This is a genomic window from Synechococcus sp. CC9605 (assembly GCF_000012625.1).
In the GTDB taxonomy this organism is placed as follows: Bacteria; Cyanobacteriota; Cyanobacteriia; order PCC-6307; family Cyanobiaceae; genus Parasynechococcus.
Genome location: NC_007516.1, coordinates 2,344,564 through 2,398,811, shown reverse-complemented (window position 1 = coordinate 2,398,811; position 54,248 = coordinate 2,344,564). Strand labels below are relative to the sequence as shown.

The window sequence follows — 54,248 nt, the reverse complement described above, 5'->3', positions numbered from 1 at the left end:
CGCATGTGATTGGCTTTTCGCATATGATTAAGATGTCCTCGTTCATTGGCCAACAGCGTGCAATATCTTTTGGTTCAGGGCAGGGTAGAGTTCGACATAGTGATCTTTATTTTAGAAATTAATGCATAGCAAATTTCTCTTGCTATGCATCAAGACTACACTGCTATTGCACTTCTACTTTTTACTGCATTACCGCTTTTGTGCGTTGCCGCAGCGGCGTTCTTCTATGTTAAGAATAACGAGCGGAAAACACCGCTTAAGAGGGAAGATTTTTGTCGATAAACCTACGGCATAGGGGTTCTTGGGTTAGTGGTGACTGATCCCTTGAGTAAGCCACGTCGACTGAAATGCTAAATGTTGGCCAGAAATAGTTGTCGGAAGACAATAGAAAAACAACTAATTATTATCACTACGATTTCATGCCGATTCTGGTGTCTCCGCTGCTCGGAGTTGTGAAACCTGGCTAAGGAATGATTCTTAGGTCTTAGACCTTTAGGTGCTGCCCGCCTCCAGCTAGATAACGCTGAACTGACGTCTCCCGGTCAGAAGAGAAGCCAGCTTTCTTGTCAGCGCCCAATGACCACGGCTTGCCATTGGATGGAGGTCTTGGGGACTCCGAAGAAATAATCACATTGTCGTTGAGTGGTCTCTCTCCAGATGAAGCAATGTCAGAGTCAAAATGATTCGCGTCAACGTTCCGAGGTGCAGGAGTTTGCTCATACGCTGTGTATGCCAGCACTTCAGACCCTTGGAACGATGTGAGTCACAATGTCAGCATTGACCCAGTTGGTGATGTGATTATCCACATATGTCACCTGGAAAAACTTTGGAACCTTCGGGTTTTTGGCGCTGCCAATAACGTTAACGACGTCAGCCATGCGCCAGGTCTCGTCAGTGTTCTTGATGATCACCGCCATTCCCGCTTTGACGTGGAGAAAGACCGGATCTGTTTTGGGCGTTGAGACGCCACTTGCATGATCAATTGACATACACCTTTTCAAGTAGGTCTCTACTGCTTCTGGCAGTTAGACGAGTTGCAGCTGCCTATGAAATAACGCTGATCTGACTCCCCGCATCGTCAGAGAGGGAGTCAGTGGTGTTATCAGCGCCCAATGGCCATGCAGGGGCCATTGATTGGAGGTAGACCTCCAACATCACAGTCGCACCGTCCATGGCAACTGCTTGTTCTTAAGAGGCGATGGTAGTAATCAAATGAGCCGCGCCAACGTCCATAGCTGTTCACCTAAATACTGGGCCAGCTGCGCTCTCAGGTTGAGCTGGAGGTGCAGGAGCTTTAATCCTGTTGTCTATCCGCAATGGTGAGAACAGCAGAAGGTTTCCGCCAACCAGCCCTGCCGTGACGACAATCGCGGTGACTACTTCCAGCAACTCAGTCGTTTTTCCCGAGGTCAAGTCACCCTTAGTTAACGCTGAACTGACTCCCCGTCCACCAAGAAAGGGAGTCAGCTTTTCTGGACAGCGCCCAATGGTCCCTACAAAAACCATGGGATGGAGGTCTTGGGGACTCCGGGGACAGAATCACCCCGTCGGGTGCACACCTCGATACAGATGAGGCGATGGTAGTTGCCAAATGAGTCGTCGCAATGTTTTGGCCGTCAAAACGCTGAACTGACTCCCCGTCCGCCAAGAAAGGGAGGCAGTTTTTCTTGACAGCGCCCAATGGTTAAAACGAAAAAACCATTGGATGGAAGGCTCATCCGACTGAAGCTTCCTAAGACAACATCGCCCCTGTCGTGGGCTGCGCTCTTTCAGATGAGGCGACAGCGGCGACCAAATGAGTCGTCGAAGCTAGTCAAAACGCTGAACTGACTCCCCCGGTTGCGAATGAAGGAGTCAGCTTCTGATCAGCGCCCAATGGTCACTGGAGAAACCATTGGATGGAAGCGCCCAGCAACGGAACTCCCAAAGACACGATCAGTTCTTTCGTGGGCTGCGCTCTTTCAGATGAGGCGATGGCAGCGACCAAATGAGACCGATTCCTAGATCACCTTGGACTGAGCTGCAGCGGATGCTGCGACACAACGCCATTGAGGTTTAGGAGACGTTGCTCACCACCAGTCAGATAACGCTGAACTGACTCCCCTGGTTGAGGAGAGGAGTCAGGCCGTCACTTGCTATGTCAACGCCGGACTGGATAAGCGTAGACATACACAGCGTCCAATGGAAATTGCCCCTCCATTGGATGGAAGATCCATGCGACTGAACTTCCGCGGATATCTTCGCTCCTGCTGGGGGTTCAGTGCAGTTCAGATGAGGCAGTGTCAGTAACTAAATGAGGCACACCAATGTGGTGGCAAGCGAAGAATCTGAACCGACTACTCCCTCAAACACAGGAGCCAGTGCTTCTCGTCAGTGCCCAAAGCTTGGATCAACCCGTTGTGGCAAGCCATCCCAACATTCGCGTAGTTTCCATCAAAGGGGCAATGCGCCTTAATGCCGATGACTTTGTGCCCTGAAGGCACAAAAATATGGTCATCGAGATCGGAGGCGTCCATGCGAGACGACGGTCCAACCGAGCAGATCCAAGAAGCAGACTGACTTTCTGGCCCCTGCTCCAACAGTCTCATGAATGACCTGGGTTGGTCGTTTGGTTAGGTACACATCAGATACGTCACGCCATTCGACGCTCCGCTTGCACCGCATGAGGTGCCCTAGGAGAAAACGACCCATCCTCTAGAGCAAATGGCCCCAGGGCGCCTCTAGCCAGAAGCTTCGATCCTTTCTCTCTTCAATAGTGATGGATTGAACCATGCACAAGCGAGCGAGCTAGGCCGTCTCTTCCACCTGGGAGGGGCGGCCTCCTTTTTGCAGAGCAAAATCGTTCAAGATTAGTTTGTGTATTGAATAATCTGCATGTATTCATTTGGCCAAGCAAATAGACAAATCCGATGTTAGTGATTTGGTTTACGGCAAGCATTTTGCTTATTGTCAGTAGAAGCAACTTAGTTTAGACGCATAAGTGAGTTGCATCAGTGCTTTGGGTGACTTCGATATGTCAAATAAGAACAAGGGGAATGAAGCTGATATTTACCATTCAGTATCTTTCTTGGTTTTATGCGCTTTACCATTGTTTATGCGTCTGCAACTGGTCATACAGAAGATATTGCGGAAAGGTTGAAAGTGCTTTTGCCGGGATCGGAATTAAAAGACCTTGATAGAATAGATTTTACAAAAGAGCTGGAAGAGTCTGAGGCACTCATTTGTTGTACTCCAACTTGGAATACGGGTTCTGAAACCAAGAGATCAGGTACAACATGGGATCAGCATATTGATAATATTCCTCATTTATCCTTAAAAGGCAAGCCGATTGCGATTGTAGGTTTGGGTGATTCTGCGGCCTTCAGTAAGTATTTTTGTGATGCAATGGAAGAGCTTTATAAACTATTTGAATCTGCAGGAGGTCGGATGATCGGCCACGTATCAGTTGAGCAATATATCTTTGATAATTCCAAAAGTGTTGTTGACGGCATGTTCTGCGGCCTGCCTTTAGATGAAGATAATGAATCCGAAAAAACCGATGAGCGACTCCAGTCTTGGGCCAGGTTAATTATGCAGGAGGCGATTATATAAAAGTCAATGGGCGCAATATATGCCATTACGAACCTTAGTTAGCTTTTTTAGTTTCCTCGTTCGCGGTTGAACTATTATCACCCTTCATTTTAAATTTTTCCTCTAGAAAATTAACAGGTAAGCCGCCAAAAATAGCTACAATGGCTGGAGTTAATGCCATACTTACTACTAATAGACCAATTGGCTGTCTTGTTGATTCGCGAATGGCTATAACTAGAACACAACCGCAGATAAGTATGTAGAGAGATAAAATAAATATAATCTTCAACGATCGCTTCATAGCCTCTTGGATTTTGTCGACCAAATACTCTTTGTAAAAAATCGATGACTAAGTGTCTTTAGGCTGTGTCCCTCAGCGCCCAATGGTCATCACTCCATTGGATGGAGGTTCTGAGGCTCCACAACAAGCATGGCTTGCGGATGGATGCTGTTCCGTTGCGATGAGGCAATGGCAGTAGCCAAATGATCGTTGCCTATGTTTCTACGTGGTGAAGTCAATAGTGAGACAACGCTGAACTGGCTTCCCACTGAAGAAGAGAAGCCAGTTACTCTCCAGCGCCCCAATGACTGTGGATAGGCCATTGGATGGAAAGCCCTAACGGCAGAACTTCCATAAAAATCATTGCCTCTGCTGTGGGTGATTACTAATCAGATGATGTAGAGGCAGTGATCAAATGAGTCTCATCAATTTTGCCAAAGATGCCTATCAATGCATACCTTTGCTTTGGCTCTGAGGAGTAGTCCCTTAGATGATGTTACTTAACATTAGTACTAGGCCAATGATTCGCAGCACGAAAGGAACCATGGGTCAGGATCTACCTTTGACTACATGATGAATACCGCAGGAGCGGAACGCATAGGTAAACATCACTTTGCGATGTTTAGGCGCTAGTAACGCTTAACTGACTCCCCCCGTTCAGAAGAGGAGTCAGTCCCTGAACAGCGCCCAATGGTCATCACTCCATTGGATGGAAGTGCTGTATAACAGAACTTCCAATGGAATTGTCACTCTAGCCATGAGCTAAGTGCAGTACAGATGAGGTGATAGCTGCATTCAAATGCACGCCAGATATGTTGCGGAATGTCTGGCTAATGCTCTAGACAAAGTGAGGCATTATTATGTGCCTTGACTTTTGGTCATCGAGCATTAGAAGTATTACTAGGTCTACGACTTAAGTTAAAGTTGGGGTGCTATTAAACCAGACCTAGTATTGAGAAAAGACCTCTGCTCAGAGCTATTAATAATACAATTGAAGTGCAAGTTATCAGGCTTAGTGATACCAGCTGAAAAATGATCGGACTTTGTATTTGTTTAGGAGTTCCCTCGTTTTTTTGTTTTCCAAGGGGCTTGTCCCAATAGGCTAAGACCAGTCCTTTCTTGGCCTCAAGTTTGTTGCGTGTGTTGAGTGCGCTGTAGCCAAACTCACTAATTATTTCTGTTTGTTGCCGGATTTTTTTGCTCTCGTTGACAAAGATCGATTGAATCCAATCGCTGTGTGTTTTGATTCCAGTGGCAATCCAGAAAATCGTGGTAATGCCAACAAGAACATTGAGAATGTCCATTAGTTTAAAATCATATCTTCGTTGGCTGCGCTTTCCTCATGAAATAATTTGATAGCAATCCATGTCCAAGATGCTGCTTTCCCTGGATGAATATCGATCTCATTGGGTCGCAATAACTGCGCCTGAATGTTTATTTTGTGACATGTAGATCGTATATTTTTGTGCTTCTACTGACAGCCTGAATAGCTACTCATTTCAAGCAGAGAAGACTTAGTTTGATCGGGCATATCATCTATATGTTTTCTAGTTTGGCTTTATTAATCTCCTACTGCTTTGCAGTTTGTCTGTTTGATTTGGTGGCATCACTTTTCATTTCTCTTCAGGCTGCTTTTTGCTTGATATTGATGTTTCCTCTTTAGCTGAATTTGGCTGTTCTACCGCAGAAGTTTTTTCTTTGTTAGTATTAGTCGTATTGATATTTTTCTCTGTCTTTTGGCTTTTTGCTTCAGGGTTTTTTTTGTCAGTTGTGGGTGTTGCCTTTGCGACTGCTGGCTTTTTTTTGGGCTTAAGTTTGCTTGTATCTAAGGTACTTTCGCCAAAAGACTTGTATCCTAGAAAGAATAGTCCACCTACTACAGGGATAGAAGTAAGCCCGCCTATCGCAATTTCGAATTCGCTTAAAGCCATAGCTCTTTTGTCGTGATGACCAAACCCATCATTGAGGAGTGTTGCCACATGGGACTTTTATAAATTACCTAATGTCGTATCAAATGGTCTTTACAATATGCCTTTTGTGATCGCGGGGTGTGTTGATTATCTTCGTTAGAGGTATTCATTGCTTTTGCCAGTAATTTTTTGATGTCTTTAATAATGCAATATCACTTCAGATTAATTGGCCTCTCTTTCTGCCAGGGCTCGCCTGCCATTCAAGCCATCAAGTCAAAACTCTCGAGTTGACTCAATATCAGCTTCTCGTCAACCCTGTTTGGATCGAGCGCCTGATTTGTCGTCAGAAATAATTGAAAGATGTTATCGGCAGATATATTTTCATGCAATGAGTTGTGATCGTGATCGATTTTTAGAATCACAGCTTAGTTCAGGTTCTATCACCGTAAGAGATTTTATAAGAGGACTACTACTTTCAGATCGTTTTTATAGGGGTTACGTCGAATGCAATGGAAACGATCGACTAGTTGAGCAGGTCATAGGCCGTGTCCTTGGTCGTCCTGTTTACGGACAAGATGAAGTGAAATCTTGGTCCATTGTTATTGCCGAGCAGGGATTTGCAGCTTTTGTTGATGACATATTGGGATCTCCTGAGTATTTTGAGAGATTTGGAATTGATGGAATTCCCGATCAAGTAAATCGTATTTTGCCAGGACGCTCTCAAGAAGAGATGCCTATCTATGAGCGACTTCCTCGCTATGGAGAAAGTTGGCGTGATCGACTGATTCGTGATGGATTAATGATCTCTGTAGATGCCTTCAATAAAATCAGGCGGCCAATGACGGTATCCCGTCTGATCTATGAAAAGCCTGAGGGTCGTCTTTTAAAACTCTGGCTTGTTTTCTTGTTTGTTTTAGGTGTTGGAAGTGTTTCCTTGGTGCTTTTAGTCTTCCGTCTGATGTTCACGATTTGAGTGAGATATTGAGTTAAACCAGAATTATGTACATTTCGGAAAAATCAGTTATGGCAGCTTTCTCGGCTAAATCAGGTAGTTGCAATGGTCTTCGCACTGGGCTAGAGCCATCTTTGGGTGGAGCATTGCGTGAAAAAGCAGTTTGGGTTGATGAGTCTGATTGCATTGGTTGTCGTTACTGTGCACATGTGGCGTCTAATACTTTTGTCATGGTCCCAGAAACAGGTCGTTGCCGTGCTGTGCGACAAGATGGCGATACAATAGATCGAATCCAGGAGGCGATTGATATCTGTCCCGTTGATTGTATTCATTGGGTAGACTTTGAACATCGTGATGACGGCGTAGAGATATGAGCTGTGTGAATACTTTGGTTCTTCTTTGATTGAAGAAACAAGATGCTATAAACATGTTTGAGGGATGCGTCGATTGATTTTTTATCTATAAAGGTGGGAATACTTTGTCAACGCCATGCAAACCACAAACCACCCATGTGCATGTGAACCCTGTGGCTGCTGCGTCAATCCGGAAAAAGCCATTGAGAAAGAAGGCAAGATTTACTGCTCTCAGCCATGTGCTGATGGTCATGCCGGTGATGAGCAATGTTGCTCTAGTTGTAGTTGCTGCTAATTATTCGCAGCAGTCACATCCTTGCAAGTCATCCACTCTGCATTCTTTCAAGGGGAACACCGATACACAGCTAACTATATTTGAATCCCTAAGTACTCGTACTTGAATCCCGCCGTTCGATTCCTCTACTAATTCCAGAGCTAGGCCAACCAGCTCTTCACCTTCGGCATTCTTGTAATTCAATATCACAAGACGTTGAAGTGCTTTTGAATTCAACACTGTTGATAAAGATCCCTGGGACGTTGATCAACGCTGAACTGACTTCCCCGTCGATGCTCATTGGCAGAGAAGTTAGTGAAACTCAGCGCCCAATGGCTGTAGTTAAACCATTGGCTGGAGGTTGTGGATGCTCCATACTGACTATTGCTTTGTCTACGGATTAAGTGCTGACAATATGATGCGTATGCAGCGACTTTTTGAGTCACATCAATGTCCTGGACTCGTTGCCTGCCACTGTTCACGCAACGCTGATCTGACTCCTCCCCTTCAAAAGAGGAGTCAGGCCGTTGCTTGCTGTGTCGGCGCGGGATGGTAACGCTGACACTCAGCGCCCAATGGTCATTGGAGAAACCATTGGATGGAAGGCCCATGCGACTGAAACTTCCGAACAAAGTATGGAACGTAGGTCGGATGCACGTGCTTTAGATGTTGCCAAGAGCAGTTTCAAATGAGCAGCGGCATTGTTGTGATGTCTTGTGACGACTAGTCGGCACCTTGAGCAGAAAACAGGTGTCAGCTCTCGGATCATTGCCCAATAGCCATGGTTGGCCAAAGGGAGCCAAGTGCTGTGTTCCCACCGACGCAAATCGCTGCCACAAGCATTCCGAAGTAAAAGAGCTTGAAGTACCCAAGACGCGTTTCGGGTGCCCAAACATCAATTTCCTCTTTGGGCATCACCCCATCCCGATCTGAGAAAGGATCCCTTGACCTGTGAGTATCTCAGTGCCAAGACCAATGATGAAACCCATCATTGCCAGGCGGCCATTCCAGGTTTCAGCGAAAGATGAGAAGCCGAACTTGCTGTCCATAGCGTCGTTAAAAAACTTAACAACTTTATAGAAGTTCTTCCGTCTCTGTTGTGCCAAATGAATCAACCAGCTCCACAAGCTTTACTTCTGAGCCTTATGCGGTTTTGACAACTCTTGGGAGCCTCCCGAGCGAACACGGACTCAGGTCAGTTCACAGCCCTGCGCCAGCCCACTGTCTCGGGGTTTTGGAGTACGGGTTGGAGCATGTTCCTGATCATCTGCTCCGCGAAATTCATTGGCGATCTGACTTTGCGGGGGCGAAACCATCTCTTGTATTGGGAGAAGGTCAGGCCGGTCGGGGGCCCCAGTGGGGGTCGTCGTCGCCTGATTCGACATCGTAAGTTGACCCGATTGGGGCAGCGTTCAGGCCCGGGAGTGAAGGTTGTGGAGGGTTTGAAGGGTTTTTCCGCTTCGGTTTCTCCCCCTTCTTTGAACCCACTCCATTTCTCTCCGCGTGAAGCGGTGGAGAAAAACTATCCACACTGTTCACCCCTGCCGGAGATCCATCTGGTGGCGCTGGATCCGGCGGTAGATGGTTTGGCGTTGAACTTTCCACCGGTGGAGGGTCAAACACTTCACTGGAGACCGTCAGGCCGAAGAACAGCGCCAAATCGAAGTCGCGCATCGGACTGATGTCGTATCGATTCGCGGTTTTGGTCTCGCGTTTCACGATTGGTAGGCGTGAACCCTCCACCCCTTTGGGAGCCGTCAGTTTTTTCAGCTTCAGGCCGAAGTTCGTGTTGTTCAGGACCGCCCTGCGGCCTTCGTCTGCGCACCACTGCTGGTATCGCTCAAATAGTTTTTTGGCGGCGATGTCCTGGATGCCGTCGGGGTAAACCTCGATCAGGAACTTCAGCCATGGGCTCGCATTGAGCTGCGCCTCGATGGATGCCTCGCTGATGCTGGCGATGCGACCGGCGGCGTCAAACGCCTTCCGGATTTCATCGCGCGATAACGACCAAGCCCACTGCAGGATCCCTGGCAGCTCTTCGCAGAGCTTTTCTTTGAGGTTGGGATCCTTTCGCCGGACCGATTGCCCAATCGAGAAAGTAATGATGCGCCGTTGCATCCCCTCGACGCCACCGGAATCGGAGACCCCAGGCAGATCATTAAAGAGTCGCCAGATCACCACGCCGAGGCGTGCATCAGTTTTGTTTGAGAACTTGCGCCAGACCTGCACCGGCTCGTTGGAAACGATGCTGTTGAACTGGCCTGGATCGTTCACAACTCCGCTGGAGTCGTAGTCGATTGCAGCCTTCTTCCCATGCAGCCCCAGCATTGAGTCAGGGCAGCCGATCATCTTTGGCCGCAGGGTCGCGGCACCATGCCCACCGCCGCAGAGTGCGCGGATCACTTAACCGATCACTCCCTTCCCGCAGCCTTTCGGCCCTGCAATGTCGAACGCTTTTTCGAAGGGAAAGGGTGCATCCTGTTTTTTCGGTTTGATCGTCCAACCGATAGCCGCCCGAAATACTTTCGCGGTGTCGTCGTCGAAGGTTTGCTCGATGAACTGCAGCCAACGTGGGCACGTCGCCTTGGGGTCCCACCGATAAGGGAACGCGAAGGTCAGGCGGTCGCTTGGATCGTGGCCTGGGCGAAGGATGTTGGTACTTAGGTCAAGCGTGCCGTTGCTGAACGCCGCCAGGTGGTTGCCGTCCCAATCGTTGTGCTGGAGGTAGGTCTCCACCTCGGACAGGATCTCCATCATTCGCCGCCCACGACGGTGAAAGTTGTGTTCATCCATCAGCTGGTGGAGGGGTCCGAGCAGTGGATGTTTTCCCGGCACATCCTCCAAGTGCCTGCCGTTGAACGTGAGTGTCCCGCGCGTGGGATGGATGGCGTAACGCTCTTGAAGCACGGAGATGAACGCCTGAGCGATGAAGTGGGCGTTGTCGGCTTCCGGGCTCCAGAAGACAGGCTTCTTGCTTTTCCACTGGACCGCTGGCCGAGCCAAGCGCAGCAGTCGAGCGAAGGCATCGGCCCCATGCCGAACGACGAAATCGTCAGCACCGTTTTTCTCCCCGTTCAGTTCTGACGGGAGAAACACCACGTCGGGAATGTGCCCGCCGAGCCCTGGATCGTCAGGGTGGAAACCGCCAACGATGTGCTCGGTTAGGTCTCGCAAGGCGTCGAGGACCTGGGGCTTGATCACGACATCGCTGTCGAAAACGATGCGGACGGGCCGTTTCCAGTTGATCACCGCCAGCTCTGGGATGGGGGCTGACGTTTCACCGCGACGGTCTTTCCAGCCGTAAACGCCGGTCAACCCAATCGTGGGAAAGCCGTGCGCCGTCAGGCTGTCGGCCTTCTTCTCCCCCTCGGTGATGAGAAGAGGCTTGGTCCCTTGCAGGTATCCCGCGGGCAGCAGCGGTGAAAGGTACGGGCGATTACCCGCACCGGAGAGTGTCAGGTATTTCGGGTCTGACCCTGGCTTGAGTTTGCGGCGAACGAACGGGACACCATCGCCAAAGGTGTACGGCTGGCCCTGGGGGTCGAGATAGGGGATCTCCCAACCACCATCGGGAGTGCAGCGATAGTTCAGCCGCGCGGCGGTGGAGGGGTCGATGCCGCTGGCCGCCAATTCCTCGAACGGAATCATGGCCACCTCCGTTCTCGCGCACGGTTTGGAGCACAAAAGCCCCAGGCGGCCATGCCCAAGTCAGTCTCAGCCTGGTGTCTGGCGCAGTTGACAATCTCCTTCAGTAGGAGGAACTCGCCTAAAGTCGGGCCATTGCACGGACCCTGACCGGCGCTGCAGATTGTGGCGTCGTTCAATTTTTTTGCTCCGACGCCTTGAGTTTGAGGAGCAGCTCGCGGCCCTTGGCGGCCACCAGTCCACGGTGGGCCAAGGCTTCGATCACACGCTCAACATTCCAGACGTAGGAGCTGTTGGCGGACGGACCGTGGCGATAGTGCTCGCCGAGATTTAGGCAGCCTCCGCGGAAATCCATGTTCCGCTTGAGGGTTCTGTCGCTGCATCCAGCAGCTTCCGCCGTTGGGCGGGTCTTGAGCCAAGGCATGGGGCAGACGCACCGTTACGTGCGTGGGGTGCCATCCCAGTTCTCGTGATGAAGGAGTTCCGCCTGGAGCTTGGCCATCCATTCGGCCTTTTTGTCCCGGCGTTTCTGATCAGGATTGCCTTTATCAAGCGTTCCGATTGAGAAGCCTGCGTCTAATCGCACCCGCGCGCGGGTGAAATAGCGAACCAGACGTTCCAGGTGCTGACGATCATGACCTTCAGGCCAATGGGTCAGGCGACCAGGACGAATCGGAATTGGGCGATCAGGACCTTGCATCCAGCAGGGATGATGTGTTCGGTTTGATCCCCCGGAGGCAGACGTGCTGCTGCGGTTCCGATATCACATAAAGAGACTTGCACATGTCACGTCAGGGCGCAACACTTTTGAGGTTTAGGTTGTATTCCTTGACGGCTTTTTCCAGCTATTCTTCGCTTACCCAGGAGCTGTAATAATCCAGATGAACGCGGGTTGTGTGTCCTAGCAACGCGCTCGCCTGGGAATAATGTAGTTGCTTTTCTGAGTTTTTATGAGCGCGCCATGCCCACCCATGCCTTAGTCCGTACGGCTTTAATCCTGGCGTTTTTTTAACAAGAATTCTCCAATATCTGTATCGAGTTAGTAACTGGCTGAAGGCCGCGCCGACTTCCTTGAAGGTATTCTTCTCTTCGACTTTGGCGATTTCGTTCCTGATCGCCAGTGGCAGCTTCCTTACGCCTCTGCCGTTGTTCCAAAGCATTGCCAGCTCCTTCCCTAATCCCTCTTTGCCATTGAGGTCTAGGGGTTTGACCAGGCGCTCAGGCTTCTCCGTTCCTTGCTCGATGGCTTTGGCGTCGCGCTTGACCTGGCCGCCAACGTAGAGCTTCCCGTCATCCTCAAGCCGCATCACCGCAAGCTCGGATGGCCTGAGCCCATAAAGTCCAACTAAGCCCACGGCAAGCCTAAGTTCAAGCTTTCCGTCTGCTTCGAGATTGTCTAACAATGCTTCGAAATCTTCTGGGAGGACAGGAATAGTTTTTGCCTTTGTGATTGTTTCAGTAACTGCTGAGCCAATCAGGCCGCTCATCTTCTTTGGTGGGAGTGGTTGCCATCGTTCAGGCGCTCCCATCTCTTCGATGCCGTGCCGCAGGATCCGGGCTACATCCCGTAGATTCCGGCGTCGCCCATCCTTGCCGGGTGGCAGTTTCAGTTTCCCGGCCTTTCTGTGATCCGGGGGATAAACCTCGTCGAAGTACAGCCGAGCGAAGGCTCTCATCAACGATGGGCCGTCGTTCGGTGTTGGCCGGGCCTTCAGCGTGAGCTTGAACCGGCGGACTCTGATTCGAAGGTCGTCGAGGGTGCCTTCCCGGCGGCTCTCCATCGATTTGAGGAAGTCGTCGGCCGCGGTGACCCAATCGAACTCTCGGAGCGCCGGGGCCTTGCCGCTTTCCTTCCCCAGGGCCTTGAGGCGCTTTTCGTTCGCCTCCTGGATGCTGTGACCCTTCTCGATGAAGGCTCGGATTTCCTGGACCGCGTTAAGGATGCTGAGGCTCTTGTCGGGTTGCCAGGGGATCTCGGTCAGCACCGAAGGCTTCCGGCCGCTCTCCAGCTTCATGGTGATTTGGCATCTCCCCTTCAACTGGCGGATGGTCCAGTTGGAGCCGTTCGCACGTTTGTTGCTGGCCCGCATCTCTGCTTCCCAGGGCTGTGCGCTCCGGCTCATTTGAGGGGCGTGCTCCAAATCGGTGGGCGTGCTCCAAAGTGTGCTCCAACAGGTCGCGACACGCAATGACAGGACGGAGCATGGCTCAAGCTGTTGGGCTTAGAAACCAGTTTTGCTCCGTTTTCTGACCAGTGATTTGAGGGTTTTATCGATTTCGGCTTTCAGTTTGACGGTCTCCCTTACAAGGAGATTGTCACTGGTTCGATCCCAGTATCGCCCATCTCAAAACTCAGAGCAGCACTGGGTTTCGTTGGGTTTTTGCTTCAGCTCGCTAACGCTTCCTCTCCAGGGCCATTGCTTGTTGGCTGGGCGCTGAATTCACCGCGCAGGACGCCTTCTGCCCTTCGCATCATTTTGAGGCAGGTCTCCCTGTCAGAAGCGGCGTAGGCAGCGTCCATGCATTTCACGTACTGCTCCTCTGGGGTCACAAGCCGTTTGCCGTTGGGCGGAGTATCGATCCAATCCCATTGGCTTGCCGTAGCTGCAATTACTCATCCGCTTGGCGTCGGGACAGGCAAGTGTGCAAAGGTGGGGCAACGCCAAAGAGCCTTGCTGAAGGCCCACTGCGCGAGAACCGATAACTCGATTCCATGAACCGAAGATCCAGCACTCCCCCGAGGGAGTGGCGCAAAGCTGGCAGCAATGCCAGCCGAATTGACCTAAGTGGCTATGCCTCATCGCAGCATCGTCGTTTTCTGAAAGCGGAAGCAGAGCAGAGCGCAAGGGAGCCAAGGCATCACTGACAACGCCCTTGCAAGCAGGGGGGTCAAGCCCCACTCAGCCGTTGCTGCCGTCATCCATGCCGCGTCGGATCAGGCTTTGCGTTAGCCAGAGCAGACCGATGAAACCGGCGGTGACAATCAACAGCGTCAAGGTTCAGGCTGTGGTGTGGATGTTGCGACGTTGAACGGCTTGCCACCAGATCATCATTGGAAGACAGGCCTCAAAGGCATTTGGTGATGCAGTTGTTCTTGGCGCTTGTGGTGCCCGTGGTTCTGCTTGTGGGGCTCACTGCGCTGCTTGCGACGGGCAACTTGTCGTTCTCTCGCAACGCTGCTTGGTTGTTGGAACGCCAAAGCAGCATTTGGATGACTGGAATCGTGGCCCTTGCTGCCGCTGCGGCGGTGCTTGCCCTGCAGCGCTAGGCCGTTTTGCTGAGATGCCTCCACAAGCCACACCCATCCCGCTAAGAACGAATGGGGATGGGCTGTTTTGTTATCAGGCGGTTGTGATCAGCGGCTGCTGGAACGCTTGCGCACCACCCTGGGGGTTTCCCGCTCGGTTTTGGCTTCCGTTTCAGTCACCGTCTTGTCTTCGCCGGCTGCTTCTCCTTGCCCGGGCTCGTCGTCGGGTTCCTGCGCCTCAATCACCCCAAGCACCATCGCGGCTTCCAGCTGATCGCTCATGTCACCGATGGTGAGCAGAGCTTTCAGGACCAGCTGGGCGCGAGGCGCTTTGGGCAGACCGGGGCGGAGCTTCTTGGTGGTGTTCCACAGCTCCAGGGCCACTTCCTTCAGCAGTTCCTTGTCAGCAGCCATTCGATTCGAACGTGAATCGCACCATTCTCGTCATCGGGGGGTTGTCCCCCTCCCGGATCAGAAGCAGAAGGGCAGGAATTGGGTGCGGCAGGCGGCGTAACCATCCACCAGGGGACCCAGCCCAATCTGGTGAACGATGCCGGCGCCGGTGAGCCCCTCGGTGATGATTCCGATCACGATGCCGAGCATGGCGGCACGGCCGTTGAAGCGTTCGGCCTTTTTGAGCTGCTCCATGTGGATGTCGCGGGTGGCGACGCCCTGGAACCAGGAATCGTTGGCCTGTGTGGATTTCATCGATCTCAAGCTGTTGTTACAAAGCTTAATCCGAAAAATCAGTTTTTCAGCAGCAGGCGTTCTCCGGGTGTCGGGTCGGTCCAGCGGCTGCTGGCGGGCAGCTGGGCTCCAGTGCTGGCCACGGATCCTTTCATTTGCAGGGCCCGACTCAAGGCACCGCCAAAGCGCACGTCGCCGCCGGAGGTGCTGGCGAGCACCGTGCTCGGTTGGAAGCGTTCCACCAGTTGCGGCACCACGGAGCAGCCTTTGACAAACGCCCCAAGTGCTGGAAGGCCTAGATCCACCATCGGCGTGATCACGGCATCCAGCGGTTGCGGCTCCAGCGCTGGATCGAGAAAACCGTGGGGTTCCAGATAGAGCGATCCTGCCGGATGCTTTAGCAGATAACCGTTTTCCACCATCGGCACCGGTGCACCGGCGCTGGCCCGCACCTGCAGGCCCTGATGGTTGGTGCGCTCTCCGGGGGAGAGGGCTTTCACGCTCGTGAAGCCCAGGCGATCCACCACCCGTGCAGCAGCCACCGATCCAATGACGGGCAGGTCCTTGGGGAGGAGCGCCAAGGTTTCCGGATGGGCATGGTCCGCGAGCCCCTGGGTGAGCAACAGCAGGTTCAGCTTCTCGGGGACCTTGCGCTCACAGGGCAGCTCCCCCTTCAGCAGCCACTCCCCTGGGGGGAAGCTCAGGCTGCCGCGCAGCCATGGATCCACCAGAACGCGGAGATCATCGAATTCGAGCAACCAGCCATTGGCTCCGTAGTAGGTGGCGGCCAGGGTCATGACGGACTTTGCTGCCGCTCGCGGCAGTCGCTGCAGAGACCAAAGAATTCAAGCGTGTGAAACAGGAGATCGAAGCCTTTGCGGCCTTCTTCGGGCACCTCCAGGTCGTGAATCGGGCAGTGGTCGAGTGCCTGGGTCTTGCCGCAATCGACGCAGGTGAGGTGGTGGCGATCCCGCTCCAGCGGCGCATAAAGTGCTTCCCCATTGGGCAGGTGGCGGCAGCGCACTAGGCCCCGTTGCTGCAGCTGGCGCAAATTGCGATACACCGTGGCCAAGCCCATGGCTTGGTCGGGTTCCAGGCTGCGGTGCAGCTGTTGACCGCTCATCTCATCACCACAGGCCTGCAGGCTCGCCAGCAAGACCTTCTGGCGGGCATTGATCTGGGTGGCAGGGCGGCGAGTGGCCATGGTTTTAAAGGGCGACCAACCAGCGGCCGCTGAAGCTGACCAGAAGCAGCACCATGCTGCCCATGACCCAGGCCCTGCTGTCGAGATCCAGCAAGCGGCGACTCAAGATTGCTGCTCCAATCCATCCGATCCCCACCACCAAGGTTTGGCAGAAGCCGATCACATGAGGGTCGGCCGACCATTGCGGCCAGCCATGCGGCAAGACGGTGCCCGCTTCGGCCATGCCGATGGGCAGATGGCGTGCCAGCAGCAGGGCCCAGAGCAGTGGCAATCCTGCGTAGAGCCATCGGTGGTTGAGCCACAAGCCAATGGCAGCTGGTAAGGCAAGAGCAAGCACCGCAAAGCTGAGCCGGGCCAGCAGGGGGCCTTCATGCAATGAGGACGGTGCAAGGGGCAGCCAGCCCAGCAGGCGTTGCCAGTGGTGCAGGCAAATGCCTCCGGCCAGCACCAGGATCAGTCCACGCTCGGAGCTGGGCGTGTGCATGTTTGGTTGAAGGTCTGCGGCGGGCGGACGCAAGCGCAGTTGAGGAGATCGATTCGGGCAGGCCTGGACGCAGCTCATGCAGAGCACACAGTTGCGGTTGTCGCTCAGATGGGCGGGGTGGCTCCCTAAGGGACAGCCGTTGGTTTCCAGTCCTTCCCCATCCGCCGCTCCTCCCTTGAAGCAGGCATAGCTGCTACAACTGCCGCTGCAGGTCCCTGACTCAGCCCGCAGTTCCAGGATTGAAAGCTTGGCGAACAGGCCGTTCATGCCACCAACCGGACAGAGATAGCGACACCAGAACCGTTTTTCGAAGAGCAGTGAGCCCACCACAGCGCCTGCTGTGATCAGCAACAACAAGCAGCTGCTCAGCCAGGCGGTGTTCTCCAGGTTCCAGACCTCTTCCCAAAGGAGAATCACGGCAAAACCGGCGGCGAGTACAGGCGCTCCCCAGCGGTCCATGTCCCCATGGGGCCAGCTTTTCTTGCGCCACGGGGTCAGCTTTTGAGCTATCTGTCCCCAGACCATGAAGGGACAGATGGCGCACCAGAGGCGACCCACAAGCGGGTAGCTCAGCAGGATCAACGGCCACCACCAGGCCCAGAACAGATTCAGCATCGGATTGGCTGCGCGGTCCTGCGGGCCAAGCCAGAGCACCAGGTTCACGACCACGAACAGCCAGCTCACCAGCCCGAACAGCAGGCCATCCCAGAGCTTTGGAGCCCGCATCCATCCCCGCAGCTGGGGTTTCCAGCGCCATAAATCGAAGCGGGCTCGTTCTTTTCTTTGCTCTGTCCAGAACATCTCCTCCACCAGCACAGCGGGCGGTAGATCGTGGTTCTGGCGGCGCGCTTGACGCAGGGCCCGATTGACTAGACCTTCCAATTCGCGAAGGTTGTCGGCGAAATCGTGGTTTTGCAGCCGCCGCACCACCGCCTCCGGCAGCGCGGGAGGCTTCACCCAGCCCAGGCCAGGGCTTTGTAGGCGCAATTGATAACGCAGCCAGTCGCCCAGATCCGATCGGCGCACCCGTAGCGGTGGCACGCGAATGACCTGGCTGATGGCGTCGAGGCTCGGCACGCAGCTTTCACTGGTGAAAATCACGCGGCCGCTGAAGCCCGGATGTTCTCCATTGGCCATGGCAGCAAGGCGCTGCTGTAGTTCTGGGTCCAGCTGGTCCACGCTGCTTACCAGCAGGGTGTTCTCACCGATGGCATCCAGGAGAACGTCGGCTTTGGTTTTGAGATCGGTGGCGTCCAGCCGAACCAGCAGCTTGCGGCGCTGGTTGGAGCCGAAGTGCACCAGCGCCGCCAGGTTGTTCTTGCCCAGACCCGGCTCGCCTCGAATCATCAGGGTCCGATTGTTCGGGTCTTCCGCAGCATTGATCAGGTCCTGACGTAGCCGCTGTGCATAACGGCTGGCCCCCACCACGCCCCGGTGGGGGCGGCCCGTTGCGTACGGACTCAACAACAAGAGAGACGCTGATGGGTCAAGCACTGAGCAGCTCTTCACTAAGGCTCCAGAGCCGCTGCCGTTCGGCGGGTTGGCTCGCTGCTGGTGCAACACGGCAGAGCGCCGGTGCACCCCGCAAGCCGCCGAACTGCTCAGGGCCGTAGTGCTCGCCACCCTGCGCCGTCGCCGCTGTGGCGGCATGCAGTTGCGGCAGGGCACCCATGCCGGCGCTTTGAAACAGGGGATCCATCAGCCGGTAGGCCAAGGCCTCGAAGCGGTTGCCGACGTTGGCGATCGCGGTGGGTTGCAGTTCCGTGCGCGCGATGCCGGGATGGGCGGCCAGGGAGCGGATGGGGCTGCCCTTCTTGTGCAGGCGTGCATCCAGCTCAAGGGCAAACATCACGTTGGCGAGTTTGCTTTGGCCGTAGGCCCCATAGCGGTCGTAGCCCTTGCTCCAACTGGGGTCGTCCCAGCGGATCTTGCCGAAGTACTGCGCCCCGGAGGTCACCGTCACCACGCGGGGATCGGGCCGGTTTTGCATCAGCGGCAGGAGGGCCTGGGTTAGGGCCATGTGCCCCAGGTGATTCACACCGAACTGCAGTTCATGCCCCTGGGCGGTGGTGCGCCGCGGCGGTGCCATCACGCCAGCGTTGTTGATCAGCAGATCAAGGCAGCCGTAGCGTTCGCCAACGGTGGCCGCCGCTCGTTCCACGCTGGTCATGTCCGCCAGATCCAGGTCCACCAGATCCACCGCACCACCGTCGCGCTCCTGCAGCAATTCCTGCTTGGCCAGCTCGGCTTTGCGGGGGCTGCGGCACGCCAGCACCACCGTGGCCCCGCAGCGTTTCAAAGCCCGTGCGGTTTCCAGGCCCAGACCACTGTTGGCTCCAGTGATCAGGGCAATGCGCCCCTGCTGGTTTGGGATGTCAGCTGCGGACCAACCCATCGCGTCACCTGAGCCTGGGCTCAGTCCTCCGGGAATAGCAGCTCAGCCAGTTCATCGGCGTCCACGTCGTAGACGCGGGCCAGGCTGGTTTCGATGGCGCTGGTCACCTCGCCGGGCAGGAAGCGCATTGAGTTGAGGGCGTCCTCGGCGATGTCATCGGTGAGCAGCTTGTCGTCGCTGTCCAGCTTTTCGTCGTTGATCACCGCCATCACCCAGCTCTGGTAGGCGTAGACCAGATCGGAGAACTCGAGTTCGGGATCGTTCAGGTCCAGGGCCATGGTGCGAATAGCCAGTCTCCCCAGTCTGACCTTTCGCAGGAGAGGATGAACAGCATGGATTCCGCTGATGCCACTGGCCTGCAGGCCACGCTGTTTGATTTTTCAATCGCTGAGCTGGTGCGGCAGCACCGGGAGAGCTTTCAACCCCTGTGGACGGCGGAAAGTTGGGTGAAGCTGCTGATCTGGTTGTCGTTGAACTGCGGCAGCTCCGGGGATGAAGCTGGCATGGCCCGTTTCGTCGAGGCGCTTGGTCCAAGTCTCACCACCCGGATGCGGCGGGTGTTCTTTGAGCGGGAGCTGGAAGCTCTCGATCTGCAGGTGATGGCCGATCCGGCTGAGCAGCAGGTGCTGGTGCTGCCGATGGGCCCGGGTGTTCCCCTCGATCTGGAGCGCGCTGCCACGGTGATTGAGCAGGTGCAGTTGCAGGGCCATGTGGCTGACCGGTCGCGCTGGCAGCAGCTCGATGCTGTGGTGGCGATTCCTCGCTTGGAGGCTGCGACATGAACCTGATCGGGCGCTACAGCAATCCCGGTTACGCCTCGGTGGCCGATGCGGTGCGTGAGTTCTTCGAGCGCCGGGTGGATTTGCAGCGGCCTGGCGTGGCCTTCGGCCCCGAGGGTGAGGGGGAACCGGCGAAGCAGAGCACCGACATCAGCCTGGTGGCAATTGATCGCTCGGAACCCGAATCCTTCGCCCTCTCGCAACTGATTCTTCGCGGGGTGACGGCCGGCTTGGAGCGCTATCTGCAGGAGCGGCCGCTTTTCCATCAGTGCTGCCCGCAGCAAAGCCTGTTCGTGAATCCGATCTTCAACCTCCAGCACTACGCCCCGGGGGAAGGATTCAAGCGATGGCACTGCGATTGGACCATCAGCGATGAGGCCACCGAACCGGTGCACCGGGTGCTGGCCTGGATTCTTTATTGCAACGACGTGGATGAGGCCGGCACCGAGTTCCATTGGCAGGACCACCACGAACCGGCGGAGCGGGGCAAGTTGGTGATTTTTCCGGCTAGTCCGTCCCACATTCACCGCGGACGGGTGAACGAGAGTGCCAGCAAGTTGATCGCCACCGGTTGGATCAACGCTGGACGCCAGGAGGATTACCTAAGGCGACTCGCCAGCTGAGTCGTTGGCTGGATCGCTGTTTGCTTCGGGCTGGAGCTGATTGATGGGGCTACCGAGCCGGTGGGTTTGCTCCTTGGAGGGCGGCCATTCCATTGGATACACCTGCCGCTGCGGGAAGGGGATGCCGATGCCGTTCTTGTCGAACGACGTCCAGATGGCTTGCCGCAGATCGCTGCCCACAGCAAAGGCTTCCAGGGGATTGCGTACCCAGAAGAGCAGCTTGTAATTGATCGACGAATCGGCGAAATCCACCGTGAACGCCTGCGGTGGTGGGTACTCCAGCACCTTCTTGTGCTGACGGGCGACCTCCTCCAGGACCCCGATCACCTGACTGGGTTCATGGTGATAAGCCGCCCCCACCACTACCTCATCGCGACGTGAGGTTTCCTCCGCGGTGTACGACTCCGCCTCCTGGGTGAAGAAGTTCTGGTTGGGAATCAGCAGTTCCGCTCCATCGCGGCCGCGGCGCAACTGGGTGGCCCGTAATCCCAGCTTGCGCACGGTGCAGGGGTCGCCGTTGATCATCAGGATCTCGCCAGGGCGCACCGATCCTTCGAACAACAGCCAGAGGCTGCTGATGAAGTTAGAGATGATCTCCTTGATGCCGAAGCCAATGCCCACCGAGAGGCCCCCGGCCACGGCCACCAGGGCGGTGCCATTGATGCCGATGTAGTACGCCACCCCCATCACGCCGACGCCGATCACCGAGTAACGAAGTATGACTTCCATTGCCTTGCGGCCCTGGGGCTTGATGCCGAAGAAGCTGCCCCCCAGCCAGGCGGCGAAGGCCGCAGGCCGGCTGGCCAGGGCAATGACCAGGTAAACGATCACCAGGGCGGTGAACAATTTGCCGATGGTGAGTGTTACCCCGAACACGTCACCAAGGGAAATCAGCGATAACGATTCCCTGCTCCCGAGCATCTGGAAGAAGGTGAGGATCGACATCACCAGCAACACCGGTCGGAAGAACGATTTATCGATCTCTTCCACAGGCACTTTGGGGAAGCGGCCGAGGATTAGCTGCTTGGTGGGTTCCACGCAGCGCCACAGCACCCAGAGCAGCGCCAGGTACTGCAGAAAGCCTGCTGTGATGCCGGCCAGGGTCAACACGCTGGCGCTGATGAGGAGCGCCGCCGGCACGATCAGATGGGTCAGGCTGGCGATCAGGGGGCTGTTGAGTTTGCGCTTGACCAGGGATTCGCTGCTGATGGCGGCAACGAATAGTCCCACCTGAATGAGCACGGAACCGCGTTGCAGGTAGCCAAGCCAGGTCGTGGTCTCGGAGCTGACTTCGGTGATCATGAGTCGCTCTCCCGCAAACTCTTGAGGATTTTTTGAGTTGATTGCTCAGGGGAGTTGACGTCGTAGATGGTGTCAAACAGAGCATCGGAGATGGCCTCATAGCGCTCTGGATCGCGGAACACGCGCGCTTTTGCTTGCCCTTTGGCGGCGTTTTCCTGCAGCGATTGTTGTGCGTACGTCATCAGGGCTTCAGTCCCCCCTGGGATTTTTGCGGCAACAATTTTTGCGGCTTTCCGATTCACTGGCAGTGAATTGCGTCCGGCAAGGGCATAGGTCTTTTGCGCCCAGGGTTTGGTGATGAAGTCGATCATCACCAGAGCTTTTTCCCGCTGCTTGCGGCTGGAGTTGCGACCCAGGGACCACACCTGAAGTTTGGTGGCGGCTTTGAGCTTGGTGGACGGTCCTTTTGGGAGCGGAGCTAGGGCAAGCTTCTCGCCCATGGTTTCTCTTAATTCCCGTAGGCTCCCGCTCCAGCAGGTGATCCAATCCAGATCTCCAGCCACCAAGGCTTGGCGAAGACTGCGCTGATCATTGAGGAAACGGATGTTTTGCTGATAACTCGCGTGCTCCAGCCAGTGCAACCACTTGGTCACGTTGGCTTGGCGATTGGTATCTGGTGGGAGCTTCGAGAGGGCGGCTTCCATCGCTTCAGCAGCATCAAATGCTTCTGCGCTCCAGAACAGATCTTTCAGTTGAAGGGCCATGCCGAAGTTGTTGTCTTCGCTCTCTTGTTGCATCTCCTGTAGAGTCTGGGGAGGAGAGCTCAATCGCTCCTTGTTGAAGCAGGCCAGTTGGACGAATTGGTTCACTGGACGACCCACCAGTTGCCCGTCGTCGGCAGTAACTAGGTCGAATAAATAATCAGGTGTGTCGGCGCGATCTTCAAGTGAAAGTTCAAGCGGATCCACCAACTTGCGTTTGTACAGATCGAGGGCTGTTTCGCTATCGGTGATCAGCAGATCCGGGCCAAAGCCGCTGCGGGTTTGATCTTCAATCTCATCTACAAAATTTTTCTGCGAGGACAGCGTCAGTCGCGGGAGGATGTGGGGGTCCACGCTTTTGATGTGATCGATAGCGTCTTCGGTGACCTCCCGCAGACGCTCGTAGTCCTTGCTGGAGATGGTGTCCGAATTATTAGTTGTGCGAACCACCTTCACCACAGTCGGTGGAAGCCAGCTGCTGCAGCCTGCGCAGAAGCCGGTCAGCGCAATCCCAAGGGCCAGATGCTCGATCCGGATTGCGCCCATGCCATCAAATCATTGGGCTGATGGTAGTGAGATTGGCCTCAGTGGACAGGGCTTTGCGAGCATGGCCGGCTGAACCGCTGATCTATCCGTGCCCGAACTGGCCAAGACCTACGACCCGGCTGGCACGGAGGCCCGCTGGCAGCAGGCCTGGGAGGACCAGGGAGCGTTTCATCCCGACCCGAAGGCCCCCGGTGAACCGTTCTCCGTGGTGATTCCGCCGCCGAATGTGACCGGTAGCCTCCACATGGGCCATGCCTTCAACACAGCTCTGATCGACACGATCGTGCGCTACCAGCGCCTTGCGGGTAAGAACGTGCTCTGCCTGCCTGGCACCGACCACGCTTCGATCGCGGTGCAGACGATCCTTGAGAAGCAGCTGAAGGAGGAGGGGAAGACCCGCCACGACCTTGGCCGTGAGGCGTTCCTGGAGCGGGCCTGGCAGTGGAAGGCCGAAAGCGGTGGCAGGATCGTGGGCCAGCTGCGGCGCCTGGGCTATTCCGTGGATTGGAAGCGCCAGCGCTTCACCCTGGATGAGGGCCTGAGTGAGGCGGTGAAGGAGGCCTTCGTGCGCCTGCACGAGCAGGGGCTGATCTACCGCGGTGAGTACCTGGTGAACTGGTGCCCCGCCTCCGGTTCGGCGGTGAGCGATCTGGAGGTGGAGATGAAAGAGGTGGACGGCCACCTCTGGCATTTCCGTTATCCACTCAGCAGCGGCGACGGCCACCTGGAGGTGGCCACCACCCGACCCGAAACGATGTTGGGTGACACGGCTGTGGCGGTGAATCCCACCGACGAGCGCTACGCCCACCTGGTGGGCCAGACCCTCACACTGCCATTCGTGGGCCGTGAGATTCCGATCGTGGCCGACGATCACGTGGAGAAGGAGTTCGGCACCGGCTGCGTCAAGGTGACGCCGGCCCACGACCCCAATGATTTCGCCATTGGCCAGCGCCACGGTCTGCCCCAGATCACGGTGATGCGCAAGAACGGCACCATGAACAAAGAGGCCGGCCAGTTTGAGGGGCTGGATCGCTTTGAGGCCCGCAAGGCCGTGGTGGCTGGCCTGGAGGAGCTGGGCCTGCTGGTGAAGGTGGAGGACTACCGCCACAGCGTTCCCTATTCCGATCGCGGCAAGGTGCCGGTGGAGCCGCTGCTCTCCACCCAGTGGTTTGTCAAAACTGAGCCCCTGGCGGCCCGCTGCCGTGAGGCCCTCGAGAAGCAGGATCCCCGCTTCATCCCCGAGCGCTGGGAGAAGGTCTACCGCGACTGGCTCACCGACATCCGCGACTGGTGCATCAGCCGCCAGCTCTGGTGGGGCCATCGCATCCCAGCCTGGTTCGTGATCAGCGAGACCGGCGGCAAGTACACCGACACCACACCTTATGTAGTGGCCCGCAACGAAGCCGAAGCCCTGGAGAAAGCCAAGGCGGCGTTCGGCGCGGCGGCGGAGATCGAGCAGGACGAAGACGTGCTCGACACTTGGTTCTCCAGCGGCCTCTGGCCCTTCTCCACCCTGGGTTGGCCCGATGCTGACAGCGCCGACCTGCAGCGCTGGTACCCCACCAGCACCCTGGTGACGGGCTTCGACATCATCTTTTTCTGGGTGGCCCGGATGACGATGATGGCCGGCGCCTTTACTGGCGAGATGCCTTTCCAGGACGTCTACATCCACGGCCTGGTGCGGGATGAGCAGAACCGCAAGATGAGCAAAAGTGCCGGAAACGGCATCGATCCGCTGCTGCTGATCGACCGCTACGGCACCGATGCCCTGCGTTTCGCCCTAGTGCGGGAGGTGGCCGGTGCAGGTCAGGACATCCGCCTCGATTACGACCGCAAGAAGGACACCTCCGCCACGGTGGAGGCCTCGCGCAACTTCGCCAACAAACTCTGGAACGCCACCCGCTTCGCCTTGATGAACCTGGGCGGCGAAACGCCGGCCCAACTCGGGGATCCCGATCCCGCAGCCCTGCAGCTGGCGGACCGCTGGATCCTCTCCCGTCTGGCCCGGGTGAGTCGGGAGACGGCCGAGCGCTACAGCAGCTACGGCCTGGGTGAAGCGGCTAAGGGCCTCTATGAGTTCGCCTGGAACGACGTCTGCGACTGGTATCTGGAGCTGAGCAAGCGCCGGCTCAATCCCGGTGAGAACCCTTCAGCTGAGGCCCTGGCTGATCAGCGGGTGGCCAAGCAGGTGCTGGCCAAGGTGATCAGCCAGATGCATCTAATGCTGCACCCGTTGATGCCCCACCTCACCGAGGAGCTCTGGCACAGCGTTACCGGTGAGCCGGAGACCACGTTCCTGGCCCTGCAGCCTTGGCCGGCTGTGGATGAAGCGGCCCTCAACGATGACCTTGAAGCCTCCTTCGCTGAACTCATCGGCGCCATTCGTGTGGTGCGCAACCTGCGTGCGGTGGCGGGACTCAAGCCTTCTCAGTCAGTACCGGTGCGCTTTGTCACCGGCCGCGGCGAGCTGGCGGCTGTGCTCACCAAGGGCACGGCCGACATCACGGCGTTGACTCGGGCCGAGTCGGTGGCGGTGATGGCGCCGGAGGAAGCTGATGCGGCTCCGGTGACCAAGGCCCTGGCGGGGGTGAGCGGTGAGCTGCAGGTGCTGCTGCCAATCGAAGGCCTTGTGGATCTCGATGCGCTCAAGGGGCGCCTGGAGAAAGACATCGCCAAGGCCGAGAAGGAGATCAAGGGCCTGGTGGGCCGGCTGGGCAACCCCAACTTCGCCGACAAGGCCCCGCCGGAAGTGGTGGCGGAATGCCAGGCCAACCTCGACGAGAAGCAGGCCCAGGCCGATCTGGCGCGCAAGCGCCTGGCGGATCTGAGCTGATTCGGTGATTCAGGTTGAGGGGCTGAGCAAGATCTACCGGGTTGCCGAGAAGCAGCCCGGGCTGGCCGGCACCCTGCGCCATTTCATCCGCCGCCGCACCCGGGACGTCACCGCGGTGCAGGACGTCTCCTTCCGGATTGAGCCCGGGGAGATGGTGGGCTTTCTCGGTGCCAACGGTGCCGGCAAAACCACCACCTTGAAGATGCTCTGTGGCTTGATCCACCCCAGCGCCGGCGAGGTGCAGGTGGCGGGGCACCGCCCCCAGCGCCGTCAGGCAGAGTTTTTACGCCGGATCACCCTGGTGATGGGGCAGAAGCAGCAGCTGCTCTGGGACCTGCCGCCGATGGATTCACTGCGGGTGAATGCGGCGGTCTACGGCATTCCTGATGCTGTGGCCCGGCGGCGGATCAACGCGCTGGCCGATCTGCTGGAGCTGGGGGAGGAACTCACCCGGCCGGTGCGCAAGCTTTCCCTGGGCCAGCGGATGAAGGCCGAACTCTTGGCGGCGCTGCTGCACGAGCCGGAGGTGTTGTTCCTCGATGAACCGACCCTGGGGCTGGATGTGAATGCCCAGGCCCGGGTGCGGCAGTTTTTGGCGGAGTACAACCGCCGCACGGGGGCAACGGTGCTGCTCACCAGCCACTACATGGCTGACATCACGGCGTTGTGTCCCCGGGTGCTGCTGATCCACCAGGGGCGGTTGTTCCACGACGGTCCCCTCGAGGCGCTGGCTGATCAATTGGCACCCGAGCGGGAGGTGCGGCTTGAGTTGGAGACGCCTGTAGCAGCGGATGCCCTGGCGGGGTTGGGGCGTCTGGAGCAGTTGGAGGGATGTGATGTGCGGCTGTTGGTGCCTCGCGACCAGCTCACCGCCGTTGTGGCGCAGCTGCTGGATCGCTTCCCTGTGCGTGATCTGGATGTGACCGATCCACCGATCGAGGAGCTGATCGGTGGGCTGTTCCGGCAGGGGCGGGTCTGATGCGGATCTTTGGGCTGAACCGGCGGATCATCCGGGTTTTGCTGGGCTCCCAGTACGCCCACATGCTCGAGTACCGCGCCGAGATCGCCCTCTGGGCTTTGTCCGGTGTGTTGCCGTTCATCATGCTCAGCGTCTGGAGCGGCAGTGACGCGCGCTCGGGGTTGGGGCTGGATGGCGTGGCCCTGGATCGCTATTTCCTCAGCGCCTTTTTGGTGCGCCAGTTTTCGGTGGTGTGGGTGGTCTATGCCTTCGAGGAAGACGCCCTGCTGGGTCGGCTCTCTCCTTACCTGCTGCAACCGCTGCATCCGCTTTGGCGTTACGTGGCGGCCCACCTCGGTGAGCAGCTCACCCGTCTGCCCTTTGCGGCTCTGATTGCAGCGGTGTTTTTTGCGGTGCGGCCCCAGGCCATCTGGTTGCCGTCGTTGGGTGGCTTCCTGCTGGCCTGGCTGGCCACTTGGATGGCCTTCGCCATTGCTTTCCTGTTCCAGAGTTTGATTGCGGCCTTCTGCTTCTGGAGTGAAAAGGCCAGTGCCCTGGAGCGGCTCCAGTTCATTCCATTCCTGTTTCTTTCCGGTTTGTTGGCACCGCTAACGGCCTTTCCGCCGGTGGTGCGGGCCTTGGCCCAGTGGACGCCCTTCCCCTACCTGATCGACTTCCCGGCCCGGGTGCTGGCGGGTCAGCCGGTGGATTTGTTGGCGGGCTTCGGGGCGCAACTGGCCTGGATCGCTCTGCTGTTGCCGCTGGTGCTGCTGCTATGGCGGGCCGGCGTGCGGCGCTACAGCGCCATGGGGGCCTGATGGGGCGCTACTGGCAAACCCTGAGCCGCTTCTGGGGCACGGCTGTGGCCGTGCAGCTGGAGTATCAGGCCAACGTGCTGATCGAGCTGCTGGCGGTGGCGATGAGCCTCAGCGGCAGCCTGTTCCTGCTCTCGTTGTTCTACGGCCCTGATCAGACTTTGGGGGGCTGGAACTGGGCCCAGGCCCTGATGGTTCAGGGGCTTTACACGGTGTTCGATGGCATGGCCACCACCTGGTTGCGCCCCAACCTCGGGGCGATCGTCACCCATGTGCGCGAGGGCACCTTGGATTTCGTGCTGCTCAAGCCGATCGACAGCCAGTTCTGGTTGTCGCTGCGCACGCTGTCGCCGGCGGGGCTGCCGGAGATCGGCCTGGGGCTTGGGCTTCTGGCCTGGGGCAGCCATCAGGCCGGTGTGGTGTTCAGCCTGTCCTCTCTTTTCACCGTGTTGGTGATGCTGCTGGCCGGTGGCTTGATTCTTTATTCGCTCTGGTTCCTGATTGCTGCCACCAGCATCTGGTTCGTCAAAACCTGGAATGCCACTGAGGTGTTGCGGGCCCTACTGGCCTCCGGCCGTTATCCCCTCAACGCCTATCCGCCGGCCCTGCGCCTGTTGTTCACCCTGGTGCTGCCAGTGGCGTTTCTCACAACGGTTCCGGCTCAGGTGCTGTTGGGTGAGGCTGCCGCACCAATGCTATTTGCGGGCTTGGCTCTGGCGGCTTTGTTTTTTGCCGCGGCGCGGGCCTTCTGGCTCTTTGCCCTGCGCTTTTACACCTCAGCATCGAGTTAGTGCAATGCTCCAGGCCATGCGTGGGTGATTCCGCTTGATCTCCTTGGTTCAGCATTGGCTGCCGGATGTGTTGGAGCTGCTGCGCTCCCCCGCTGGGGCTCTGCTGTTCATGCCGCTCTATGCCCTCTGGGTGACGCTGCTGCTGCCGGGGGTTTGGGCGTCGATGCTGGCCGGGGTGCTCTATGGCACCTGGCTTGGCAGTGGCCTGGTGTTTGTTGGGGCCTGCCTCGGGGCGGTGGTGGTGTTTCTGCTGGGGCGTTCGGTGCTGCGCGACTGGGCCCGGCGCCGGTTGGAGCAGTTCCCCAAGCTGCAGGCGGTGGAGCGGGCCGTGAGCAAGGAGGGCCTGAAGTTGGTGTTGTTGACGCGCCTCTCGCCCGCCTTTCCCTTCTCGCTGCTCAACCTGGCCTATGGCCTCAGTGAGGTGAGCCTGCGGGACTACAGCATCGGCTTGATCGGCATCCTCCCCGGCACGTTGCTGTTCTGCGGCTTGGGAGCCTTGGCTGGGGATGTGGCCCGGTTCGGTGAGGTGCTTGGGGGTGAGGCCGATGCCGGAACCTGGGTGCTGCGGGTGGTGGGAGTGCTCTCCACATTGGCCGTGGTCTGGCTCGTGAGCCGGGCGGCCAGACGGGCGCTTCAGGATGTGGAAACGTCGCTCTGATCGGGATTGGGCAGACGCCAGTCCCGCAGGGCAGCGATCAGGATGAACCAGGCCAGGCGTGCGCGAGCAATCGGGCCAGTGCGCTGCTGCAGCTCAGCCAACTTGGCCCGGCCGCAGTCGGTTTTGATCCAGCGGAGCAGGGCAGGGGTGGATGGACTCATGGCTGCAGCAGGGCGGTGAGATCGGCTTCGCTGAGCACCGTTACCCCGAGGCTTTCGGCTTTGGTCAGTTTGCTGCCGGCGGCTTCGCCCGCCACCAGGTAGTCGGTCTTCTTGCTGACGCTGCCGCTCACCTTGCCGCCGGCCGTTTCGATCAGCGCTTTGGCCTCGCTGCGGCTGAGGTTGGGGAGTGTGCCCGTGAGCACCAGGGTTTTGCCCTGCAGCACGCCGTCGGCGTCAGCTCCGGCTTGGCTGGCGGCCTCCTGCTCGGAGGTACTGGCCTCCAGGGAGAAGCCAACGCTGCGTAAGTCCTGCAGCAGCTGTTGGTTGGCGGGGGTGTGCAGCCATTGGCCCAGGCTGGCGCTGATTTCCGGGCCGATGCCATGCAGTTCGGCGATCTGCTCCGGGGCCTCCAGCGCTGCTGTCGCCAGGCTGTCGATGCTGAAGAAAGCGGCCGCGAGTGCTTTGGCGTTGACCTCGCCGATGTGGCGGATGCCGAGGCCATAAAGCTGGCGGTGCCACGGCTGTTGTTTGGAGGCCTTAAGGGCCTCCACCAGGTTGGTGGCCGACTTATCGCCCATTCGATCCAGGCTGGCGAGCAGGGCTGCATCCAGGCGGTAAAGATCCGCCAGCGAACCCACCAGGCCGCGATCCACCAGTTGTTCGATCAACTTGCTGCCGAGCCCATCCACATCCAGGGCGCCCTTGCTCACCCAGTGCCGCAGGCCACCTCTCAGGATCGCCGGGCAGCTGCTGTTCACACAACGGGTGGCGGCTTCATCGCCTTCCCGCACCAGGTTGGAGCCGCATTCGGGGCATTGCTGTGGCAGTTGCACCGGAGTGGCGTCGCTGGGCCTGAGCTCCGGCAGCACCCGCACCACTTCGGGAATGATCTCCCCGGCTTTGCGCACCACAATGGTGTCGCCCAGGTGCAGATCCAGTTCAGCGATCCGATCGGCGTTGTGGAGGGTGGCGCGGCTGACGCTGGTGCCGGCCAGGGGCACCGCTTCGAATTCGGCCACGGGGGTGATGGCACCGGTGCGGCCCACCTGAGCGCCAACGCGAAGCAGACGGGTGGGGGCTTCTTCGGCCGGGTATTTGAGGGCGACGGCCCAGCGCGGCGCCTTCTGGGTGAAGCCGGCTTCGTCCTGCAGCTGCAGGTCGTCCAGCTTCACCACCACGCCATCGGTGGCATAGGGGAGGTCATGGCGACCCTGCTCCCAGTGGTCGCAGAAGCGCTGGATGGCGGCCAGGTCTCCGCAGAGCTCCCGGTTCGGGTTCACGCGGAAACCCGCCGAGTTCAGCCACTCCAGAGCTGCCCATTGGCCGGGGGGTTGGGCGTCACCCGGCAGGTGCAGGGTGTAGGCAAAGAAGTCGAGCCGGCGGGCGGCCACCACCTTGGGATCCAGTTGGCGCAGGGTTCCGGCGCAGGCGTTGCGGGGATTGGCGAACAGCGCTTCATCCCGTTGCTCCCTTTCGGCATTGATCGCCGCGAAGGTGGCATCGGGGATGAACGCCTCTCCTCGCACCTCCACCCATTCGGGTGGGTTCTCGATCTGCAGCCGCAGCGGAATCGAGCTGATCGTGCGCACGTTGGCGGTGATCTCTTCACCGCGGCTGCCGTCGCCCCGGGTGGCGGCCCGTTCCAACACCCCGTTGCGGTAGCTCAGGGCGAGGGCGTTGCCGTCGATTTTGAGTTCCCCCACCAGGGGCAGGCGGCTGTCGCTGGGACGGTCCAGCACCTTGAGCAGCCGCTCGTGCCAGGCCCGCAGGTCGTCGCGGTTGAAGGCGTTGTCGAGGCTGAGCATGCCCACACGGTGCTCAACGCTGGTGAACCCTTCCGCCGGAGCTCCGCCCACCCGCTGGGTGGGACTGTCGGGCCGTTGCAGGCCCGGATCGTTCTGTTCCAGCTCGAGCAGCTCGCGATAGAGGCGGTCGTAGACCGTGTCCTCCATTTCGGGTGCATCGAGAACGTAATAAGCGTGGCCGGCACGGTTGAGCAGGTGCCGCAGTTCCGCGGCCCGCTCGTGCGGATCAGCCATTGACCTGGTTGATGCGGGCAATGCGCCAGTTGTCGTCCACCTTGGTGAAGGTAAAGTCGAGGGGCAGTTCTTCGTCGCCTTCGGACTTCAACTTCACGGTGAGGATCAAGTTGCCTTCTTGCACGCGGGGGCGGCCGGACTTGAGGTTGCGGAACTTGTTCAGCTTCAGGCCCGCCAGGAAGCGGATGAACTGCTGGCGGCTCACGTGCTGGCGGTAGGCCTTGGTGGTGAGCAGGTAGGCACCATCAATGCGGCCGGCAGCCACCTGGGTGAAGAACTGCTTGATCAGGGGGTTGATGCCGCGGGCGTCGAGCACCAGCTTCACGGCGTTGTAGATCCAGTAGCCCAGCAGGGTGAGACCCCCGGCCAGCAGAGCTTTGCTGCCGATCTCACGCACTAGTCCCAGTTCCATCACCAGCTCTCAAAGCAGGGCCGAGTCTGACTGACCACGGCAAGATGGCGCTGATTCGGATCTCCTCCCCCCGTTCTGTGCCTTTGCAGCCGCTGCTGCCGTTGTTTCACCGCCTCAACCGGGAGCATTTCGGCGGTGCGCTGGTGGATGGGGGCCAGCCGCTGACGGCGGTGCGCTGGAGCGATGGGCGGATGAGCCGCACTGCGGGGTTCTACCGCCGTGGCCCCGGGGTGGGTGAGGGCCGCGGCAGCGAGATTGTCTTGTCGCGGCCGGTGCTCGAGCCGTTGCCCCAGATCGCCACGGAAAGCACGCTCTGCCACGAGATGATCCACGCTTGGGTGGATCTGGTGCAGCGTCGCCGCGAAAGCCATGGGCCGCTGTTCCGGGCCCGAATGGCCGCCATCAATGCGGCCCAGAGCCGGTTTCAGTTGAGCATCCGCCACAGCTATCCGGTGCCGCCCCGGCCGCCCCGCTGGCTGGCGGTCTGTCCCCGTTGCGGCCGTCGCACCCCCTGCCGAAGGCGCACACGTAATGCTGCCTGCCGGGCTTGTTGCGTCGAGCATTTCCATGGCCGCTGGGATGCCAGCTGCGTGCTCAGTTATGTGGAGGCAGAGGGCTAGATGGAGGTGTTCTGGCTGTCTCTGGAGTGTGGCGGTGTGGTGATTGTGTTGCTGGGATTACGGCGGGAACAGTGGTTGCGTCGACGCCGTCGGTAACGTCAGGACATGGAGGAGCGTTTCGATCGGTTGGACCGTTTCCGTGATCAGCGGGATCGCCGTCTCGACCAGTTTTTGGAAACCGGCCGTCAGCTTGTTGATGGGGTGTCCGGTCGGCGACCAGGAAAACGGCCCGGAGGGCGGCGCTCCGGTTTGGATCTCGATTCGGTGGGCCGCTGGGTCGGCGAAAAGGTCGAGTGGCTGCTGGAAGAGGACGACGACTGGCAGGAGCCCTGGCAAGAGGCTGGCCGTGGCCTGCCAGAGCCTGCGCGTTCGATGCGTTCCGCCCGTCGCCCCCTTGAGGCTATCTCCCGCCGGAGTCGCCGCGGAGCAGCAGCTCAGGCTCCAGCGCCCCCATCAACGCCACCTACGGCTCAGGAGTTCAACGCTGATCCTGGGGAGTGGCCGGAGGACGAGAGCTTCCGGGTGCAGCGCTGGTCACGCTCGGCCCAGCCGGCAGCCCGTCCGGAGCCCGAAGCCGCGCCCAATCCAGCGGGCTCCCGCAGGGCTTTGCCGCGCTCCAGCCGCCGCCGGATCGACTAACGCCTGGGGTGCAATGGGCGTGGGCTGACCCGGTAGCGGCAGCCCCGTGCAGCGAGCTGGTGGTTCACATCCTCGAGCAGCTCTCCGGGCATCTCTTCCGCCATCTGGTCAGCTGTGGCGGTGATCGATGGGGATCCCACCTGCAGGGCCTCCAGCAGCTGGGTCCACTGCTCCACCTGCAGGCTGCGGCTCATTGGCTCATAGCCCTTCTGTTCCAGCAGCTGGCTGCAGACCGTGCGGTTCCAGAGCACGGTGCGTCCCTGGCCGTGGGGGCCGGTCTGCATGGCGGCATTGGCGTCGAGGGCGCTCTGGGTGGGGCGCCCCCGACGGTCACGCCAGCCTCGGTGTTCGAGGGTCTTGCCGCAGTGAATCGCCGAAATGCCGTAGATCCGACCGAGGTCGGTGAGGCTGAGCCAGGAGGTGGTGGCAGCCATGACACGGTGAACCGAAGTGCCCACATCTTCCTGAGAGCACAACCAATGGCAAGTTGTCAAGAGCAAATCCCAACAAACCCGCAGATTTGTTCATGAATTTTGTTGAAACTCCTGGCGCAGCGTGGGGCCGAGCCAGGTTTCGAGTTGCGGGCTGAACACTTCGCGAATCACAGTGAGGGCCTTGCCTTGGCGGAAGAAGCGGTAATGGCGGCTCCAGTAGGGGCCGCGATGGCCAAAGGTCTGATCGAGCCAGTCCCCTTCCACCAGCGCCAAGCCATCCACCTCACGGAACAGCTCGGAACGCCCTTCGGTGAGGCTTTTCCAGATCGGCTGGTTCCGGTCCCGCAGGTGCCAATCCGCTTCAGCTTGGTTCCACCAGCTCTCGGCCCAGGCCAGCGGGGTGCCGCCGCAGGTGAGCCACACCTGGCGGCGCAGCAGTGGTGCCATCAATTCCTTCACCTCCTCCGGTGCCCCGGGATGGTCGGTCTGGTCGGCCTCCATGGCGATCAGATCCACGGCAACGGGCGAACCGGTGAGCAGGCGCAGGTGGCGGGTTGGGCTGCCATCACCCAGCAGCATCAACCGCCAGGGACCGGGCAGTTGCCGGGGTCCGTCAGCCGAGAGCACGGCATCGCTGGGGGCTTGCCAGAGCTGGTGCGGTGAGGGGTGAAGGCGGGGGGCGGGGTTCAGAACAGTCCTCCCACAGAGAGGGTTTGGCTTTGGCCGTTGCGGCTGATCACGGCACCGCTGTCGGTGACGTCCGTGAGCACCCAGCCGCTGCTGCCGATCGCTTCACCGATGCCGGCGGACACCGATCCCTGCCCCAATTGAGAAATAGCGGAACTGGAGCCACCGGGGCCCTTCACCACACCAGTGAGTTGGGGGACGGGTGGCATCGGCGCCAACGCCTGATCGCTGCCCAGGGGCTCAACCGTCAAGGGTTGTTGAATCGGCACGGTCAGCGGTTCGAGGCTTTGGATCGCAATAGAGGCGTCCTCGAACGTTGTCGTCTCTGCTGCGCGGCTTTCTTGAGCAGCCACTAGCTCGCGCAGCTGCTCGATCAGGGCGGCGCTTTGCTGCCGTTCCAGCTGCAGGCGGGAGCGCTGAAGGCTGCTCACCAGCCAGGCGCTGCCTATCACCCCGGTAACGGCGATGCCACTGATCAGCGGCAGCAGCCAGGTGGAGGGGGAGCGGCGCTCTCTTGGTTCGCTTGGTTTGGTTGTTGGTTCGTGCACATCAACATTCACCGGCACCACACCCGGTTGGGTTGGGGCGGTGGCCGTCCCACGGTCGAACACGTTGTCCATCACCTGCTCAGCCCGCAGGTTCCAATAGGCACGTGAAGTGGGAACCCGGGCTGGCACTGCAGAGGTTTCAGGAGTCCAACGCTATCGAGCTTCTGCGGTGGGGGCGAGGGGTTGGCGTTCCCTTTGCTGCAGTTCCAGCCACATCAGCAGGGCGGTGATGTCGGCTTTGCTGACGCCAGGGATGCGGCTGGCCTGCCCCAGGGTGCTGGGTTGAATCGCCGTGAGCTTTTCGCGGGCTTCATTGGAAAGCGTGCCGATGCCGGCGTAGTTGAGATCGGCCGGCAGCTTGCGCTGGCTCTGGCGTTTCACCTGATCGATCTGTTGCTGCTGGCGTTGCAGGTAGCCGCTGTATTTGATGTCGATTTCGGCGCCCTCGCGTACGGGCAGGGGCAGATCGGCATCGGCCAGGCCATGGCGCACCAGATCGGCGGCGTGCATGCCAGGTCTGCGCAGCAGATCGGCCAGGGTGATCGAGCCTTTGATTGCTGCACCGGTTTCTTGTTCTACCGCAGGGGCCACCGGATCGCTCACCTTGAGCCGCACGGTTTCCAGCCGCTGCTTTTCGCCCTCCATCGCCTGGAGTTTGTCTTCGAACAGCTGCCAGCGGCGGTCGTCGATCAGTCCAAGCTCATGGCCCAATGGTGTGAGGCGGCGGTCGGCGTTGTCACCGCGGAGGATCAGGCGGTATTCGCTGCGGCTGGTCAGCACCCGGTAAGGCTCGCGCAGGTCTTTGCTCACCAGATCGTCGATCATCGTGCCGATGTAGCTGCCCTCGCGGGGGAAGTGCACCGGCTCCTGGCCGCCGATCAGCCGGCCGGCGTTAACGCCGGCCACCAGGCCCTGGGCTGCGGCTTCCTCATAGCCCGTGGTGCCATTGAGCTGACCGGCGCTGAACAGGCCGCGCACCCGTTTGGTCTCCAGGGAGGGTTTGAGCTGGGTGGCGGGCAGATAGTCGTAATCCACCGAGTAAGCCGGCCGCAGCATCACGGCTTGCTCCAGGCCCGGCAGGCTGCGCAGCAGTTGCAGCTGGATCGGTTCCGGCAGGCCGGTGGAGAAGCCCTGCACATAGATCTCCGGGGTGTCGCGCCCCTCCGGCTCGAGGAAGATCTGGTGGCTGTCCTTGTCCGCGAAGCGAACGATCTTGTCTTCGATGGAGGGGCAATAGCGCGGGCCCTTGCTGTCGATCACCCCGCCATAGATGGCGGTGAGGTGCAGGTTGTCGCGGATCAGCTGATGGGTTTCTGCGGTGGTGCGGGTGATGTGGCAGCTCATCTGCTCACCGCTCACCCAGGCGGCCGGGTCAAAGGAGAAGAAGCGATCGGCTGCATCGCTGGGCTGCTCCTCCAGTTGATCGAGGGCGATGCTGCGCCGGTCTACCCGGGCGGGGGTGCCGGTTTTGAGCCGGTCGGTCTGGAAGCCCAGTTCCTGCAGTGTTTCGGTGAGCCCTTCGGCGGCCTGCTCTCCGGCGCGGCCGGCGGCCATCGATTGATGCCCCACCCAGATGCGGCCGCCGAGGAAGGTGCCGGCGGTGAGGATCACCGCGTCAGCGCCGTAGACGCTGCCAAAATAGGTGCGGATGCCGCTGATGCGTTGCTGGTCGCCTGCAACGGTGGTTTCCAGGCCGGTCACCATTGCTTCGCGCAGGGCGAGGTTGGGGGTGTGCTGCAGCAGCTGCAGCATCTGGCGGGAATAAAGGCGCTTGTCGGTTTGGGCGCGCAAGGCCCACACCGCAGGGCCGCGGCTGGCATTGAGGATGCGCTTCTGGATGGCGGTGGCATCGGCCAGGCGCCCGATCACCCCACCAAGGGCATCCACCTCATGCACGAGCTGGCTTTTGGCGGGGCCGCCAACGGCCGGGTTACAGGGCTGCCAAGCGATGCGATCGAGATTGAGGCTGAATAGGGCAGTGTTCAGGCCCAGCCGGGCGGCGGTGATCGCCGCTTCACAACCTGCATGACCGCCGCCAACCACGATCACGTCGAAGGATTCGGTAGGAGCGGCGCTGAAGCTCATGGCTTCATTATCGGCATTCGAGAGTTTTTAAGGCTCGTTGGCTCGGCATCCACGGTTTCAAAGTCGTTCCCTGTCAGTAATCAGTCATCAGGCCCGCCCACGGCATGGAGATGCCCTGGGCCTTGAAGGTCCCGTCGACTTCTGATGGATCCAGGGGAAGGGCCAGGGTGCAGGGTTCGGGGTGCCGCGCGCCGCTGAGGAACAGGGTTTGATTGGTGGTCAGCAAGTTCAACCGAAAACCGTCAAACCCCCAGGCCTGCACCCGTCCCTTGAGCAGGCCGGAGCTCAGTTGCAGGGCAACCAGGTCTGGAGAGAGCGGTTGGAATAGCTCCTGCAGGTCCCCGCAACTTTCGAAGCTTGCATCGAGGAGCTTCACCGGGGCAGATGGGCTGAGCCCTGCCGCGTGTTGACGGGTGTGGTGCTGCGTTCCATGCCCTGGAGTTTCAAGCGTCCCGAAAGAATCAGGCCGCCAGGTTGCGGAAGCGGGTGAACTGCGGTTCGAACAGCAGCTTCACCGTGCCCACCGGGCCGTTGCGGTGCTTGGTCACGATCACTTCTGTGATGCCGCGGTCTGGGGTTTCCGGGTTGTAGTACTCGTCGCGGTAGATCATCAGCACCAGGTCGGCGTCCTGCTCGATCGAGCCCGATTCCCGCAGGTCGCTCAGCATCGGTCGCTTGTTGGTGCGTGCCTCCACCCCCCGGCTCAGCTGGGAGAGAGCAATCACCGGCACGTTCAGTTCCCGGGCCATCTGCTTCAGGCCCCGGGTGATGCGCGAGAGCTCCTGTACCCGGTTGTCGGAGCCCGAGCCTTCCATCAGCTGCAAATAGTCGATCATCACCAGCCCCAGCTCCTTGCCCTGTTCGGCCATCAGCCGCCTGCAGAGCGAGCGCATCTCCATTACGCCTGAGTTGGGTTTGTCGTCGATGAAGATCGGCAGTTGCCCCAGGCTGTTGATGCCCTGGCCCAGCAGCGGCCATTCCTCCTGCTGCAGCCGGCCGGTGCGCAGCCGGCCTGCTTCGATGCCCACCTCCATTGAGAGCAGGCGGTAGGTGAGCTGCTCCTTGCTCATCTCCAGGGAGAACAGGCACACCGGCATGTCGTGCAGCTGGGCCACGTTCTTGGCCAGGTTCAGCGCGATCGAGGTTTTGCCCATGGCAGGCCGGCCCGCCACGATGATCAGATCGCTACGCTGCAGGCCCTGGGTCATCGCATCCAGGTCGTAGAAATTCACCGGGATGCCAGCTACCGAGGTGCCTAGCGAGCGGCTTTCGATTTCCTCAAAGGTCTGGGTGAGGATTTCGGCGGTAGGAGTGAGCCCTTTGGAGGGTTTCTCCTGGCTGATGGCAAAGATCTTCTGCTCCGCCTGGTCCAGCACCTGCTCCATCGGCAGGCTCTGATCAAAACCCAGCTGGATCACTTCATTGCCGGAGCGGATCAGCTGGCGGCGCAGGAACTTGTCCATCACCAGCCGGGCCACTTGCTCGATCGAGGCAGTGGAGGGCACCCGCTCCACCAGCTCCACCAGTCGGTTGTTGCCGCCCACCTTCTCCAGGGCGCCGGTGTCGGCCAGCCAGGCGCTCATGGCGGTGAGATCCGTCGGCTTGCCCTGGCCGTGCAGCATCAGGGCGGTGCGGAAGATCTCCCGGTGAGCGTTCAGATAAAACGCTTCCGGCTGCAGCACATCGGTCACACGCCCTATTGCGTCGGGATCCAGAAGGATGCCGCCCAGCACCGCTTCCTCCGCCTCCAGATTCTGGGGCGGAAGCGAATCGGGCAGAGCCTCGAAATTGGGCTCGTCGTCGCGCCGGCCCTGGCCAAAGCCACGGCGTCCCCCATCGTTGTTCTCTGGCAGGGGGACGCTCACCATGGCGGCAGGGCGTAAAGCGAAGGGATCACACTCTGGCTCGAATGAGCCGTTTGAGTGTCAATTGACAGCGATCAGTAGCCGACCACTTCCAGGTTGATCTCAGCGGTGACTTCGCTGTGCAGCTTCACCGTCACGGTGTACTTGCCGGTGCGGTGGATTTCAGGCACCACGATGTCGCGGCGGTCGATCTCCTTCTTGGTGGCAGTTTCGATGGCCTCTGCCACGTCACCGTTGGTGACGGTGCCGAACAACACATTGTCTTCGCCGGTCTGCTTCTTCACGGTGAAGCGACCAATGGTGGAGAGGGCGGTCTTGAAGTCGACGGCTTCCTGCTTCAGGGCGGCCTGACGCTCAGCTTCTTTGGCCCGGCGGTGCTCCACCTGCTTCATCACCGCAGGGGTAAGGGGCACAGCTTTGCCGAAGGGCAGCAGGAAGTTGCGGGCGTAACCCGGAGCCACTTCTACCAGGTCTCCGTCCATGCCGAGGCTGAGGATGTCCTCATTCAGAACGATTTGTACACGCTTAGGCATGGGACCGGTATGAAGGATGGAGGCGGGTGCGATCGACCACGTTACGACGTGGCCTGTCGTTGAAGGTTGCTTCGAGCCTCAGGAGGCTCCAGGGACGTAGCGGGCCGTGCGAATCCGGCTGGCCAGTCCAAGGCGCTTGAGCAGGCGCACGTGTTGCCAGGTGAGATCGAACTCGAACCAGCGCAAACCATGGCGTGCACTGGCCGGATGGGCGTGGTGGTTGTTGTGCCAGCCTTCACCGAAAGAGAGCAGTGCCACCCACCAGCAGTTGCGGGAGAGGTCGGGGCAATCGAAATTGCGGTAGCCGAAGGCGTGGGTGGCGGAGTTCACCAGCCAGGTCACGTGGTACACGACCACGAGGCGGAGAGGAATCGCCCAGAGCACCAGGCCAAGGCCGCCGCCATGAACCTGGGCGGCTTCACCGAACCAATAGAGCCCAAGGCCCAGGGGGATCTGCAGCAGCAGGAACCAGCGGTCGAGCCAGCGGTAGAAGGGGTCGCATTGAAGGTCGCCGGCGTAGCGATCGAGTTCCTTCAGGGCTGGGATGTCGTGCAGCATCCATTCGCTGTGGGCCCACCACAGGCCACGGCCAGCATCGTGGTGATCCGTGGGCTGATCCGAAAAACGGTGGTGATGGCGGTGCAGACCCACCCATTCGATCGGGCCGCTCTGGCAGGCCAGGGTGCCCATCAGTACCAGGATGCGCTCAACCCAAACCGGCACCACCAGGCTGCGGTGCGCCACCAGGCGGTGCAACCCCAGGGTGACGCCTAGCACCGTCAACCAATAGAGAACGCCGAAGGCCACAACGCCCTGCCAGCTCCAGAAGTGCGGCAGCAGCGCCACGGTGGCGAGCACGTGCATCACCAGCATGAAGCTGGTGGTTCCCATCTTGAATTTGCGCTGACGCGCCGGCAATCGGTCGCGCGGTGACATCACCGCGGCCCTCTGCCGAAGCTCGCGGGTGTCAGCTGTTTGCGATGAAACCAAGCGGATTCTCCTTGGATTGACAAAGCCGCTCAGACAGGAAAACCAGGGAGCGGATGGTGCCGTTAGTCACAGAAATCTAAAGGAGTTGCCGCATCACAGCGGCCTCCCGGGTTGTGAATTTTGGCGTTGGCCAGGGTTTAGGAAGGCATGGCATCCGTCAGGCAAGTGGTGATCAGTGCGTTTGCAGAGGACCTGATCAACGCGGTGGCGCGGGAGCAGGCCGACCTGGCTGCAGCAAGAACGGCGGCGGTGGAGCAACGCCTGCAGCGCGTGTTGGACGCCCTGGCGGCGGAGCGCGTTGGCACCCAGCACTTCGCGTCGCTCACCGGTTACGGCCACGGGGATCAGGGCCGCGAGGTGGTGGATCGGGTCTTTGCCCGGGTGCTGGGGGCTGAGGCTGCGGCGGTGCGCCTGCAATTCGTCAGCGGCACCCATGCCATCGCTGCCTCGCTGTTCGGGGTGTTGCGGCCCGGTGATCGTCTGCTCTCAATCACGGGTCGTCCCTACGACACCCTTGAGGAGGTGATCGGACTGCGCGGCAAGGGCCAGGGTTCCCTGGCGGAATTCGGGGTTGCCTACGACGAAATCGATCTGCAGCCGGATGGTGCGGTGGATGAGGCGGCCTTGAACCAGGCCCTGGAGCAGCCCTGCCGGATGGTGCTGATCCAGCGCAGCTGCGGCTACAGCTGGCGTCCCTCTGTCACGGTTGAGCAGATCGCCGGGCTGTGTGAGCGCATCCATGCCCGCCAGCCCGACTGCGTTGTCTTCGTCGACAACTGTTACGGCGAGTTGGTGCAGGAGCAGGAGCCGACGGCGGTTGGGGCGGATCTGATCGCTGGATCGTTGATCAAGAACCTCGGCGGCACCATCGCCCCCACCGGCGGTTACATCGCAGGACGGGCCGATCTGGTGGAGCAGGCCTGCTGCCGGCTCACGGCGCCGGGCATCGGCAGTGAGGGCGGCACGGGATTTGACCTGCAGCGCCTGGTGCTGCAGGGGCTTTTCCTGGCACCGCAGATGGTGTCAGAGGCCTTGATTGGCGCCGATCTGGTGGCAGGGGTGTTTGAGCGGCTGGGCTTCCCCGTCAATCCAGCGCCCGGGGCCGTGCGTAGCGATTTGATCCAGGCGGTTCGGCTGGGCAGTCCCGACGCCCTCAAGGTGGTGTGCCGTGCCTTCCAGGCAATGTCGCCGATCGGGGCCTACCTCGATCCGGTGCCGGCCTCGATGCCGGGTTATGCCTCGGATCTGGTGATGGCCGGGGGGACCTTCATCGACGGCTCCACCAGTGAATTTTCGGCCGATGCGCCGTTGCGGGAACCGTTCAACCTCTATGTGCAGGGCGGCACCCATCGGGCTCACATCCGCCTGGCCCTTTCCCGTGCGTTGTGTGACCTCAATGCGGCAGGACTGATCAATCTCCCGCAAACTGGGACCACCTGAAACTGCCTCGATGGCGTTCGCGTTCCCCGACTCTTTTCGCTTCGCCGACAGCCACGAGTACGCCAATGCCGATGGTGAGCTGGTGCGAGTGGGCATCAGTGCCTTCGCCGTTGATCAGCTGGGCGACATCGTGTTTGTGGATCTGCCGGATGTGGGCGCCAGCCTGGCGAAGGGCACCAGCTTTGGCTCGGTGGAGTCAGTGAAGGCTGTGGAAGACATGTATGCACCGATTGCTGGTGAGGTGGTGCAACGCAATGAAGCGGTGCTGGCCAGTCCGGAGGAGCTGCAGAACGACCCCCACGGTGAGGGCTGGCTGCTGGTGCTGCGTCCGTCGGACCCCGCCGAGCTCGACAGCCTGATGACCGCTGAGGCCTACGGCGCCAAGGTCAACGCCGGCTGAAATCAACGCTGGCTGTCATCAGCGCCGGGGCTTCGCTCTTACGATCGTTCGGCGGGCTGTGCATTCGACGTTGACTTCTCCTTTTGCGCAGCGGCATATCGGCCCGAGTGAGGCGGAACAGCTCCGCATGCTCAATGCCCTGGGCTACAGCGATCTGCAGGAGTTCATCGCTGATGTCGTGCCCGCCGACATCCTCGATTCCAAGCCGCCGGTTGAGGCCTTGCCCGAGGGGTGTGGGGAGGCAGAGGCCCTCCAGCAGCTGAAGCAGTTGAGCGAAACCAACACGCTGCGACGCTCCTTGATCGGGCTGGGTTATTACGGCACGGCAACCCCGGCCCTGATCCAGCGCCACGTTTTTGAGAATCCGGCCTGGTACACCGCCTACACCCCCTATCAGGCGGAAATCGCCCAGGGTCGTCTGGAGGCCCTGCTCAACTTTCAAACCCTGATCAGTGAGCTCACGGGCTTGCCGATCGCCAACGCGTCGCTGCTTGATGAAGCCACCGCCGCCGCGGAGGCGATGAGCCTCAGCTTCGGGGTGTGCCGTCGCCCCGAGGCGACACGGTTCCTGGTGGACGCCAATGTGCTGCCCCAGACCTGGGCGGTGCTGCAGACCCGCGCCGAACCCCTCGGCATCAGCCTCGAGTGCATCGACCCGGCCACAGCGCCGATCGATGCGTCAGTGTTCGGCGTTCTGCTGCAGCTGCCCGGCGCCGATGGATGCCTTTGGGATCCATCCGCCGTGATCCAAGCGGCCCATGCCGCCGGTGCCTTGGCCACCGTGGCCATTGACCCCTTGGCGCAGACCCTAATGGCGCCCGTGGGATCCCTCGGGGCCGACATTGCCGTGGGCAGCGCCCAACGCCTGGGGGTGCCGATGGGATTCGGTGGTCCTCACGCCGCCTTCTTCGCCACCGTTGAGGCCTACAAGCGCCAGATCCCCGGTCGTCTGGTGGGGCAGTCCAAGGATGCGGAGGGCCGTTCCGCCCTGCGCTTGGCGCTGCAAACCCGTGAGCAGCACATCCGTCGCGACAAGGCCACCAGCAACATCTGCACGGCCCAGGTGCTGCTGGCCGTGATGGCCTCCTTTTATGCGGTGCACCATGGCCCTGATGGTCTGCAGGCCATTGCTCAGCGCATTGTTGGCTTGCGCAGCCAGCTGGAGCAGGGCCTGCGGGCCCTGGGTTACCCGCTGCAGCTGGCCGACCGTTTCGACACCGTCACCGTTCACTGTGTGTTGGCACCGGCTGTGCACCGCGCTGCCGCAGTTGCTGGTTTCAATCTGCGGGTGCTGCCAGATGGTGCAGCGCCGGCGGACGCCACCGGATTCGGCATCAGCCTCGATGAGCTCTCGGATCAACAGGAGCTGCAAGCCCTGCTCGCCCTGCTGGCGGAGGCCTGCGGTCAGGTCCCCCCGCAGCTGGAGGCTGCGCAGCCCCCGTCCCTCTCCCTGCCGCAGCGCAGCCAGCCCTGGCTGAGCCAGTCGGTTTTCCATCAGTACCGCAGCGAATCGGAGCTGCTGCGCTATATCCAGCGGTTGGTGAGCCGTGATCTGTCGCTGGTGCACGGGATGATCCCGTTGGGCAGTTGCACCATGAAGCTCAACGCCGCCGCTGAGCTGCAGCCGGTGAGCTGGCCTGCGTTTGCGGCCTTGCATCCCTTTTCCCCAGCCGATCAGGCCCAGGGCTATCGCCGTCTGGCCGACGATCTGGAGCAATGGCTGGCTGCACTGACGGGCTTTGCTGCCGTGTCGTTACAGCCCAATGCCGGGTCCCAGGGGGAATACGCCGGGCTGCTGGTGATCCGCGCCTGGCACCACTCCCGCGGTGAAGCCCATCGCGACATCTGTCTGATCCCCACCAGCGCCCACGGCACCAACCCCGCCAGTGCCGTGATGGCCGGCCTCAAGGTGGTGGCCGTCGCCTGTGATGACGAGGGCAACATCGACCAGCAGGATCTTGCGGCGAAGGCGGCCGAGCACGCCGACCGGCTGGCGGCACTGATGGTCACCTACCCCTCCACCCACGGCGTGTTTGAAACCGGCATCCGTGAGATCTGCGCGGTGGTGCATCGGCATGGGGGCCAGGTGTACCTCGACGGGGCCAACCTCAATGCCCAGGTGGGGCTGTGCCGTCCTGGTGCTTTCGGTGCCGATGTCTGCCACCTCAACCTGCACAAGACATTTTGCATCCCCCATGGGGGCGGTGGCCCAGGCGTGGGGCCTATTGGTGTGGCGGCGCATCTGGAGCCCTTCCTGCCGGGGCACCCCTTGCAGGCCGGCGCTGCATCGGCCATCGGTCCGGTGTCCGCAGCTGCGCTCGGTAGCGCCAGCATCCTGCCGATTAGCTGGATGTACCTGCGGATGATGGGGGCGGAGGCCCTGCGGCAGGCCAGTGCCTTGGCGCTGTTGTCGGCTAATTACCTCGCCCATCGGCTCGATGCCTCGTACCCCGTGCTGTTTCGCGGCAGCACCGGCCGGGTGGCCCATGAATGCATCCTCGACCTCCGCCCGCTCAAGCGGGATGCGGGGATCGATGTGGATGACATCGCCAAGCGTTTGATGGACTACGGCTTCCATGCGCCCACCGTCAGCTGGCCGGTGGCCGGCACGGTGATGGTGGAGCCCACCGAAAGCGAAAGCCTGGCGGAGTTGGATCGTTTCGCCGATGCCCTGGTGGCGATCCGCGAGGAGATTCGCGCCATTGAAGCCGGCACCAGCGACCCTCAGAACAACCCGCTCAAGCGGGCTCCCCACACCCTCGCTGCCGTCACAGCGGATACCTGGGATCGTCCCTACAGCCGTCAGCAGGCCGCCTTCCCGATGGAGGAGCAGCAGGAGAGCAAGATCTGGCCCGCTGTGGCACGGATTGACAACGCCTTTGGTGACCGCAACCTGGTGTGCACCTGTCCGTCTGTGGAATCGGTGGCTGTGGCGGTTTGAAGCCCTGGTGCAAGGGGTTCAGAGCGTGTAAATTTTCACTGAAATTGGAAAAATTGGTTCGATTCCGTTCATCGCCCTTGCGTGTTCGGTCAAACTGTTCGACAACTGATTCGTCTGTCGGGGGACACCATGGATCGGGACAACAACAAGAAATCTGCGCTCAGCAGCGTTGAAGGGCCTGCCCTTCCTCAACTTCCTGAGGGTCTGGAATCGGCCTTTAATCGCGGCCACACCTTGTCAATTGAAGGAACCAATGTGATTCGGGTTCCCTTTGGCACGCGCCGTTCCCGTCGCAGCCGCCCCGAGCGGCCCGATCACTGGGCCACCCTGGTGATTCCTTTTCAACCGGTGGGCGATCCCACCCCTCCGCCGGCAGCGGCCTGAGTTCAGGCCACGCCGATCTCCGATTCTTCCTGAGCCAGACGCCAGTCCAGCAGGGCTTTGACGTCGGCCAGTGAGCAGGTTGGTGTGCGGAAGGGCAGCAATCGCATCGGGCTGCGTTCCGGCCTCACCAGCCAGCTCCGGTTGGTTTGTGGCATCAAAAGAAAGCCGCGGTACCGAACCGAGGCCTCCTGACCGTTCATGAATCCCATCGCTCTAGGGATTGTTTGGAAGTAACCCAGTCATTTCAGGGCACAAGATCTGGTGTCGCGCACTTGCACCAGATTTTTTCCGGATTGCTTCACGCCAGGGCAAACAGCAGCACGTCGGCGCGTTCACTGAGGCCGATCAGCTCACCTTGGGTGGCTGCGTCCTGGATCAGGCCCAGCCCATCGCCCCGCCGCAGCGACTGCTTGGGGGAGCCCTCACTGTTGAGCGTCAGCTCCCCATCAATCACCTGAATCCAGAGCAACTGCTCTTCGGCGGGGGGCAAGGGCAACTGCTGTTGGTGTAGCGGCTGAGCACGCCAGAGCCGCACACGACGTTCAATGGCCATCGCCTCGCCGGATGCGCCGGGCTCAATCAGGGGCGTCCAGCCCTCGCCGATCGCGAAGGGTTTCTGCTGGTAGGCAGGCTGGATGTCCAGCTGTGCTGGCTCAATCCAGATCTGCAGCAGCCTGCAGGGCTCGCCGGTCTGGTTGATCTCGCTGTGCACGATGCCGCTGCCGGCACTCATCCGCTGCACTTCGCCGGCGTGCAGCACCGCGCTGTTGCCCATCGAGTCGGCATGGGTCAGGGCCCCATCCACCATCACCGTGATGATTTCCATGTCGCGGTGGGGGTGCATGCCGAACCCCTGGCCTGCAGCAATGGTGTCGTCGTTGATCACCTGCAAGGGGCCGAAGCCCATCCAGTTCGGATCCTGATGGCTGCCGAAGCTGAAGCTGTGCCAGGAATCGAGCCAGTCCAGCTGGCTGCGAAAGCGCTGGTCTGCGGGTCGCAGGATCACGGTTGACGTGGTGTCGTGTTGACGTGGTGGCGGGGCCGTCCGGGACATGGGGCGCTCAGAGTTGGAGGGGTTGCATCTGCAGAAGCCGCTGCACCAGGTCGTTGATGCTGTCGTCCTGGGCTGGCTTGGCGTGGTTGCTCAGCAGCTGACGCCCCACTACCTGGGCCCCGAGGTGGGTGAGCTGGATGCGCAGCGACAAGAGTAGTTCCATGCCACCGCCGCCGGAGAAGGTCGCCATGGCGATCGGCCGTCCGTTGAACAGGGATCGGAAGTCGTCGTCGGTCACCGAGAGCCAGGCAATGGCGTTGGTGAGCGACGGCGGAATCGAGCCGTTGTACTCCGGCGCGCAGATCACCCAGCGCGGTATTTGGTGCAGTTGGTCGTGCAGGGCCACCAGGTCAGGACCCGCCCCTGCTGCCTGGACCCGCGGCGTGAACAGGGGCAGGTTGAGCTGCGTGAGATCGATCAGCTCGGCGCTGGCGTTCTGAGCTGCTGCGGCCTGCACGAAGCGTTCCGCCAACTTCAGGTTCTCGCCATTGCTCGCCGTCAGAACGATGAGATCAGAGGGCATGGAGACGAAGGCTCTTGATTGAATCGTGCAAGGGCGTCAGGCCGCCTTCAACTCGGCTTCGCGGTAGGGAACGAAGCTGGCTTTGCGGGCGCCGCAGATCGGGCAGTGCCAATCGTCGGGAATCGCTTCAAACGGGGTCCCTGCGGCGATGCCGGAATCCGGATCCCCCTCGGCCGGGTCGTAGATCATCGAGCACTCCTTGCAGATCCACTTGCCCGGGATCGGTTGATCGGCCTGGCCTGCACTGCCTTTGCCTTGCAGGGCCTTGAGGGCAACGCCATAGGTTTCGGCGTGATGCTGCTCGATCGGGGTCAACAGGCCGAAGTTCTTGGCGGCGGTGCGGAACAAGCCGGCATGCTCCTTCGACTCGCTGCTTTGCTCGGCGAATTCAGCTTCGGCTCCGCTGTCCCGGTCCTGCCGGGCCTGGGCGGCGAACTCCGGATACATCGTTGTGTACTCGTAGGTTTCGCCTTCAATCGCCAGCTCCAGGCAGCGGCTCAGGATGGCCTGCTTCTCCTCGTCGCTGAGCTGCTCGGGATCTCTCACCACCAGCTCAGGGTGCAGCAGGCGGAAGTGGGCAAAGGCGTGTTCCGTTTCCTGCGCTGCGGTGTCCCGAAACAGCTTGGCCAGGTCTTTGTGGCCCAGTTGTTTGGCCACCTCTGAGAAGAACAGGTATTTGCGGTTGGCCATGCTCTCGCCGCCGCAAGCAGCCTCGAGGTTGGCGTGGGTGGAGGGCTTGGAGACGTCCATTGATGGCACCAGGGATCGTCCCTCCAGCCTACCCCTAACTCATAGTCACTATGAGTTAGTCGAGGGTTCGGGTTGCCGGCTCCGGCTTTCACCTCAGTAGTTGGCTCCGCTGCGGCGTTGGTGCACCGCGGTGCTGCCCTCCGCATCCAGCACCCCGCCGTGATCCACTTCGGCGTAGATCAGCCAGTGGTCGCCGCATTCCATCCGCTGGCTCACCTTGCCGTCCAGCCAGGCCAGGGCATCCGGCAGCAACGGCTGCTCGGCGGGGCTGGTGTCCAGCTCAAGGCCTGCAAAGCGATCGGCACCGGGTTCGAACGGTTGCAGGAACTGCTTCATCAAGGCGGTTTCGCGCCCTTCGGCCAGCACGTTCAAGGCGAAGCGATCGCCCTTGTGCAGCAGTGCTTCCACAGCACGGTCCTTGGCCACGGCCACGGTGATGCCGGGGGGATTGAAGCTGGCCTGACTCACCCAGCTGGCCACCATGGCGCCGCTCAGATCGGCTTTGCGGGTGGTGAGCACACAGAGGGAGCCGATCACACGGCCCAACGCCAGCACCGCTGGATCGCTGCGGCTTTCGCTCAAGCCCCCTGCACTGCGCCGTTGCGCCCGTTTCTGACTCTGCAGCAGCTGGCGGGCGAAACGGGTGCCGGTTTCCTCCAGCTCCTTCACCCGGGCAGCATCCGGACTGAACTTCACCCGGATCGGCTCGAAGCCAAAGCTGAAGCCGCCATCCCGCAGCTTCGTTTCCAGCAGATCCACCGCCTCGCCGCTCCAGCCGAAGCTGCCGAACACTCCCACGGGCTTGCTGCGATCCCCCTCCGCCAACAGGGTTCCCAGGGCTGAGACGATCGGTGTAGGGGCATGGCCCCCCAGGGTTGGTGAGCCGATCAACACGGCATCGGCCTGCTGGACCGTGCTCACCAGTTCATCGGCGGGGGTGAATTCGCAGTTCAAGCTGCTCACCCGGATGCCGGTGCGGCTGACCCCGCGGGCCAGAGCGTCGGCAATGGCTGCGGTGTTGCCGTAGGCGCTGGCGAACAGCAGGGCCACCGTCAGGCTGGCGGTTTGCTGGCCTTCGCCCCAGCGGCGGTAATCATTCAGCAGGCTGCGCCAACTGGCTTCAATCGCCGGACCATGGCCCGGTGCGATGGTGCGGATGTCGAGTTCTTCGAGCCGTTCCACCAGGGCATCCACCTGACGGGCCATGGGGGCCATCAGGCAGTCATAGAAGTGACGGCGCTCTTCTTCGGTGCTGCTGCGGTTGCGTTCGGCCCAGCTGTCCGTGCAGAGGTGGGCACTGAAGAACTTGTCGCTCATCAGCAGGCCCAGGCTTTCCTCGAACGCCAGCAATCCGCCCGGCCAGCGGGGGGTTGGGGCTGGCAGCAGCATCAAGCTGCGCTGATGGCTGAGGGGAAGTGGTTGCTCGTGGCGGATGACCCGCAGCGGCGGCAGGTCTGGCAGTGGTGGTTGCTCGCTCGTCTCACCGGGAGGGGCCGGCTTGCGTTGGCTCCACAGCTCCTCGATCAACTTGGCGCCCGGGTTGGAGACGATCAGTTCCAGACCGGCATAGGTCTCCGCCAGTTCCCTCAGCAGGGCAACGCGGTTGGGGTTGACGTGGCCCACCACCACCAGCAGCGCGTCGCAGCTGGGCAGGGCGTCGGCAAGCACCGGCAGGAAGGCCGCGCTGTAGGCCATGCCGGGAGGGTGGACCAGCACGGCCGGGGCGCCATCACCGGCTTCAAACAGCACGCTGTTGGCAGTGCTGCCCCGCTCCAGGGCATATTCCAGTTCGAAGCGGTGCCGCTGGGGGCTCAGACCGCGCAGACCAATGACCCCATCGTCGATCGGCAGCTGGATCGTGCGACGCGTGGTTGCGGTGCTGGTCACGCTAATCTTCGAAGCCAGTTGAATGTAGGCGTGTTGTTGATGGGAGCAGCAGGTCGGTGGCGCAGAGCGTTGTTGTTCTCTCCTCCCAGCTGATCACCACCCTCTCGGCTCTGGCCTATCTGCGCTGGAGAGGTCTCCGGGGCACCCGACTGGAGCTCGTCTCGCTTTATCGCGATGACCTCAGCCACTCGGCCAAGGCCTTCCAGCCGTTGCTGCAGGCTCTTGCGGCCCAGGATGGACATCACTGCTGGTTCATCACGGGCGACAGCGTCTTGATCGGGCCGGAGCCAAGGGCCTGCAGCTTGTTGGTGCTACCGCGTTTGGACGATCGCGAAGGTCAGCAGATGCTGCGCACTTATCAGGCGTCAGAGGTGGTGGAGCTGGGGGAATCGATTGGGGTTGAGACACGCTTGTATTCAGAGCATTCCCAGCAAACCCGGATCCAGTCGCTCGCGTTGGTGCGTCGTTCACAAGCGATGGCTTCGGTCCGTTTGGATCCGCTGGTGCCGTTGGATCGTCCGGTGGAGCCGTTGCGGCTCCAGGAGATGCTCAACATCTGCGCCAGTTTTCGGCGCGCTTTCGTTGCTGCTGATGCGTCCCGCGGATCGCAGCCAACGGCTGTGCTGCTCTGTTTGCCCTATTTGAGAGTGCCCAAATGGCGCGTCCGCTTGCGGCTTTTGGGTCGATCGTTTGGCTGGCGCTGGACGCTAGGGATCGAGAACCGGGCCTATTTCAGGAGCGCCGTCTGTGCTGCATTACAACCGTTGCCGGCCGATGTGCCGTTGCGGGTGCAAGCCCACCCCAAGAACGAAACACACCACGCCTTGATCGAACGGTTGTTGGCTTCGCTGCGGCCTGGGAGATCCTGGGAGCTGCTCCCCGCCGATGAACCTCTGGAGGTGCGGTTGTTGCGTGGATGGTCTGATGCAGGGAGTGAACCTTGGCCTGTGCTGGGTTTCGGTACCAACCTTTTGGCAGCAGCGGTGTTTCTCGCGCCCCATCACCGAAGGGTTGGCCACTGCCAGCCGGCGGATCAGAGTTGGTGGCGGCGTTGCTCAGATCCGTGGCTCAACCGCCGTGAATGGCGGAGGAGTCAGCACGTGCGCGCCGTGCTGAGCAACCTGCTGGATGCTCTGGATCAGCTGCGGGCTCAGTAGTGGTTGCCCACCTTTCGGTGATGCACCGCAGTGCTGGCCTCGGCATCGGCCACGTTGCCCTGCTCCACCACGGCATAGATGATCCAGTGGTCGGGGCCCTCCATCCGTTGCTCCACCCGGCAGCCCAGAAATGCCAACGCATCGGCGAGCACCGGCCCGCCATCGGCGGTTCCCTCCAGAACGTTCACACCAGCAAAACGATCGGCACCGGGAGGGAAGCGCTTGAGGAAATGGCGCATCAGTTGCTGATGGTTGTCTTGCCGTAGGACGTTCAGCACGAAGCGGTCTCCCACCTGCATCAAGGCTTCGATCGCGCGGTCTTTGGCGACCGCGATGGTGAGGCCCGGTGGGGTGAAGCTGGCCTGGTTCACCCAGCTGGCCACCATGGCGCTGCGGCGCTTCGACTCGCCCTCCCCCTGGCTGGCGGTCACCACGTAGAGGCCTCCGCTGATGCGACCCAGGGCTTTGTCGAGGTCGCCATCGAGGCTTTTCATCGCCGCGATCGTCTTCTCCTTGGTCAGCAGTTGGCCCAGGTCAGTGCCGGACTCCTCGCAGCGTTGGTAATCGCTGCCCTGGGGCAGCTGTTTGATGCGCAGCGGACTGAAGGCTTGCTTCTGTCCCTGGCTGCGCAGTTGGTCGGCGACGGCGTCGATTGGTTCGTCATTGCCACCGAAAGCGTCGTACACCCCCACCAGTTGCTTGGGATGCAGTGCCGCCAGCAGGGTTCCGATGGAGGCCTTCAGATTCGGCTCAGGTTCCGCAGGCCAGGTCGGCACCACAACAGCCTTGGCATCGCCGATCAGGGCGGTGAGTTCCTGGGGGTCGGTGGCCCTTAGGTCCAGCAACTGCACCTGGGCATCCGCCTTGCCGATGCCATGGGCAATGGCCTGGCTAATCCGATCGGAGAAGCCGTACTGGCTCAGATAGCAAACTGCGGCATAGCTTTCGCCCTTGCTGCGCTGGCCGCTCCACTCGCGGTAGTCGCTGATCCAGTGGCTGAGGTGATGCCGCAACAGCGGCCCGTGTCCCACGGCGATGGTGTTGATCTCCGGCAGGCCATCCATGCGCTTGAGGGCCTGCAGCACGCTGCGGGCGTTGGGGCCCATCAGGCAGTCGTAATAGAAGCGGAAATCAGGGGCGATGGCGCCGGGATCGGCGTCGAAGACGTCGTCAGAGCAGTAGTGCAGGCCAAAGGCATCGCAGGTGTAGAGGATGCCGCTGCCGTGATCGAAGGAAAAGATCGTGTCCGGCCAGTGCAGGTTCGGAGCACTGAGGAATTCGAAGCGGTGCTGGATGCCGCTCTCGGGATTGGTGCCGAGATCCAATTCCTCGCCGGACTTCACCGCACGTGATTTGAACGGCCTGTGCACCTGGTCCTTGAGGAACTGCAGTGCCACCTTCGAGCCCACGATTTCGATCTCGGGATTGAGATCGATCAGGTCACCGATCAAGCCGGAGTGGTCGGGCTCGGTGTGGCTCACGATCAACACATCGATCGCGGTTGGATTGATCTGCTCCTTGAGCAGGGGGATCCAGGTGTCGCGGAACTTGGCGTGGCTGGTGTCGATCAGGGCGGTGCGTTCTCCCCGAACCAGGAAGGCGTTGTAGGTGGTGCCGTTGCGCAGGCCGAATTCGATGTCGAAGCGGCTGCGGTCCCAGTCGAGGGAGCGAATCGTGTGGGTGTCGGCGCCGATGGCCTCGCACTGCAGCGACAGCTTCGGGGCAGCGGGAGCAACGACCATGAAACCGACCGTGACGGAAGTTGACTCTACGGAGATTCCGCGGGCCGAGGCGGCGGAGACTGGTATCAACTGCAACCTTGTGATGGCGTCATCGACGCTGCGACGCAGCATTGGACCAGGGATCCTCTTGGCCGGTGCCTGCATCGGTGGATCCCACTTGATGTCGTCCACTACGGCTGGAGCTCGATTCGGCTTTGCACTGGTGGGTCTGATCCTGCTCACCAACCTGATCAAGTACCCGTTCCTGCGCGTGGGCACCCGCTTCACAGCAGCCACCGGACTGTCGCTGCTGGAGGGTTTCCAGAAACGCAATCCCCTCTACCTGCCGCTGTATCTGGTGGTGAGCCTGGTGACGGGCACCTTCACCATCTCGGCGGTGAGTTTTGTGGCGGGACTGCTGCTCACCAACGTTCCCTTGCTGGCGGGACTGGACCCCTACGGACTGTCCATCGCCGTGCTGGTGGTGAGTGGCCTGGTGCTGTTGCTGGGGCACTACCGGGCGCTCGACCGTCTCTCCAAGCTGTTGGTGGTGCTGCTCACCCTGCTCACGGGGATCGCGGCCGCATCGCTGCTGATCCGAGGCCCTGTCGGGGATGTGGCGGCGACCTGGATCAGCACCGATCCCAGCCCCTGGAACTTGGCCAACCTGGCCTTCCTGATTCCTCTGATGGGCTGGATGCCCGGACCGGTGGAGATGTGCGTGTGGCCCTCGTTGTGGATGTTCTCCCGTGCGCGCGACACCGAGCACACCGCATCGCCGAAGGAAGCCGAGTTTGATTTCAACCTCGGCTACGGCGTCACTGTTGTGACCGCGATGTTTTTCGTGATCCTGGGTGCTTTCACGATGTACGGCAGTGGTGACGGAATGCTGGCCGGCAGTGGCGTGTCCTTCGCCCAGAAGCTGATCAAGCTCTACACCGCCGCCATGGGCGGTTGGGCGGCCTGGGTGATCATCCCGGCGGCTTTCTCCGCGATGTTCAGCACCACCCTCACCTGCCTGGATGCCTACCCCCGCAGCATTGCGGCGATCCAGGGCTTGATGCGCCGTCATGACACGGGTGATTCGGCTCCGGGGCCGATGCAGCGTCGCTTCGACATCTGGGTGATCGTGCATTTCCTGGCTGCTGTGCTGGCGCTGGTGGTGGCCAAGAGCGGCGGGATCGGTGTGAAGGATTTCGTCTTTGGGGAGATGACCGGCAGCTTTCTCACCGCTCCTTTGTTCGCCTGGATGGCGATGGACACGATCAACAGCTCCTTGGTCCCGGTGGAGCATCGTTACGGGCGGCTCACCCATGCCTTCTGCTGGTTCGGCCTGGTGTTTCTCAGTGGTTTCAGCCTGCTGTTCATCGGTCGCTTCTTTCTGGGCCTTGGTGGCTGACTCCCAGCCCTCGGCTTCAACAAAAAACACCTGCCATCGGAAGGGGTTGGTCTTCCTAGAAATTCAACCTAGTTTCTGCCCATTGCACGTGACTTGTGAACAGGGGAGCAGTTGTTCCTGAGCTGCAGCGAATGATCGGCGTTCAGGGTCAGGCCCTGCTCGCTCGCTTCAGTCTGCTCAAGCCCTTGGTCGAGCAGATGGTGATCAGTGAGGCGATCGCCCAGGTCGAGGTCTCTCAAGAGCAGTTGGAGCAGGCTCGGCACGGCTTGCTCCATCAGCGTGGGTTTGATGGCATGGCCCAGTGGTCTGAGCTGCTGGAGACCCTGGGACGCAGCGAGGAGGAGGTTCTAGAGCGCCTTCGCCACAGCATCCGCCGTCGCAGCTTGATGAGGAAACGTTTCGCGGCCAAGGCGGAGGCCCGTTTTCTTGAACGCAAGAACGAACTGGATCAGGTCGTTTACAGCCTGCTTCGCCTCAAGAACAGCTTTCTGGCGCGAGAGCTCTATTTGCAGATCGAATCCGGTGAATCCAACTTCGCTGACCTGGCCAAGCGCTACGCCGAGGGGCCGGAG

The 54,248-nt window shown here is 60.3% G+C and carries 56 protein-coding genes (1 of these 56 running past the window's edge); 21 read left to right on the top strand and 35 right to left on the bottom strand.

Features of this window, described 5'->3' with window-relative positions; translation table 11 throughout:
* Nucleotides 1-740 precede the first annotated feature (740 nt).
* Nucleotides 741-989, bottom strand: coding sequence for a DUF3104 domain-containing protein (locus SYNCC9605_RS12850; protein WP_041435308.1), 249 nt, complete (start codon nucleotides 987-989; stop codon nucleotides 741-743).
* Between the two features lie 2,086 nt (nucleotides 990-3,075).
* Here SYNCC9605_RS12850 and fldA point away from each other — a divergent pair.
* The gene (fldA, locus tag SYNCC9605_RS12840) at nucleotides 3,076-3,591 is read left to right on the top strand and encodes a flavodoxin FldA (protein WP_011365506.1); all 516 of its coding nucleotides are present in this window, start codon (nucleotides 3,076-3,078) and stop codon (nucleotides 3,589-3,591) included.
* A gap of 1,194 nt (nucleotides 3,592-4,785) precedes the next feature.
* Here the strand turns inward: fldA and SYNCC9605_RS12835 are convergent.
* Nucleotides 4,786-5,154, bottom strand: a complete 369-nt coding sequence (locus tag SYNCC9605_RS12835; protein ID WP_011365504.1) for a hypothetical protein — start codon at nucleotides 5,152-5,154, stop codon at nucleotides 4,786-4,788.
* A gap of 309 nt (nucleotides 5,155-5,463) precedes the next feature.
* On the bottom strand, nucleotides 5,464-5,829 hold the full coding sequence (locus SYNCC9605_RS14185; RefSeq protein ID WP_011365503.1) for a hypothetical protein: 366 nt from the start codon (nucleotides 5,827-5,829) through the stop codon (nucleotides 5,464-5,466).
* 319 nt (nucleotides 5,830-6,148) lie between these two features.
* Here SYNCC9605_RS14185 and SYNCC9605_RS14180 point away from each other — a divergent pair, with 319 nt between their 5' ends.
* From SYNCC9605_RS14180 to SYNCC9605_RS14170, 3 genes are all read left to right on the top strand, one after another.
* Nucleotides 6,149-6,733 carry a phycobilisome rod-core linker polypeptide gene (locus SYNCC9605_RS14180; RefSeq protein ID WP_374699855.1) on the top strand — a complete coding sequence of 195 codons (585 nt, stop codon included), beginning with the start codon at nucleotides 6,149-6,151 and terminating at the stop codon, nucleotides 6,731-6,733.
* 50 nt (nucleotides 6,734-6,783) lie between these two features.
* Nucleotides 6,784-7,086 (top strand): ferredoxin, encoded by a 303-nt coding sequence (locus SYNCC9605_RS14175; protein ID WP_071813105.1) that lies wholly within the window; start codon nucleotides 6,784-6,786, stop codon nucleotides 7,084-7,086.
* Between the two features lie 115 nt (nucleotides 7,087-7,201).
* Nucleotides 7,202-7,360 carry a metallothionein gene (locus SYNCC9605_RS14170; protein WP_071813076.1) on the top strand — a complete coding sequence of 53 codons (159 nt, stop codon included), beginning with the start codon at nucleotides 7,202-7,204 and terminating at the stop codon, nucleotides 7,358-7,360.
* A gap of 893 nt (nucleotides 7,361-8,253) precedes the next feature.
* Here SYNCC9605_RS14170 and SYNCC9605_RS15650 read toward each other — a convergent pair.
* The 6 genes from SYNCC9605_RS15650 to SYNCC9605_RS12805 form a co-directional block, all read right to left on the bottom strand.
* Nucleotides 8,254-8,388 carry a high light inducible protein gene (locus tag SYNCC9605_RS15650; protein ID WP_041435881.1) on the bottom strand — a complete coding sequence of 45 codons (135 nt, stop codon included), beginning with the start codon at nucleotides 8,386-8,388 and terminating at the stop codon, nucleotides 8,254-8,256.
* 286 nt (nucleotides 8,389-8,674) lie between these two features.
* Nucleotides 8,675-9,742: a primase-like DNA-binding domain-containing protein gene (locus SYNCC9605_RS12825; protein ID WP_011365498.1), complete on the bottom strand. Its 1,068-nt coding sequence runs from the start codon at nucleotides 9,740-9,742 to the stop codon at nucleotides 8,675-8,677.
* Complete coding sequence (locus SYNCC9605_RS13495; RefSeq protein WP_156783141.1) at nucleotides 9,743-10,987, bottom strand: DUF3854 domain-containing protein; 1,245 nt, start codon at nucleotides 10,985-10,987, stop codon at nucleotides 9,743-9,745.
* A 172-nt stretch (nucleotides 10,988-11,159) separates the two neighbouring features.
* Nucleotides 11,160-11,408, bottom strand: a complete 249-nt coding sequence (locus SYNCC9605_RS12815; protein ID WP_011365496.1) for a hypothetical protein — start codon at nucleotides 11,406-11,408, stop codon at nucleotides 11,160-11,162.
* Nucleotides 11,409-11,423: 15 nt separating this feature from the next.
* Nucleotides 11,424-11,684 (bottom strand): hypothetical protein, encoded by a 261-nt coding sequence (locus SYNCC9605_RS12810; RefSeq protein ID WP_011365495.1) that lies wholly within the window; start codon nucleotides 11,682-11,684, stop codon nucleotides 11,424-11,426.
* A gap of 145 nt (nucleotides 11,685-11,829) precedes the next feature.
* Nucleotides 11,830-12,999 (bottom strand): hypothetical protein, encoded by a 1,170-nt coding sequence (locus SYNCC9605_RS12805; protein WP_049749505.1) that lies wholly within the window; start codon nucleotides 12,997-12,999, stop codon nucleotides 11,830-11,832.
* 1,067 nt (nucleotides 13,000-14,066) lie between these two features.
* On the opposite strand from SYNCC9605_RS12805, the gene SYNCC9605_RS12800 reads away from it, so the two are divergent.
* Nucleotides 14,067-14,252, top strand: a complete 186-nt coding sequence (locus tag SYNCC9605_RS12800; RefSeq protein ID WP_083757101.1) for a hypothetical protein — start codon at nucleotides 14,067-14,069, stop codon at nucleotides 14,250-14,252.
* Nucleotides 14,253-14,339: 87 nt separating this feature from the next.
* Here SYNCC9605_RS12800 and SYNCC9605_RS12795 read toward each other — a convergent pair whose 3' ends face one another.
* The 7 genes from SYNCC9605_RS12795 to SYNCC9605_RS12765 are packed head-to-tail and all read right to left on the bottom strand — an operon-like array spanning nucleotide 14,340 to nucleotide 19,279.
* The gene (locus tag SYNCC9605_RS12795) at nucleotides 14,340-14,645 is read right to left on the bottom strand and encodes a TIGR03894 family protein (RefSeq protein WP_011365492.1); all 306 of its coding nucleotides are present in this window, start codon (nucleotides 14,643-14,645) and stop codon (nucleotides 14,340-14,342) included.
* Nucleotides 14,646-14,702: 57 nt separating this feature from the next.
* Nucleotides 14,703-14,939: a chlorophyll a/b-binding protein gene (locus SYNCC9605_RS12790; RefSeq protein WP_011365491.1), complete on the bottom strand. Its 237-nt coding sequence runs from the start codon at nucleotides 14,937-14,939 to the stop codon at nucleotides 14,703-14,705.
* 38 nt (nucleotides 14,940-14,977) lie between these two features.
* The gene (locus SYNCC9605_RS12785; RefSeq protein ID WP_011365490.1) at nucleotides 14,978-15,715 is read right to left on the bottom strand and encodes an MBL fold metallo-hydrolase; all 738 of its coding nucleotides are present in this window, start codon (nucleotides 15,713-15,715) and stop codon (nucleotides 14,978-14,980) included.
* Nucleotides 15,712-16,122 (bottom strand): Fur family transcriptional regulator, encoded by a 411-nt coding sequence (locus tag SYNCC9605_RS12780; protein ID WP_011365489.1) that lies wholly within the window; start codon nucleotides 16,120-16,122, stop codon nucleotides 15,712-15,714. The genes SYNCC9605_RS12785 and SYNCC9605_RS12780 overlap by 4 nt, the downstream gene beginning before the upstream one ends.
* A gap of 4 nt (nucleotides 16,123-16,126) precedes the next feature.
* The gene (locus SYNCC9605_RS12775) at nucleotides 16,127-18,115 is read right to left on the bottom strand and encodes a 4Fe-4S binding protein (protein WP_011365488.1); all 1,989 of its coding nucleotides are present in this window, start codon (nucleotides 18,113-18,115) and stop codon (nucleotides 16,127-16,129) included.
* On the bottom strand, nucleotides 18,093-19,001 hold the full coding sequence (locus SYNCC9605_RS12770) for an oxidoreductase (protein ID WP_011365487.1): 909 nt from the start codon (nucleotides 18,999-19,001) through the stop codon (nucleotides 18,093-18,095). Before SYNCC9605_RS12770 ends, SYNCC9605_RS12775 begins: the two co-directional genes overlap by 23 nt.
* A gap of 20 nt (nucleotides 19,002-19,021) precedes the next feature.
* The gene (locus tag SYNCC9605_RS12765) at nucleotides 19,022-19,279 is read right to left on the bottom strand and encodes a hypothetical protein (protein ID WP_011365486.1); all 258 of its coding nucleotides are present in this window, start codon (nucleotides 19,277-19,279) and stop codon (nucleotides 19,022-19,024) included.
* Nucleotides 19,280-19,333: 54 nt separating this feature from the next.
* On the opposite strand from SYNCC9605_RS12765, the gene SYNCC9605_RS12760 reads away from it, so the two are divergent.
* Nucleotides 19,334-19,783 carry a hypothetical protein gene (locus tag SYNCC9605_RS12760; protein WP_011365485.1) on the top strand — a complete coding sequence of 150 codons (450 nt, stop codon included), beginning with the start codon at nucleotides 19,334-19,336 and terminating at the stop codon, nucleotides 19,781-19,783.
* The gene (locus SYNCC9605_RS12755) at nucleotides 19,780-20,403 is read left to right on the top strand and encodes a 2OG-Fe(II) oxygenase (RefSeq protein ID WP_011365484.1); all 624 of its coding nucleotides are present in this window, start codon (nucleotides 19,780-19,782) and stop codon (nucleotides 20,401-20,403) included. The genes SYNCC9605_RS12760 and SYNCC9605_RS12755 overlap by 4 nt, the downstream gene beginning before the upstream one ends.
* Here SYNCC9605_RS12755 and SYNCC9605_RS12750 read toward each other — a convergent pair.
* Nucleotides 20,383-21,705, bottom strand: a complete 1,323-nt coding sequence (locus tag SYNCC9605_RS12750) for a mechanosensitive ion channel family protein (RefSeq protein WP_011365483.1) — start codon at nucleotides 21,703-21,705, stop codon at nucleotides 20,383-20,385. The genes SYNCC9605_RS12755 and SYNCC9605_RS12750 overlap by 21 nt on opposite strands.
* Nucleotides 21,702-22,952 (bottom strand): extracellular solute-binding protein, encoded by a 1,251-nt coding sequence (locus tag SYNCC9605_RS12745; RefSeq protein ID WP_011365482.1) that lies wholly within the window; start codon nucleotides 22,950-22,952, stop codon nucleotides 21,702-21,704. Before SYNCC9605_RS12745 ends, SYNCC9605_RS12750 begins: the two co-directional genes overlap by 4 nt.
* 88 nt (nucleotides 22,953-23,040) lie before the next feature.
* Here SYNCC9605_RS12745 and SYNCC9605_RS12740 point away from each other — a divergent pair, with 88 nt between their 5' ends.
* The 5 genes from SYNCC9605_RS12740 to SYNCC9605_RS12720 are packed head-to-tail and all read left to right on the top strand — an operon-like array spanning nucleotide 23,041 to nucleotide 29,007.
* Nucleotides 23,041-25,785: a valine--tRNA ligase gene (locus SYNCC9605_RS12740; protein WP_011365481.1), complete on the top strand. Its 2,745-nt coding sequence runs from the start codon at nucleotides 23,041-23,043 to the stop codon at nucleotides 25,783-25,785.
* A 4-nt stretch (nucleotides 25,786-25,789) separates the two neighbouring features.
* A complete protein-coding gene (locus tag SYNCC9605_RS12735; RefSeq protein ID WP_011365480.1) occupies nucleotides 25,790-26,764 on the top strand; it encodes an ABC transporter ATP-binding protein in 975 nt (324 codons plus the stop codon).
* Nucleotides 26,764-27,561: an ABC transporter permease gene (locus SYNCC9605_RS12730; RefSeq protein WP_011365479.1), complete on the top strand. Its 798-nt coding sequence runs from the start codon at nucleotides 26,764-26,766 to the stop codon at nucleotides 27,559-27,561. The genes SYNCC9605_RS12735 and SYNCC9605_RS12730 overlap by 1 nt, the downstream gene beginning before the upstream one ends.
* Complete coding sequence (locus SYNCC9605_RS12725; protein WP_011365478.1) at nucleotides 27,561-28,349, top strand: ABC transporter permease; 789 nt, start codon at nucleotides 27,561-27,563, stop codon at nucleotides 28,347-28,349. Before SYNCC9605_RS12730 ends, SYNCC9605_RS12725 begins: the two co-directional genes overlap by 1 nt.
* Nucleotides 28,350-28,383: 34 nt before the next feature.
* Entirely contained in the window at nucleotides 28,384-29,007 is a 624-nt protein-coding gene (locus SYNCC9605_RS12720; protein WP_011365477.1) for a TVP38/TMEM64 family protein, read from the top strand.
* Here SYNCC9605_RS12720 and SYNCC9605_RS12715 read toward each other — a convergent pair.
* Genes SYNCC9605_RS12715 through SYNCC9605_RS12705 form a run of 3 tightly spaced genes read right to left on the bottom strand, consistent with a single transcriptional unit; the run spans nucleotide 28,983 to nucleotide 31,619 of the window.
* A complete protein-coding gene (locus SYNCC9605_RS12715; protein ID WP_011365476.1) occupies nucleotides 28,983-29,168 on the bottom strand; it encodes a hypothetical protein in 186 nt (61 codons plus the stop codon). The two genes, SYNCC9605_RS12720 and SYNCC9605_RS12715, sit on opposite strands and share 25 nt — an antisense overlap.
* A complete protein-coding gene (ligA, locus tag SYNCC9605_RS12710; RefSeq protein WP_011365475.1) occupies nucleotides 29,165-31,207 on the bottom strand; it encodes an NAD-dependent DNA ligase LigA in 2,043 nt (680 codons plus the stop codon). The genes SYNCC9605_RS12715 and ligA overlap by 4 nt, the downstream gene beginning before the upstream one ends.
* The gene (locus tag SYNCC9605_RS12705) at nucleotides 31,200-31,619 is read right to left on the bottom strand and encodes a hypothetical protein (protein WP_011365474.1); all 420 of its coding nucleotides are present in this window, start codon (nucleotides 31,617-31,619) and stop codon (nucleotides 31,200-31,202) included. Before SYNCC9605_RS12705 ends, ligA begins: the two co-directional genes overlap by 8 nt.
* 44 nt (nucleotides 31,620-31,663) lie before the next feature.
* Here SYNCC9605_RS12705 and SYNCC9605_RS12700 point away from each other — a divergent pair, with 44 nt between their 5' ends.
* Both SYNCC9605_RS12700 and SYNCC9605_RS12695 read left to right on the top strand, forming a co-directional pair.
* Nucleotides 31,664-32,239 carry a SprT family zinc-dependent metalloprotease gene (locus SYNCC9605_RS12700; RefSeq protein WP_011365473.1) on the top strand — a complete coding sequence of 192 codons (576 nt, stop codon included), beginning with the start codon at nucleotides 31,664-31,666 and terminating at the stop codon, nucleotides 32,237-32,239.
* A gap of 105 nt (nucleotides 32,240-32,344) precedes the next feature.
* Nucleotides 32,345-32,878: a hypothetical protein gene (locus SYNCC9605_RS12695; protein WP_011365472.1), complete on the top strand. Its 534-nt coding sequence runs from the start codon at nucleotides 32,345-32,347 to the stop codon at nucleotides 32,876-32,878.
* On the opposite strand, the gene SYNCC9605_RS12690 is transcribed toward SYNCC9605_RS12695, so the two are convergent.
* From SYNCC9605_RS12690 to SYNCC9605_RS12655, 8 genes are all read right to left on the bottom strand, one after another.
* Nucleotides 32,875-33,312 (bottom strand): hypothetical protein, encoded by a 438-nt coding sequence (locus SYNCC9605_RS12690; protein WP_041435298.1) that lies wholly within the window; start codon nucleotides 33,310-33,312, stop codon nucleotides 32,875-32,877. The genes SYNCC9605_RS12695 and SYNCC9605_RS12690 overlap by 4 nt on opposite strands.
* Nucleotides 33,313-33,402: 90 nt before the next feature.
* Nucleotides 33,403-34,002 carry a chorismate lyase gene (locus SYNCC9605_RS12685; RefSeq protein WP_198002511.1) on the bottom strand — a complete coding sequence of 200 codons (600 nt, stop codon included), beginning with the start codon at nucleotides 34,000-34,002 and terminating at the stop codon, nucleotides 33,403-33,405.
* Nucleotides 33,999-34,676 carry a hypothetical protein gene (locus SYNCC9605_RS12680; protein WP_011365469.1) on the bottom strand — a complete coding sequence of 226 codons (678 nt, stop codon included), beginning with the start codon at nucleotides 34,674-34,676 and terminating at the stop codon, nucleotides 33,999-34,001. Before SYNCC9605_RS12680 ends, SYNCC9605_RS12685 begins: the two co-directional genes overlap by 4 nt.
* A 24-nt stretch (nucleotides 34,677-34,700) precedes the next feature.
* Nucleotides 34,701-36,632: a tRNA uridine-5-carboxymethylaminomethyl(34) synthesis enzyme MnmG gene (mnmG, locus tag SYNCC9605_RS12675; protein WP_011365468.1), complete on the bottom strand. Its 1,932-nt coding sequence runs from the start codon at nucleotides 36,630-36,632 to the stop codon at nucleotides 34,701-34,703.
* Between the two features lie 73 nt (nucleotides 36,633-36,705).
* Nucleotides 36,706-37,008 carry a hypothetical protein gene (locus SYNCC9605_RS12670; protein WP_011365467.1) on the bottom strand — a complete coding sequence of 101 codons (303 nt, stop codon included), beginning with the start codon at nucleotides 37,006-37,008 and terminating at the stop codon, nucleotides 36,706-36,708.
* 85 nt (nucleotides 37,009-37,093) lie between these two features.
* Nucleotides 37,094-38,500, bottom strand: a complete 1,407-nt coding sequence (gene dnaB / locus SYNCC9605_RS12665; protein ID WP_011365466.1) for a replicative DNA helicase — start codon at nucleotides 38,498-38,500, stop codon at nucleotides 37,094-37,096.
* A 71-nt stretch (nucleotides 38,501-38,571) separates the two neighbouring features.
* A complete protein-coding gene (gene rplI / locus SYNCC9605_RS12660; RefSeq protein WP_011365465.1) occupies nucleotides 38,572-39,030 on the bottom strand; it encodes a 50S ribosomal protein L9 in 459 nt (152 codons plus the stop codon).
* 78 nt (nucleotides 39,031-39,108) lie between these two features.
* A complete protein-coding gene (locus tag SYNCC9605_RS12655; RefSeq protein ID WP_257929537.1) occupies nucleotides 39,109-39,966 on the bottom strand; it encodes an acyl-CoA desaturase in 858 nt (285 codons plus the stop codon).
* Between the two features lie 201 nt (nucleotides 39,967-40,167).
* Here SYNCC9605_RS12655 and SYNCC9605_RS12650 point away from each other — a divergent pair, with 201 nt between their 5' ends.
* The 4 genes from SYNCC9605_RS12650 to SYNCC9605_RS12635 all read left to right on the top strand — a co-directional run bounded on the left by SYNCC9605_RS12650 (nucleotide 40,168) and on the right by SYNCC9605_RS12635 (nucleotide 45,185).
* Nucleotides 40,168-41,460 (top strand): aminotransferase class I/II-fold pyridoxal phosphate-dependent enzyme, encoded by a 1,293-nt coding sequence (locus tag SYNCC9605_RS12650; RefSeq protein WP_011365463.1) that lies wholly within the window; start codon nucleotides 40,168-40,170, stop codon nucleotides 41,458-41,460.
* A gap of 10 nt (nucleotides 41,461-41,470) precedes the next feature.
* Nucleotides 41,471-41,860 (top strand): glycine cleavage system protein GcvH, encoded by a 390-nt coding sequence (gcvH, locus tag SYNCC9605_RS12645; RefSeq protein ID WP_011365462.1) that lies wholly within the window; start codon nucleotides 41,471-41,473, stop codon nucleotides 41,858-41,860.
* A 70-nt stretch (nucleotides 41,861-41,930) separates the two neighbouring features.
* Entirely contained in the window at nucleotides 41,931-44,801 is a 2,871-nt protein-coding gene (gcvP, locus tag SYNCC9605_RS12640) for an aminomethyl-transferring glycine dehydrogenase (RefSeq protein ID WP_041435295.1), read from the top strand.
* A 129-nt stretch (nucleotides 44,802-44,930) separates the two neighbouring features.
* A complete protein-coding gene (locus SYNCC9605_RS12635) occupies nucleotides 44,931-45,185 on the top strand; it encodes a hypothetical protein (RefSeq protein WP_011365460.1) in 255 nt (84 codons plus the stop codon).
* 2 nt (nucleotides 45,186-45,187) lie between these two features.
* On the opposite strand, the gene SYNCC9605_RS12630 is transcribed toward SYNCC9605_RS12635, so the two are convergent.
* From SYNCC9605_RS12630 to SYNCC9605_RS12610, 5 genes are all read right to left on the bottom strand, one after another.
* Complete coding sequence (locus tag SYNCC9605_RS12630; RefSeq protein ID WP_011365459.1) at nucleotides 45,188-45,394, bottom strand: hypothetical protein; 207 nt, start codon at nucleotides 45,392-45,394, stop codon at nucleotides 45,188-45,190.
* An 89-nt stretch (nucleotides 45,395-45,483) separates the two neighbouring features.
* On the bottom strand, nucleotides 45,484-46,239 hold the full coding sequence (locus tag SYNCC9605_RS12625) for a pirin family protein (RefSeq protein ID WP_011365458.1): 756 nt from the start codon (nucleotides 46,237-46,239) through the stop codon (nucleotides 45,484-45,486).
* A gap of 7 nt (nucleotides 46,240-46,246) precedes the next feature.
* Nucleotides 46,247-46,762, bottom strand: a complete 516-nt coding sequence (locus tag SYNCC9605_RS12620) for an NADPH-dependent FMN reductase (protein WP_011365457.1) — start codon at nucleotides 46,760-46,762, stop codon at nucleotides 46,247-46,249.
* A 36-nt stretch (nucleotides 46,763-46,798) separates the two neighbouring features.
* Nucleotides 46,799-47,512, bottom strand: coding sequence for a rubrerythrin family protein (locus tag SYNCC9605_RS15740; protein ID WP_011365456.1), 714 nt, complete (start codon nucleotides 47,510-47,512; stop codon nucleotides 46,799-46,801).
* A 93-nt stretch (nucleotides 47,513-47,605) separates the two neighbouring features.
* The gene (locus SYNCC9605_RS12610) at nucleotides 47,606-49,399 is read right to left on the bottom strand and encodes a diflavin flavoprotein (RefSeq protein WP_011365455.1); all 1,794 of its coding nucleotides are present in this window, start codon (nucleotides 49,397-49,399) and stop codon (nucleotides 47,606-47,608) included.
* Nucleotides 49,400-49,455: 56 nt separating this feature from the next.
* On the opposite strand from SYNCC9605_RS12610, the gene SYNCC9605_RS12605 reads away from it, so the two are divergent.
* The gene (locus tag SYNCC9605_RS12605) at nucleotides 49,456-50,556 is read left to right on the top strand and encodes a hypothetical protein (RefSeq protein WP_011365454.1); all 1,101 of its coding nucleotides are present in this window, start codon (nucleotides 49,456-49,458) and stop codon (nucleotides 50,554-50,556) included.
* Here SYNCC9605_RS12605 and SYNCC9605_RS12600 read toward each other — a convergent pair.
* Nucleotides 50,550-52,298 (bottom strand): diflavin flavoprotein, encoded by a 1,749-nt coding sequence (locus SYNCC9605_RS12600; protein ID WP_011365453.1) that lies wholly within the window; start codon nucleotides 52,296-52,298, stop codon nucleotides 50,550-50,552. The genes SYNCC9605_RS12605 and SYNCC9605_RS12600 overlap by 7 nt on opposite strands.
* Before the next feature lie 82 nt (nucleotides 52,299-52,380).
* Between SYNCC9605_RS12600 and SYNCC9605_RS12595 the strand changes: the two genes are divergently transcribed.
* Together SYNCC9605_RS12595 and SYNCC9605_RS12590 are read left to right on the top strand one after the other, a co-directional pair.
* Nucleotides 52,381-53,676 (top strand): NRAMP family divalent metal transporter, encoded by a 1,296-nt coding sequence (locus SYNCC9605_RS12595; protein WP_011365452.1) that lies wholly within the window; start codon nucleotides 52,381-52,383, stop codon nucleotides 53,674-53,676.
* 131 nt (nucleotides 53,677-53,807) lie between these two features.
* A protein-coding gene (locus SYNCC9605_RS12590; protein ID WP_257929529.1) for a peptidylprolyl isomerase crosses the window boundary here: on the top strand, nucleotides 53,808-54,248 show its 5' portion. The gene runs 309 nt beyond the window's last position; only the first 441 of its 750 coding nucleotides appear in the window; its start codon is at nucleotides 53,808-53,810; its stop codon lies beyond the right edge, outside the window.

Excerpts from the sequence above, each read along its gene's own strand:
- SYNCC9605_RS12850 (WP_041435308.1), bottom strand. The coding sequence starts at position 989 with ATGTCAATTGATCATGCAAGTGGCGTCTCAACGCCCAAAACAGATCCG.
- fldA (WP_011365506.1), top strand. The coding sequence starts at position 3,076 with ATGCGCTTTACCATTGTTTATGCGTCTGCAACTGGTCATACAGAAGAT.
- SYNCC9605_RS12835 (WP_011365504.1), bottom strand. The coding sequence starts at position 5,154 with ATGGACATTCTCAATGTTCTTGTTGGCATTACCACGATTTTCTGGATT.
- SYNCC9605_RS14180 (WP_374699855.1), top strand. The coding sequence starts at position 6,149 with ATGAGTTGTGATCGTGATCGATTTTTAGAATCACAGCTTAGTTCAGGT.
- SYNCC9605_RS14175 (WP_071813105.1), top strand. The coding sequence starts at position 6,784 with ATGGCAGCTTTCTCGGCTAAATCAGGTAGTTGCAATGGTCTTCGCACT.
- SYNCC9605_RS14170 (WP_071813076.1), top strand. The coding sequence starts at position 7,202 with ATGCAAACCACAAACCACCCATGTGCATGTGAACCCTGTGGCTGCTGC.
- SYNCC9605_RS15650 (WP_041435881.1), bottom strand. The coding sequence starts at position 8,388 with ATGGACAGCAAGTTCGGCTTCTCATCTTTCGCTGAAACCTGGAATGGC.
- SYNCC9605_RS13495 (WP_156783141.1), bottom strand. The coding sequence starts at position 10,987 with ATGATTCCGTTCGAGGAATTGGCGGCCAGCGGCATCGACCCCTCCACC.
- SYNCC9605_RS12815 (WP_011365496.1), bottom strand. The coding sequence starts at position 11,408 with ATGCCTTGGCTCAAGACCCGCCCAACGGCGGAAGCTGCTGGATGCAGC.
- SYNCC9605_RS12810 (WP_011365495.1), bottom strand. The coding sequence starts at position 11,684 with ATGCAAGGTCCTGATCGCCCAATTCCGATTCGTCCTGGTCGCCTGACC.
- SYNCC9605_RS12805 (WP_049749505.1), bottom strand. The coding sequence starts at position 12,999 with ATGAAGCTGGAGAGCGGCCGGAAGCCTTCGGTGCTGACCGAGATCCCC.
- SYNCC9605_RS12800 (WP_083757101.1), top strand. The coding sequence starts at position 14,067 with ATGCAGTTGTTCTTGGCGCTTGTGGTGCCCGTGGTTCTGCTTGTGGGG.
- SYNCC9605_RS12795 (WP_011365492.1), bottom strand. The coding sequence starts at position 14,645 with ATGGCTGCTGACAAGGAACTGCTGAAGGAAGTGGCCCTGGAGCTGTGG.
- SYNCC9605_RS12790 (WP_011365491.1), bottom strand. The coding sequence starts at position 14,939 with ATGAAATCCACACAGGCCAACGATTCCTGGTTCCAGGGCGTCGCCACC.
- SYNCC9605_RS12785 (WP_011365490.1), bottom strand. The coding sequence starts at position 15,715 with ATGACCCTGGCCGCCACCTACTACGGAGCCAATGGCTGGTTGCTCGAA.
- SYNCC9605_RS12780 (WP_011365489.1), bottom strand. The coding sequence starts at position 16,122 with ATGGCCACTCGCCGCCCTGCCACCCAGATCAATGCCCGCCAGAAGGTC.
- SYNCC9605_RS12770 (WP_011365487.1), bottom strand. The coding sequence starts at position 19,001 with ATGGGTTGGTCCGCAGCTGACATCCCAAACCAGCAGGGGCGCATTGCC.
- SYNCC9605_RS12765 (WP_011365486.1), bottom strand. The coding sequence starts at position 19,279 with ATGGCCCTGGACCTGAACGATCCCGAACTCGAGTTCTCCGATCTGGTC.
- SYNCC9605_RS12760 (WP_011365485.1), top strand. The coding sequence starts at position 19,334 with ATGGATTCCGCTGATGCCACTGGCCTGCAGGCCACGCTGTTTGATTTT.
- SYNCC9605_RS12755 (WP_011365484.1), top strand. The coding sequence starts at position 19,780 with ATGAACCTGATCGGGCGCTACAGCAATCCCGGTTACGCCTCGGTGGCC.
- SYNCC9605_RS12750 (WP_011365483.1), bottom strand. The coding sequence starts at position 21,705 with ATGATCACCGAAGTCAGCTCCGAGACCACGACCTGGCTTGGCTACCTG.
- SYNCC9605_RS12745 (WP_011365482.1), bottom strand. The coding sequence starts at position 22,952 with ATGGGCGCAATCCGGATCGAGCATCTGGCCCTTGGGATTGCGCTGACC.
- SYNCC9605_RS12730 (WP_011365479.1), top strand. The coding sequence starts at position 26,764 with ATGCGGATCTTTGGGCTGAACCGGCGGATCATCCGGGTTTTGCTGGGC.
- SYNCC9605_RS12725 (WP_011365478.1), top strand. The coding sequence starts at position 27,561 with ATGGGGCGCTACTGGCAAACCCTGAGCCGCTTCTGGGGCACGGCTGTG.
- SYNCC9605_RS12715 (WP_011365476.1), bottom strand. The coding sequence starts at position 29,168 with ATGAGTCCATCCACCCCTGCCCTGCTCCGCTGGATCAAAACCGACTGC.
- ligA (WP_011365475.1), bottom strand. The coding sequence starts at position 31,207 with ATGGCTGATCCGCACGAGCGGGCCGCGGAACTGCGGCACCTGCTCAAC.
- SYNCC9605_RS12705 (WP_011365474.1), bottom strand. The coding sequence starts at position 31,619 with ATGGAACTGGGACTAGTGCGTGAGATCGGCAGCAAAGCTCTGCTGGCC.
- SYNCC9605_RS12700 (WP_011365473.1), top strand. The coding sequence starts at position 31,664 with ATGGCGCTGATTCGGATCTCCTCCCCCCGTTCTGTGCCTTTGCAGCCG.
- SYNCC9605_RS12695 (WP_011365472.1), top strand. The coding sequence starts at position 32,345 with ATGGAGGAGCGTTTCGATCGGTTGGACCGTTTCCGTGATCAGCGGGAT.
- SYNCC9605_RS12690 (WP_041435298.1), bottom strand. The coding sequence starts at position 33,312 with ATGGCTGCCACCACCTCCTGGCTCAGCCTCACCGACCTCGGTCGGATC.
- mnmG (WP_011365468.1), bottom strand. The coding sequence starts at position 36,632 with ATGAGCTTCAGCGCCGCTCCTACCGAATCCTTCGACGTGATCGTGGTT.
- dnaB (WP_011365466.1), bottom strand. The coding sequence starts at position 38,500 with ATGGTGAGCGTCCCCCTGCCAGAGAACAACGATGGGGGACGCCGTGGC.
- rplI (WP_011365465.1), bottom strand. The coding sequence starts at position 39,030 with ATGCCTAAGCGTGTACAAATCGTTCTGAATGAGGACATCCTCAGCCTC.
- SYNCC9605_RS12655 (WP_257929537.1), bottom strand. The coding sequence starts at position 39,966 with ATGTCACCGCGCGACCGATTGCCGGCGCGTCAGCGCAAATTCAAGATG.
- SYNCC9605_RS12650 (WP_011365463.1), top strand. The coding sequence starts at position 40,168 with ATGGCATCCGTCAGGCAAGTGGTGATCAGTGCGTTTGCAGAGGACCTG.
- gcvH (WP_011365462.1), top strand. The coding sequence starts at position 41,471 with ATGGCGTTCGCGTTCCCCGACTCTTTTCGCTTCGCCGACAGCCACGAG.
- SYNCC9605_RS12635 (WP_011365460.1), top strand. The coding sequence starts at position 44,931 with ATGGATCGGGACAACAACAAGAAATCTGCGCTCAGCAGCGTTGAAGGG.
- SYNCC9605_RS12630 (WP_011365459.1), bottom strand. The coding sequence starts at position 45,394 with ATGGGATTCATGAACGGTCAGGAGGCCTCGGTTCGGTACCGCGGCTTT.
- SYNCC9605_RS12625 (WP_011365458.1), bottom strand. The coding sequence starts at position 46,239 with ATGTCCCGGACGGCCCCGCCACCACGTCAACACGACACCACGTCAACC.
- SYNCC9605_RS12620 (WP_011365457.1), bottom strand. The coding sequence starts at position 46,762 with ATGCCCTCTGATCTCATCGTTCTGACGGCGAGCAATGGCGAGAACCTG.
- SYNCC9605_RS15740 (WP_011365456.1), bottom strand. The coding sequence starts at position 47,512 with ATGGACGTCTCCAAGCCCTCCACCCACGCCAACCTCGAGGCTGCTTGC.
- SYNCC9605_RS12600 (WP_011365453.1), bottom strand. The coding sequence starts at position 52,298 with ATGGTCGTTGCTCCCGCTGCCCCGAAGCTGTCGCTGCAGTGCGAGGCC.
- SYNCC9605_RS12595 (WP_011365452.1), top strand. The coding sequence starts at position 52,381 with ATGGCGTCATCGACGCTGCGACGCAGCATTGGACCAGGGATCCTCTTG.